Genomic DNA, 57671 nt, shown 5'->3' on the forward strand with positions numbered 1-57671 from the left:
CAAAAAATATAGAAGAGCTAATGCAAATTAGCCGCTATCGGTTGAAGGATTACATCAAAGGACAAAGAGCGATATCGCTTGCCCTATCTACCTTCTAGCTCGCTTGTCCCCCTCTCAGGTTTCATGCTTCAACCCAACCTACGTTCATCTTATATTTAATTCCACTCACCCACTTACTAGATTTTGCAGTGGGGAATCTGGGTTAAAATAGACCGAGAAAGTTAACCAAAAAATTGTCTCGCTCAAGTGGGCGAAAATCAGCTTATGACCCTTGCGGTGGCGATCGAAAAGTTAAAAAAATCCTACGGTCAGACAGCAGCGGTTAAAGATATCTCCTTTACCGTGGCAGCGGCAGAAATCTTCGGTTTACTCGGTCCCAATGGTGCGGGGAAAACCACCACGATTCGCTGTCTTTGCACCCTTGCTAAACCCGACGGCGGCAAAATCGAGGTGGGGGGTGTCGATGCCCTGAATAACCCCAAATCCGCCCGTAAACGCCTGGGTTACGTTGCCCAAGAAGTCGCCCTCGATAAAATGCTCACGGGCCGGGAACTGTTGCAACTACAAGCGGCTCTCTATCACATTCCCGCTCAAAAGTCAAGAGATCGAATTAAAGAATTAATAAATCTTTTAGGATTAGAGGAATACGCCGACAAAAAAACGGGGACCTATTCCGGCGGCATCAAAAAACGGCTGGATTTAGCAGCGGGATTACTGCATCAGCCGGAAGTTTTGGTACTGGATGAACCGACTGTGGGCCTCGATATCGAAAGTCGTTTGATTGTCTGGGATTTTCTGCGACAATTGCGGGCGGCCGGAACCAGTGTATTAATTACCAGCCATTATCTCGAAGAAATCGACGCTTTGGCCGATAACTTGGCAATTATCGACAATGGTATCGTCATCGCTCGCGGTACCCCCTCACAACTGAAGGAGCAACTGGGCGGCGATCGCATTACCCTAAAAGTGCGAGAATTTTCCCCCGAGGAAGAGGCCTTGAAAGCGAAAGAGTTATTATCCCGTCTGCCTTTTGTCGAGGAAGTGATCGTTAATACCGCCCAGGGTAACTCCCTTAATCTTATCGTCACGGCCAATAGCAATCCTTTAAGCAAAATTGAACAAACCCTAGCCGAATCAGGATTACCCGTGTTTAGCATGGCCCAATCCCGTCCTAGTCTCGATGATGTCTATCTGGCGGCCACCGGACGCACCCTGATGGATGCGGAAATTGCCGCCGCCAGCAGTCGCGACCTCAAGGCGGAGAAAAAACAAGCGATGAAGGAATCCTAGTCCGGCGAGAAAAGCTGTAATATTGCCCAATTGCCCGGTTAAATCATCTATCTCAATGGAGCGATCAATTATATATCAATCATTATGAAAGATAAACGGGTATTGCTGACCGGCGGTACGGGAGGACTGGGTTTAGGAGTCACTCCGGCGGTTTTACACCATGGCGGTCATCTAACCATGACCTATCGGGAGGAAAGGGAGGTAGGTCGTCTGAAATCTCGGCTGAGTGCGGCGGAATTTGAGCGTATTCGCTTTGTCAGGGTGGATTTAACCCAAGAAACTGCCGTGGCTAGATTAATTGATGATCTCGGTCGGGTCGATGTCTTAATTCATCTAGTCGGGGGTTTTACCATGGGGGCGACGGAGGAGTTTAGCTATGAAGATTGGCTAAAAATGTTCGATTTAAACCTCCATAGCACTTTTTTACTGTGTAAACACTGTTTACGCTCGATGAAACTTCATAATTATGGTCGTATCGTCACTATCGGTTCTCGTGGTGCCGTACAACCGGGGGCAAATTTGGCCGCCTATTGTGCCTCGAAAGCGGCGGTAGTGGCTTTAACCCAAGCGATCGCAGAAGAAACCAAACAGACTAATATTACCGCTAACGTGGTTTTGCCAAGTGTTATCGATACTCCGGGCAACCGGGAAGCGATGGGAGAGGCAAATGCCAAGGACTGGGTAAGTCCCCAATCTCTAGCCGAGGTGATCTGTTTTCTGGCAGGGGAAGGAGCTAAGGACTTGCGCGGGGCGGCAATTCCCGTCTATGGTTCCCTGTGAGTGGTTTTTGTCTTCAGGCTGATACACTGATAACGGCGCTCGCTCTTGCTAAAAATTGGGTTTAATTTATGCTTATTCCGATTCTTATCAGTGTTACTATCTTACTTTTATCCTATCTGCTCGGTTCAATTCCCACGGGTTATTTAATCGGTAAATACAGCAAAGGTATCGATATTCGTGACTATGGTTCCGGTTCCACTGGAGCCACCAATGTGCTAAGAACTCTGGGAAAAACTGCCGGGGCGACGGTGTTATTAATTGATATGTTAAAGGGAATGGTGGCGGTGGCCCTGGTACGAGGACTATATTTTATTGATGTCAATCCTCTCCCAGAAAGTTGGTATTATTGGTTAATTATCGGGGCAGCATTGGGGGCAATCATCGGTCATAGTAAATCGATTTTCTTGAATTTTAGCGGTGGTAAATCCGTCGCCACCAGTTTAGGGGTTTTATTGGTGATGAATCCCCTAGTGGCTTGCGGAACTTTGGCGAGTTTTTTAGTTATTCTGGCACTTTTCCGGATTGTTTCTTTAGGTTCGATTATCGGGGCGCTGGTGGTGAATATTTTAATGGTTGTTTTCGATCAACCTCTCCCCTATATTTTATTTAGTTTGATGGCAGGAATCTATGTGATTGTTCGTCATCAGGGTAATATTAAAAGATTGTTGGCAGGGACGGAACCGAAAATAGGTCAGAAAGTACAGCAATCATCGGAAGTAAGTTAATAACTTTCTCAAGTCAGAATAACCACTGTGAAATGAAGTTGACGGCTCATCAGTTCTTTTATGACTAAGCTAAGACGCATTTTAACCGCCTATCCTTAGATTAGCTAAATCTCCCCCCGACGTCGGGTAGGGTTGGGGGGGTGTTGCCTCTTTCCCCATCTCAACAAGCAATCTTGTCTTTGAGGTTTAATTAAGACTGTCTGCTGTGGTTTTTAACCAAAGGATAAAACTATTAATATCTTCTTGGACTTGTAGCCATGTATTATAATAGTTATTAACCAGATTTTCTAGTTTTTGTTTTTCCAATTCAAAACCGTAGATATTGCGAACAACGTGCCGAAAGCTTAGGTATTCATTAAGTTTATGCACGGTATCTTCTCGTAATACAGCAGGACGATAATCTTGAGGTTTGCTCATACGATTTAATAGCCTTCTATGCCAGTCATAACTAGATGGTAAGCCACCATTTAACTCAGAAGCGATAATTTGAAAAATTCGTTCACATCCTGTATAGAAGTTATGGAGTTTTAGGGCTAAACTTTCGGCACAAATATGGGCTAGTGCCGGGTTGGTTAGCATTTCCGCTTGAACTAAACGCATTTGGCTTTCTAGCCGATTTAATCTATTAACTTCAGTGGCAATATCAAGGGCGATTTCTTGTAATTCACTGGCACTCATCGGACGCATAAAGACATTCTCCTGTTTGCAAAACTCTGTTAAGAAAATGAGGTTCTAAGTCTTCTATAGGCTTTAAATCAATCCAGCGAGTGCTAATTAAATTAACTTTTCCTAAAGCTTGAAAAAAACTTTCTGGGGGTATGCCAGCCACTGCTAGATCAATATCAGAAGTTTCCTGAAATTTACCTTTAACTAGAGAACCAAACAGGATAATTTTTGTAATTGGGAAATTTTCTTTTAAATAATCAATAACTGGCGGAAGATTTTTCCTTGCCTCTTGAGCTAATTTTTGATTATATTCCTGCTGTTCTTTTTGGCGTTTTTGCCAGTATTCAAGATAGGGATTATTAACCGACATAATCATTATAATATCGAGGATTTAGCTTAACTTTCTGCCCATTGTTCAAAGAAAATTTGAATATCTTTTTCTAAGTTTCTGTAGATTTTTCTTGCCCTGTCTAAATTAACTTTCAATTGCTCATAATCAATATTTGTGCCGTAGGCATGACGAAAAAAGTGCCGAAATCCTCGCAAACTATTTAACAAAGCGGCGGTTTCTGAAGAAATAAAAGCAGGACGAATTCCGGGGATAGGGACAGTCATTCTGTTTAATAAGGCTGTATGCCATTGCCGAGTATCGGCAATATGATTTTCAAAACAGGTAGCCACTATTTTAAGTAAATCCTCAGTGGCACTGTATAAATTATGGATTTGATAGGCAATGCTTTCCAGGCGAATGACATCATCGGGATTAACACCTTCGGCTCTAACAGCTAGTTTACCATCGATCGCTTTGATTAACTGTAATTGAGCATTTATATCAGCTTTCAACAGGATTAGTTGTCGGTTGTCCATAAAATTCCTTCTTCCCGAATTCGGTGGGCAAAATGACAGTTTTTCAGCAGAATAATATCCACCTCTCTCCCCAGATAATAGGACAGAATACTAATAGCCTCAAAGTGCAGTGCGGGATTGATATTTTCGACGGCAATATCCACATCAGAACCGGGGTGAAATTTATAGGGACGAGTCACGGAGCCAAAGATATAAGCTCGATTAATTCCGTATTTTACAGCATTTTCATGAAGCCATTGTTGAGTTTTCGCCAGCAGGGTTTGTCTTTGCTGTTCTCTTTGAATATCTTTTTCTTTGAGGATTTTATCGAGTTCTGGGGTAGGAAAAGCGCTCATGGGCTTATTTTACCATTGAGTTTAAGTAAGTGGTTCTAATTAAATAGAAGATAGATTGTGCCTTCGATCCCCCCTAACCTTGATCAGGGGGGTGCCGAACTGTTTGGTACTTTATTGATGACGACAATGCCCAATTAGCAAAGGTTTGAGCTATTACCACTACCATAAAATCACTACCTATCTTGATTTAGAGGATTTTTTCTAAACCGTAGACGAGGGATTGCAGCTGAGTAACTTTGCGGATAGAGAGGAGAACCCCCGGCATATAACAGGAGCGATCGCTGGTATCATGACGAAGGGTATAGATTTCCCCGGGGGAACCGAAAATGACTTCCTGGTGGGCAATTAAACCGGGTAAACGCACGCTATGAATACGGATGTTCTCAGCAGTTAAACCGCCTCTAGCGCCGGGGATAGTTTCTTTTTCGGAAACTTGGGCAGCATTAAAGGTTTTACCTAATTCGGCCAGTAATTCGGCGGTTTTGAGGGCCGTTCCACTGGGTGCGTCTGCTTTTTGATTGTGATGCAGTTCGATAATTTCCAGATGATCAAAGTAGCGGGATGCTTGCAGGGCAGCCTGTTGTAGTAAAACCATGCCAATGGAAAAATTGGGGATAACTAAACAGCCGGTGCTGGCTTTTTCGGCAAATTCGGCTAAATCTTGTAGTTGTGCCGGCGATAATCCCGTAGTTCCCACCACGGGACGCACTCCATAGGCGATCGCACTGCGGGTATTGTCATAAACACCGTCGGGATGGGTAAAATCCACCATCACCCCTTGCACTTTTTCCTGAGTTGCCAGGACTAAAACACTCTGCAAATCCTCGAGAATCGGCACTTCTAGGGGTTCACAACCGGCCACTTCCCCCACATCTTGACCTCGAAAAGCTGGATTTCGATCCACTGCACCCACTAAGATCATATCGTCGGCACGAGCAACGGCTTTAATGACTTCCCGTCCCATTTTACCGGCTGCACCGTTGACAACTACAGGAATCGGTCCTCTATTTTCGGTCATGGTTAATTATTCTCCTTATATATAACCTGAGTTCGGGATAAGAAAAGGGAGAAGTGATCTGCTGAAAAACAGAAAACCATTCAGCCACCTTGCTCTAGAGTTAGTATAGATGCTTTATTCTGTCCTGTCGATGATTTTTGCCAATAATTTGCACCTCAATGCTCAAAAAGCTTACTTGCTTATGGACTGAAGACTCGACAACGAAAAATAAGCTTATGTCTGGGGGAAATTATGACGATTTTAATCGCTTTTCATACGGCGGATTCAGGCTCAGTCTGGTACATCTTCTCAGTGGAAAGGCTTATCCAATAATACTAAATCCGGTTATTAAAAACTGATTATTTATTCTCCCCTTTGCATGAGTGCCTCTTGCATGAGTGCCTCTCCTCATAACTAGCCGATACTCAACGGATTTAGTATAAGGAGTTGTCTGTGCCAGATGGATAGAGGAACCGCCGTAGTAATCATTACAGAAACTTCAAATCCTAATTATTGGGACTATGTAGCTGAATACTGGAGCGATGCTTGTGCCAATTTACCCAGTTATCAGCACTTTGTTGAGTGGATTCCTGTAACTTTGATTCCTTTTTGCCTCTATCTCAAACATTGCTGCTGATGCGTTTCAAATTTGAATTGGCGTACCAAGATTGGCCATCTCAAAACTTTGAAAACCGCGAAAGCCTTCAATTTTTTTTAGGGATTGTAACATGAGTGATTACCCCGGATTTTCAGTTATTAAATCTAGTTTATCTCAACCCCAGAAAACACCTCAATTAACGACAGAGCATCACGATGGCGATACCGATACCTAAACTTAAACCGACCAGCACTTGAAAAGGAGTATGACCAATTAATTCCTTTAAACGTTCCTCGTTAAATTCCTTGCCCCCCTGGAACATTTCATCGATAATTTGATTGAGAATCCGGGCCTGTTTTCCTGCTGCCTGACGCACTCCAGCCGCATCATACATAACAATAATCGCAAAAAGCGCAGCGATGGCAAATTCGGGACTAGACCAACCCATCTGTAATCCTACCCCAGTAGCCAAGGCCCCCACCAGCGCCGAGTGAGCGCTAGGCATTCCTCCCGACGAGACTAGATAGCGCAGACTCACCTTACCATCGCGGATTAACTCAATCAGCGCTTTTAGTCCCTGGGCAGTGAAACAAGCTAAAAGAGAGACTAGCAGTATTTGATTGTGTAACACCTGCTCGAAGTCCTGCATAATCTCATTCGTTTAATTTAATTTTTACGATTAACAATATACTCGGCGATGGCCCGTAAAGGTTCAGCGGCCTCATCGTAGCCACTCAATTCATTGATGGCACTATCTATTAACTGTTGAGCTTGCTGGCGAGACCCCTCTATCCCCCAGAGACTGGGATAGGTGGCTTTTTGTGCCTGTAGATCCTTACCGGCGGTTTTGCCCAATTCCTCCTTTGTCGCCGTGATATCGAGAACATCATCGATAATTTGGAAAGCCAAGCCAATATTTTGAGCGTAACGGGCTAATTTAGCTATATCTTCCGCTTTTGCCCCCGCTAAAACTGCCCCCGACACCACAGAAGTCTCCAACAGGGCCCCCGTTTTCTGAGTATGGATAAAACCGAGAGTTTCTGCCGAAATATCCGGTTTTCCTTCGGATTCCAAGTCTAAAACCTGACCTCCCACCAAACCCGCTGCCCCGACCGTGCGACCTAAACGGGCAATTACCTCTAAAATCTGTACAGGAGGTACATTACGAGTCTGGGTAGCCACATACTCGAAAGCATAGGCCAGGAGACCATCCCCAGCTAAAATAGCGATATCTTCGCCAAAAACCTTATGATTGGTTAATTTCCCGCGTCGGTAATCATCGTTATCCATGGCGGGTAAATCGTCATGAATTAATGACATAGTGTGAATCATTTCTAGGGCGCAAGCGGTGGGTAAAGCCATTTCTAGGGAACCCCCCATCAATTCACAGGTAGCCAGACATAAAATCGGCCGCAGCCGTTTGCCACCGGCGAGGAGAGAATAGCGCATCGCCTCGTAGATTTTGGCGGGATTGCCGATAACTAAAGAGCTATCCAAAGCTGACTCGACAATTAACCGCTTTTCCTCCAGATAGGAAGCCAGAGAAAATCTCTCGTTTTTCCTCACTTCTACTCCTCGTTCGCCCCTAGTAACCATGTCTTTTTGTCTTGAACCGACTGCTTTTAAAACTATATCAGGAAACTCCCCCTCGATGGGAATTAAACTGACTGTCTAAATTACGCCTTCAGACTGCATGGGAGTGCCAGAATTGACATTCTGAACACTTGTACTATATTTTCCCAGACGGAGAGGGTCTAATTTTCTTTTCTGATGCCTATTTTCTCTTTTAACCTGAAAAAATACCTCCCTCAGCAGCCCAGTCTAGGGATTAGCGAAAAACGGGCGATACAATTGAATTTCGCCGCAGTTATCATCGGAGATGCTAAAGTTTTGATGATTCGGTCAAACTTCCGTTTTCTTAGCTTGCAGTTTAGAAATTTCTCGATTAGTCTAGAATTAGGATTCTCCTAGGAATATATTGTATGCTGCCAGGGCAAATTTTAGGCGATCGATACCAAATTCAAAGTCAGTTAGGTAAACAAACCGGAAGACGCACTTTTCTCGCCCAAGATCTAAAAACGGGCGCTACTGTTGTCGTCAAATTATTAATCTTCAGTCCCGATTTTGAATGGACAGATTTAAAACTTTTTAAACGGGAGGCCGAAACTCTTAAACATCTGGATTGTCGCTCGATTCCTGAGTATATAGACTATTTTGAAGTTCGCACCGATACCTATCAAGGTTTTGCCCTTGTTCAGAGTTATATCGAGGCTAAATCTCTCAAGGAACAGATAGAAAATGGTCGCAAATTTAGTGAATCAGACCTGCAAGAATTAGCTAAATCTATCCTAGGTATTTTAATTTATCTCCATGGACTTAACCCGCCAATTATCCACCGGGATTTGAAACCTAGTAATATTTTACTAAAAGATCGATCGGGTCATAGTATCGGCAATGTTTATTTAATTGATTTTGGTTCTGTCCAGACTGTTGCCCAACAGGAACAGGCCACTTTAACTATCGTCGGAACCTACGGTTATATGCCCCCCGAACAATTTGGTGGTCGCACTGTTGCCGCTTCTGATTTATACAGTTTAGGAGCCACTTTAATCTATCTAGCTACAGGCATTCATCCCGCCGATTTACCCCAAAAAGATGGCAAAATTCAATTAAATAATTTAGCCAATTTAAGCCCTGCTTTTGTTCATTGGTTAGGGCAGTTAATCGAACCTAGTATCGAGAAAAGGTTTGTTTCAGCACAGGCGGCAAATCAAGCTTTAAATACTCTCCACGAAATTCAATTAACTTCCTCGAACCTTGAAAAACCCGCAGGGAGTCGGGTACAATTGCAAAAAAACGAGGAGAAAATTAAAATATTTTTACCCCCCGAAGGTTTTACCCCTAAATTAATTTATCTTGGAACCTTTGCCATCGCTTGGAACGCTTTTTTATTAGTATGGACAGGAGGAGCCATTTCTATTCCTCTGTGGATAAGTTGGTTTTTTCTGCTCTTTTCCTTGCCTTTTTGGTTTGTGGGTTTAGGAATGCTTTACCAGATTATTTATTGTCTCAAAGGGGAGGAAATTATCACTATTGATAGTCAAGAAATTGTTACCATTCAGCGAATTTGGTGTTTGACACTTCCGGGCAAAAAGAAAATGGCACGGGAATATATTAATAAACTGGTCAAAGCTGATAGTTATCATACCAAAGATGGCGATGGTGATCGAGTTTATGTACCGATGGCTTTAACTATTTGGGCGGGGACTAAAGAATATACTATTAGTAATAAGACAAAAGCCTATCTGAGTCAACCCGAAATTGAATGGTTAGCGGCGGAATTAAGTCAATGGTTAGGAATACCAATTACTAATAAGTAGCCGTGCAAAATTAATTTCCTGGTTAGGAAAGGCAAAAGGCAAGAGGCAGTTAGATATGTGTAATTAATTTTGCTTAGGTACTTAATAAGTAATCTTACAGCCATCAGCCTTGAATCAGTTATCAGGTGTCAGTTACCAGTGATCAGATTTTAGTTTTTAGTTCATTGATTACTGCTTACTGATAACTGAAAAATCTCCCCTCTCCCTCACTGATTACTGCTTACTGATAACTGAAAAATCTCCCCACTACCCCACTGATTACTGATTACTGATAACTGATAACTGAAAAATCTCCCCACTTCCCACTCCCTGATATGGACGAACTGTCTGTGATCAGTGTAAAATTTTATGAAGGGTCTGGGTTTTTTTCTCCCTTGTCCTGAGAAATGCCCCAGCGCCAGTGACTAAAATCAAAATTGTGCATCCCATCGATAATTAAGTTTATGAGCGCCACTATTACCGTAGAAAAACGCAAATTAGAAAAACCCCCTTTAGAACTGCATTATCTCGGCGATCGAGTCCTGCGTCAACCGGCCAAGCGGATTGCTAAAGTCGATGACAGCATCCGCCAATTAGCCAGAGAAATGCTGCAAACTATGTATAGTTCCAATGGTATCGGTTTAGCGGCTCCGCAAGTGGCAGTCAATAAACAATTGATTGTCATCGATTGTGAACACGATAAACCCGAAAATCCGCCCCTAATTCTGATTAATCCCCAAATTATCGGTTATAGTCGGGAATTGTGCAAAGCGGAAGAGGGTTGTTTGAGTATTCCCGATGTGTTTTTAGATGTCATCCGTCCCCAGGCGATCGAAGTGAGTTATAAAGATGAACAGGGGAAACCGCGAAAACTGCAAGCTAACGGTTTACTAGCGCGGGTAATTCAACACGAAATGGATCATCTTAATGGTGTCATGTTCGTGGACAGAGTAGATAACGATTTGGCACTCAATGAAGAATTAAAAAAACACGGTTTTTCCGTGCAAGCGGTGAAACCCGTCGAGAAAGTGACAAAATAAAGGCATTAGTTAATTGAGGTGAGGAGTGAAGATGACCCCAAAAAGCGGCGTTTTATTGTTATTATCCTGTATTGCAGCGATCGCTGGTGTGGGTTGTGTCTTTGAAATTAGTTCAGGAGAACCGGATTTAGGCAATACCACCACTGGCTTAATTCTAGCTGCAAGTGTGCCACTAACAGCCCTATTTTTTTGGGCGGCGGTTAAAGACACGAGAGCCAATTACAAATAGAATAAATTCCCCTCGGTTGCAGAAGAGAGAATTTATTTCTCTCTTTTGTTTGTTTTAACTACAGGACAAATTGCCAGAAAAAGTTACTACTTTTGAGGACTTTAAGTAGCTGGTTATAATTAAATTAAAAATAGTTTTTAGGTTCGATACCCCCTTAGTACTAGGGTTGATTCATAGTAGGGTTGATTCATGAATCAACCCTACCCTTAGTCCCCCGTTGATAAGGGTGGTGTCTGATAATTTTTAACGCCTACCTACTTATCATCTTTCATGACAATCAATTATCTGCCGATCGGTGAAAATCTGATTAGGTAAAGATTTCCCCCCTCTCTCCTCTATCCGCAATCTAGAATGATAAAATAGGTGAAGTTCAAAGCATCATTCATTAGCTATGACCACAACCTACAAAGTAGAAATTTCCCATTTAGGAACAACACAAACGATCGAAGTTAGGGAAGATCAAACTATACTAAAGGCAGCCTACGATGCGGGGATTGACTTACCCAGTTCTTGCAATGCGGGCGTATGTACTACCTGCGCCGCTCAACTTTCCCAGGGTAGCGTCGAACAAGGAGAGGGCATGGGATTATCCCCCGACCTGCAAAAAGAAGGCTATGCTTTGTTATGTGTGGCCTATCCTCGCTCGGATATTAAACTGGAATCTGGCAAGGAAGAAGTAGTTTATCAACGTCAATTCGGAAAACCCTAGGCCAAACTGGGGTTAAGATGACAAATTTTCGGGGGTTTCCCCCCAAAAAACCAGATTTTGAGCCAATAGAACCAGCAAACCCTAACTAATAGCTGAATGCTGACTACTCAGGGAAAACTTTTCCTCTCTACCCTTAAGGGCCGCTTTCATGAAACCAGAAAAGAGAGGATGAGCTTTATTGGGACGAGAGCGAAATTCGGGGTGAAATTGGGTAGCAATAAAGAAAGGATGTTTTGGTAGTTCGATAATTTCCACCAAACGACCATCGGGGGAAGTGCCACTCACCAGATAACCAGTCTCGAAAAAGAGACTACGATAGGCATTATTGAACTCGTAACGGTGACGATGGCGCTCATAGATAACCTCCTGACCGTAGAGGGAGAAAGCTAGACTATCGGGATTTAAACGACAGGGATAGAGACCTAAGCGCATTGTTCCCCCTAAATCCACCACATCTGCCTGTTCTGGCAGTAAATTAATCACCGGATTGGGTGTATCCTCTTCAAATTCGGAACTATTGGCCCTTTCTAATCGGGCCACATTGCGACCCCATTCGATAATCGAACACTGCATCCCTAAACAGAGACCCAAGAAAGGAATATTATTGACCCTAGCATACTCGATCGCCTTAATTTTGCCATCCACACCCCTAATACCAAAACCACCTGGTACCACAATACCGTCAACACCGCTTAAATGAGCTTCGGCCGAATCGTTATCCACATCTTCAGCACTTACCCAACGCAATTCTATCTCGCTATCAAGGGCAATAGCAGCGTGTTTAAGGGCCTCCACCACCGAGAGATAAGCATCACCCAACTGCACATATTTCCCGACGATAGCTATCTCTAATTTTTGACTGGGGGATTGCATCTGTCGGATGAGATTTTCCCACTCCTCCAGATGGGGGTATCGGGGACTGAGGTTTAATAATTCTAGGGTTTGTTGCGCTAATCCCTCTTTTTCCAGATTAAGAGGCACTTCGTAGATACTGCTGGCATCCTGAGCAGTAATCACCGATTCCACCGGCACATCACAGAAAGCTGAGAGTTTTTCTTTTAATCCCGGTTGTAGGGGTAGATGACAACGACAGACTAACACATCCGGTTGAATACCGATCGATCTTAATTCCTTGACCGAGTGTTGCGTCGGTTTAGTTTTCATCTCCTTCGCGGCCGGAATCCAAGGAATTAGGGTAACGTGCATATAAATCACGTTATTTCGACCCACATCCTTCCTAAATTGCCTAATTGCTTCTAAAAAAGGCAAGGATTCGATATCTCCCACCGTACCACCAATTTCTGTGATGACAATATCGGGGTTGGTATCTTTGGCCACCCGAAGAATCCTTTCCTTGATTTCGTTGGTAATATGGGGAATTACTTGCACGGTTCCCCCCATATAAGCACCACGGCGCTCTTTATTCAATACCGCTTGATAAATCGAGCCGGTAGTCACGCTATTGAGACGGGAGAGTTCCGTATCGGTAAAACGTTCGTAGTGGCCAAGGTCGAGGTCGGTTTCGGCCCCATCATCGGTGACAAATACCTCTCCGTGTTGAAAAGGACTCATCGTACCTGGATCCACGTTGATATAGGGGTCTAATTTCAGAATTGAGACGGAATAATCCCGACTTTTCAACAATCTTCCCAAACTAGCAGCGACAATTCCTTTCCCAATACTGGAGACGACTCCCCCAGTAACAAAGACAAATTTACTCATAAAATTTTTCCTGCGATCGATTATACCTAGCAAGGGGTGAGAGTTTTCGGGATGCGGCGGTGTCATTTTCCCAGATTTCATTATAACCGGAGGATCTATCCCCCGATCCTCGTTTTAGCTCCCTCTCGAAAATCTATTGCACCACAGCCTTTAGTCACCTTGAACCCAATCATCTAATTTTTCCGCTACAATCGACAGTGCTAAGACTCAGGGATTTATAAACTACTATTCATGATAGATTTTAATACTCTCGCTGAATTTTCTCGCCACTATTGCGTCTCGATTTGTGCCTTTTTAGTACCCGCTAACTTAGTAACCACCCTTTTAACCGTTCTTTTTCTCTATTTTGGTCGTCCTCCCCGTCAAATCTTCCCCATTGCTTCCCTAGCTTTGTTGTTCGCCATCACCATGTTTCTCCACGTCGCCACCTGGTTAATGATTGGTGTGGTTATGGCCCCCACTTTTATCCTCTTTGGACTAGGTTTAACCTGTTTTGTGATCAATTTTCAAGCCATCAGCGATCGCCAAAGCTTGGAACAGTTATTACACACCGGGGTTAATCGTCTGGCCCGCTCTTTCAACTAAAAAAAGCACCGAGACTTCCTACCCCACCATTAAGATAACCGCCCTTATCTGGCTGAATTTTTTTCAGCCAAAGACTTGACAAACTTCAAAATTTCTGCTAACCTTGTAGTATAATGGGGATCCGTGTCGGCCTACGACCCCCCTCTTTAACTCTTTCTTAAGAATAAAAATTTTAACCCGAATTGCAGGTAGTAGCTAAACTAAGAGCAGTACCACGGGAAACGGTGATTATGGAAGTTATTTGTACGCGTCCCCACTGTCCGAAACCGCGTAATCAGTGCCTAGACCTAGACGATAGCAATCTTTTAACCTCGATCGAGCAGAAATATTGTATTACTTGCGGGATGCCATTAATTTTGGGGGGACGTTATTTACCAGAACGTCTATTGGGACAAGGGGGATTTGGGGCAGCATTTTTAGCAGTAGATCGTTATAGTCCCAAAAAAGCTAAATGTGTACTCAAACAATTTCAACCTTCTGGTAATTTAAGTCCCCAAGCTTTAGAAAAAGCGAAAAACTTATTTTTTCAAGAAGCGCACGTTTTAGAAGATTTAGGCCGAGAACATCCCCAAATCCCCGAACTCTATGCTTTTTTCCCTTTAAAAGTCAAGAATCAATTAACGGGAGAAGAAGAGCAATTTTTCTATCTGGCCCAGGAATATATCGACGGTAAAAACTTAGAAGAAATTCTCCAACAGCAACAAAAACCCTTTCAAGAAAGTGAAGTTAAAAACATTCTCAAAGAACTACTTCTTATCCTCAAATTTATCCATGAAAATGGTTCCATTCACCGGGATATAAAACCATCTAACATCATGTTATCCAAAAATGGCCGCCTCTATTTACTCGATTTTGGGGCAGTAAAACAGGCGACTAATAACCCTAGTAATACACAACAGAAATCCACAACAATTTACTCAGCTGGATTTGCTCCTCCCGAACAACAATTAGGCAATCAGGTATCGGCATCCACAGATTTATATGCCCTAGCAGCTACCTGTGTTATACTCTTAACTAATCGCGATCCTGATGAGCTATACGATCCGCAAAAACAGGTCTGGAATTGGCAAAATTATGCCCCTAATATCAGTGCAGATTTAGCCCAAGTATTCAATAAAATGTTACTAGCAAATCCCTGGGATAGATTTCAATCCTGTGGAGAAGTTTTAACCGCTTTAAATCCTCCTTCTCCATCTCCTCCACCCTCTCCAATTCCTCCATCTCCTCCACCTTCCCCAATTCCCCCATCTTCTCCAGTGAAGAGAAAAACTTCCCGCTTTTCTCTTGGGGAAACTTTCGCTAATGCTGCCTTTACAGGATTTGAAGGGACATTATTAGTAATTGCCTTAAATAGTTTAGTCCCCTCGGTAGGAATTGTCATCGCTTTTATGATCTTAGGTGGCTTAGTTTTGGCATTATTTAAAAAAGTGATTGAAGGGAGAGATTTACCGATTCTAGCAGCAATTACTCTCGCCTTCCTGTTAATTCCGCAACTGCAAGGAACCCTAAGTTTTCCTGAAATTGCTATCATTGCCGTGATGGCAGCCATCGGAGCCATTGCTATTACCGCCTTTTTCCGGTTAATATATCAGATAATTTTGCGATTATTTTAAAACCCTGAAAGTTTCAAAATTATCATCACTACCGCCAGTAATCGTGCCACCGAGGTCTAAAATAGTTTGCAGATAGTCGAGGACTTCCTGAGAAATTAACTCACCCGGCATCAAAACGGGAATACCGGGGGGATAGGGACAGATAACATCAGCACTAAGACGATCGAGGGCATTTTTCCGGGATACTATCTCTGTAGGGGCAAAAAAAGCCTTTCTAGGAGAAATAGCCAAATTTCCCGTGACTGGGGCAGGAGTGGGGGGTAAACTGGTAGAGTCAGGAGATTGAAGGCATTGAAAAGCAGTAATTAGGCGATTAATGTGTTCGCGATGATTGCCGATGGAGATAATAAAAGTAAGTTGGCTTAAAGTCGGTAATTCTGCGGTGACGGCGTATTTTTCTCGCAAAATATCGTCTATTTCGTAACCAGTTAAGCCAAAATCTTTGACGATTACCGTTAAACGAGTGCGATCGAACCAGTGACAACCCGGGATAGAATGGGGAAAGTCTAAAACAGAGATATTAGGGATTTTATTGAGTTCTTTTCGGGCCGAAGCGGCTAAATCGAGGGTTTTGGTCAGTAAATCTAGTCCTTGCGTCGCCATTTGCTTTCTAGCACTATCAAGGGAAGCGAGAAGCAAATAACTAGGGCTAGTGGTTTGAACTAATTGTAAGGCTCGATCGACTTTTTCGGAACTAATGCGATCGCTTTTTAAGTGTAACATCGATGCTTGAGTTAAGGCCCCTAAAACCTTATGGGTGGACTGAATAGCCATATCAGCGCCGAGAGACAGGGCAGCCGGAGGTAAATCGGGATGAAAGGCAAAATGGGCCCCGTGAGCCTCGTCAACGAGCAGCGGGATAGAATAATGATTGGTAATCTGGGCGATAGTTTTTAAGTCACAGCAAACCCCTTGATAGGTGGGAGAGACTACCATCACCGCTTTAGCGTCGGGATGAAGTTTCAGGGCATTTGCGAGGGATTGGGGGGTTATATTTAAATTTAGATCGATAGTGGGATTATATTCGGGATTGATAAAGATAGGCTGCGCCCCAGAGAGAATTAAGCCCGAAATTGCCGATTTATGAATATTTCTCGCCAAAATAATTTTATCTCCCTCGCCGCAAGTGGCTAAAATCGCCGCAATAATGCCACAACTGGACCCATTGACTAAAAACCAGCTTTTATCTGCCCCAAATGTCTCGGCTGCTAAAATTTGCGCTTCTTTAATCACTCCCGTCGGGGCAAACAAATTATCAAGGTCGGGTAATTCGGGTAAATCGGCTTTAAAGACGCTTTTTCCCAGTAAATTACTTAAATCCTCCCCGATTCCTTCCCCCTGCTTATGCCCTGGTGCATAAAATGGTACATCTAAACTATTGACTTTTTTTTGCAGTTGTGATATCAACGGAGCGGATTCTGGCGAAGGCATTTTGGGAAGGGAGTGGGGGGGTTTGTCAGTTATCAGTAATCAGTAAACAGTAATCAGTAAACAGTAATTAGTGAAGATTGATCGGTGAATATAGCGTTTTTCAGTCTGCTGAGGTACAAAAGTTATAGGTTTTAGGCACTCATGCAAAAGGCAAAAGGCAAAAGGGAAGAAAAATAGGTGTACCTCACTAGCTTAGGAAACGCTATAATATCATTTAAAACTTAAAACTTAAAACTTAAAACTTATCACTTTAATCTGATAACTGATAACTGATAACTGATAACTGTTAAATATCTGTGCCTAACATTTGCAGTTTATATAAACTAGCGTAGAGGCCGTCTTTAGTTAATAAATCTTCATGGGTTCCCGATTCGACTAATTCCCCGCGTTTAAGGACAAGAATTCGATCGACATCGCGAATAGTGGAGAGACGATGGGCGATAATAATAGCGGTACGATCGACTAAAATCTGTTCTAAAGCTTCTTGAATTAATACCTCTGTTCCCACGTCTAAACTAGCGGTAGCTTCATCTAAAACTAGAATTTCGGGGTTACGAATAGCGACTCTTGCAAAAGCGAGTAATTGTTTTTGTCCTCCCGATAAATTTGCGCCCCGTTCCCGTAAAAGAGTATGATAACCGTCGGGTAACTCCTCGATAAAGTGATCGATATTAGTTAATTTAGCCGCTGCCTTAACTTGCTCAAAATCATAATTTTCTCCTAAAGTAATATTGCGAGTAACATCTCCAGCAAAGAGAAAAGTTTCTTGGAGAATGACACCGATATAACGTCTTAATTCCGCTTGGGGAAGATAACGGATATCGATACCATCCACTAGAATTCTGCCCTTACTCGGTTCATAAAGACGACAGAGAAGACGAATAATCGAACTTTTTCCTGCACCAGTGGGACCGACTAAAGCGACTTTTTCCCCGGGATTAATGGTAAAATTAAGACCTTTAATAATATATTCATCAGGTTTATAACCAAACCAAACATTTTCAAAAATAATCTCGCCAGTTTGACGTTTTTCTGGGAAAGAAATCTCTTTATAATTGTTAGAATCTTTGATTTCAATGGGAATACTAATTAATTCCCCAATGCGCTCAATAGCAGTAAAACCCGATTGAAACATGGTAAATTTTTCGGCAAACTGACGCAGGGGATTAAAGAGACGTTGGGAGAATAAAATAAAAGCCGATAAAACCCCAAAATCAATGGTTTTCTGGAGAACCAAAATCCCGCCTAACCATAATACTCCTGCCACGGCAATTAATCCGATCCATTCCAACGTAGCTGAGACGGCCGAATCATAAAAAATTGTTTTATCTAGGGAGCGACGATACTGAGTATTGATAGTGCGAAACATTTCAGCGTTAAAGCGTTCGCGGCGAAATAATTGAACAATATTAACTCCGACTACATTTTCCTGTAATTGGGCATTAAGTTTTGATAATTGCTCGCGTACTTGATAGTTAGCGCTGCGATATTGTTTTTGAAAAAAGATAATTAAAGCAGTGACAGGAAATAACATCAACACCAACAATAGAGCTAATTGCCATTGCAGGGTAAACATGGTGAGGATAATAACTAAAATATTAACCAGATCACTGACAACTCCGATCGCCCCACTAGCAAAAACTTCTCCTAATGCTTCCACATCGCTGGTTAAACGGGTGACTAAACGTCCCACGGGAGAGCGATCAAAAAAACTAGAGGAAAGGGAGGTAACATGGCTAAATAAATCTTCCCGGACATTAGCAGTAATTGACTGACCGACTTTCTGTACTAGATAACCTTGTGTTGTCCCTAAAATCAGTCGTAAAATAATCGAAACCGACAGGATAATAATTAGGGTGTTAATGGCTGCTGTTAAGGGCATTTGAGCCAAAAAATCCCAAGTTTGTTCCTTTTGCAAAAGGGAGACCGCTTGACCGATAATTAAGGGTTGGACTGCCCCCGTGAGAGATAGGGGAAAAAGAAGTATTAATGACCAAAATAGCAGAGCTTTTTCCTTTTTTGCGTAGGGAAATAATCTTAATAATAAGCTCCAGTCATTTTCTTTGACCGGAGGGGACACAGGGGAGGATGATAGACTCATGAAGTGATTTCCCATGAAATTCTGGGCAGCTGGGGAGAAATTACGCCCCTATTGTTAACTTTTCTAACAGGCGATCGATCTGAAAATGTTCCCCCATTAATTCTCGAATACAAGCGACTTTTACCTGTTCCTGTAAGCGAATCTTCCCGAAGGCCTGATCGACGATTTCCACGGTGGTGAGAGTATCTAAATTTACCGAGAGAATTGGTACTTCTAAATCCTCGGCCCGGCCCAGAATCAGGGGATCCGGAGAGATGGAACCGGTTAAGATTAAACAGGTGGTAGAAGTTTCTAAGGCAGCTAACTGGAGGTCTGTGCGATCGCCACCCGTAATCACGGCCATATTTTCCCCCTTGCGAAAATATTCTAAAGCGGCGTTGACATTCATCGCCCCGATCGCTAAACTTTCTACCATCCAATCCAAACGATCGGGCCGACATAATACTTTGGCCTCCAAAAGATGGACAATTTCCCGAACACTAATACTACGCAATAATTTACTAGCGGGTAACAGTCCTAAAACCTCCACGCCTTGGCCCGCGAGATAGGGTTTCAGGAGGGATTGTACTTCCTCCCAATCATCGGTGGGAATATCGCTAATTACTACCCCCAGCAGCTGATTATTTAATTCCCGTTGCGCTTTCAGCAGACTATCGGCAATCAGGGGAGAACTATAGCGGGCCACCAATAGGATCGGAGTCTGGAGAATTTTGGCCATTTCCCCCATCGATAGCTGAAAAATACTGCCTTCCCAGAGAGTCCCCGGCCCTTCGAGGAGGGTAATATCACTGTTAACTCGATCGAGATAACCAGTAAGAATATTGCCGTAGTCCTGTTGATCTGCACCTTGCAGACGTTTAGCAACGGAATCCACATCTGTATAGATCAGGGGTAAGCGCAGCTGTTCGGGGGATAATTCTAATAATTGCCGAATAAATTCTACATCCTCATCGACCAATTGCCCATCGACGTAGCCCGGACAATTGCCCACTGGTTTGCCGTAACTTATCTCTAGTCCTTTTTGCCGCAAGAGATGCGCTAAACCGACGATAGTTCCCGATTTACCACTGAGGGGTTCCAGGGAAGAGATAAGTATAGATTTGGCTGATTTCGCCACGATTTGCTCCTTTTTAACCCGTAAAATCCCGAATTTTATTCTTCAAATCGCAGCAGTTTCCGATAAAATCCCTGCGAAAAGTCGGCTGAACCTAGCTGCTTAAAGGTTTTAATCGCATCGATAAGATATTCGATCAACTCGGCGTTAATAATCGTCATCTCATAGCTTAGGTCGGCCTGTCCTTCAAATTGTAAACGACAACGGGTCAATTCCGAGGGCAATTTTGATACATACCAAGATGCCACAAAGGGAATCCCTTGACTGTTTTCTATGCGACGACGACCTTCTAAAGATCCGGCTTGATACAAAGCGATCGCATAGGGCAGGATACTATGTTTGTCCTTGGCATAGTAGGGCATATATACTACCACATCGGCCTTATCGGCGGGTTCTAATTGTTCGATAGTTGGCATAATTTACTTAATTCTCTGCTTCACGGCCAAGTTACCATTGACACTGATATTTTCCATATATTTTAACCGATCGCCCCAGGAATCTCCTGAGGGAGAAAATAGGCAGAATTGACCACCAGATCATCCTTCTATACTAAGATGTCTATCGGCTATAACCGGCATACTAACCCGAAAAACCGTGCCGGGGTAGGGGGAACTTGTTGGCTCGGGATTGGGACTGATAAATTCGATCGTCCCCCCCATGCTGGTAATTAATTCTTTGGCGATCGCTAAACCTAATCCTGTACCCGGTATATCTCCCCCTGCTTGCACTCCCCGGTAGTGACGTTGAAAAATTCTTTCTTGATCGCTCGTCGGAATACCATAACCCGTGTCTTTAAAAACAATTTCTACACTATTCTTAACATTATGCACCTCGACGGTGACTTTTCCGCCAGCAGGAGTATATTTGAGGGCATTATCAATTAAATTACTGAATACTTCCCGCAAACCAGGGATATTGGCCCGAATAAGTGGTATATCTTCCCCGTGAATCGTTTCTAGACTGAGATTTCTCTCTTTGGCTACCGCTTGGGCCGAAAGGAGCAGCGGATCGAGAAGATCATGGAGATCGATCGGAGTTAGTTGGCCGCTGCCAGCAGGTAAGAGAAAGGCGGTGGGGGAAGATTGCGCTTGCAGGAGAGGAATATCGACGGTGGGGTAATTTTCGCTTTCTTGCTGAATTTGTGCCTCAAATTCGGCGATTAAGTCGCGAACTCGATCGCTTTCTCTCAGGATACCAGTAATGGCGGGATCGTTACCCTCTTCGGCTAAAAGCCTTTTGAGTAGAAGTTTACCAAAGGTTTTTAAAGCGGTGAGGGGATTGCGGATTTGATGGAGAAAGGTATCGAGGCGCTGTCGTTGCCATTGTCGATAATAACGTTCTTCTCCCAATTGGCGATCGAGTACACAGGCTAAAGCGAGGGTTTGGGTGATTTTTTCCATCTGGGTTAATTCCCAACTTTGCCAAGGTCGTTTTTCTCGGGTTGTCACCAATAATCCGATCATGCCCTCTTCATACATTAAGGGTAAAAACAAGCGATGACCGCTGACGCTCTCCTGATTACCCCAGAGGTGGGATAAATCTTCTAACTTAACCGCAGTTAACAAGTCGGCTGCTGGTTGCTCTGGTTGTAAGGAAAGCCGCTTTTTTTGGGGAGAAGGGGGGTTAAAAGGCGGATAAACAACGACTGGGATTAAATTACTCGATAAAGGTTCAGTTAAATAAACTGCACTTCTGTCCGTTTTCATTTGCTCCCGCAAAAGTTCCATCTGTGCCTGACACAGGGCAATAAAATCATCACTCAGGGGAGTCCGGGAGGGGGAGGAGAAGGACATACTAAGAAAGTAAAAAGTAAAAAATCAGAAAACCTTGATCAAGCTAGGGTTGCCAGTTTTATTTCCCAGTTGACAGGGGAGAGAATGTCCCTCCCCTTGGGTCGAGGGCAACCGGCAAAAAGCAGTTAGAACAAGGGTTTGGTCACTATTTTCGGGGTGGATCACGGTATATATTAAAAAAAGTTTAAAAATAATAAGTTTTGTATCGGGATTTGGGGCTGTGTTTTTGTCAGAAAAACTTAAACCTAGTCTCAGTCTAGCTTCTAGTCAAACTTGTCTGTAATTGGGTTTGTGAGAGACACTTGATTTCTTGGTCTAGAAGGGATATAATCGCTACGGCTTTTGTAACTATCATTACAACGATTAGCCAGAACAGGAGGTAATTGGGTTGGCCAGAAAACGGAAACGTAAGAGTCGCCGTCGTCAAGAAGGACGTAAGATACTTGAACTTGTACCCCAGTATAGTATTGAAAGTGGCGAGGATAAACCCGTAACTGCGGCGCGTAAGTATATTCAAGCTATAGGCATTAGCCCACCAGCTTTATTGATTGTTAAGCGTAACGAGCATACAACCGATCGCTATTTCTGGGCTGAAAAAGGACTGTTTGGAGCGCAATATGTGGAGGAAAACCACTTCCTTTTCCCAAGTTTGCGCGACCTGCAGCCCCAGCCCCAGCCCGTCAAAGCACCGGTAGCAGTTGCTAAATAACTCAAAGGACTATTGATCATATCATGGAAAGTAAACTCGTTTACGGAAAAGTAAACGAGTTTTTTTTGTGCATAAGTAGGGTTTGCGGCAAAAAGCTTTTCGGTGGGGGCAGGGTGTAGGGTGTAGGGTGTAGGGTGTAGGGTTTTAGCGATTTTGAGGGGGTCAATTACCTAATTTTCAGGGAAAAAGTCCCGGAATTTTCCCCCCGATCACTCCCAGATCTGGTACTTTTTGGAAACCAAAAAGTCTAAAAGTTTTACCCAACAAGGTTTTTAGATTTTTTCGGCAACCCCTAAATAATCAGTTTTTAATAACCAGATTTAGTATAAAAATAATCTCCTGACTCCTGACTCCTGACTCCTGACTCCTGACTCCTGACGAATGTTACGATTGTTACAACATCTTGACATTAATTCTGATACCCTGACAATGTGTCAATCTGTGCAGTAATGGGGCAGAAACTCAAGTGGTATCGATCCATATTTCTATTGTTGAGGGCAACCCGCACTTGCGATCGCTATTAGCTTGGCATCTGCAACAGGCCGGTTATTTGGTTAACCAATCGGCAACCCTGCAAAGTGCGCGTCAAGCTTTCCTTCATCGTCAACCAACCTTAGCAATTATCGATTCCGACTTGCCGGACGGGGATGGAATCGAACTCTGCCGTTGGCTTTATCAACAAAAACAGTCTTTAATACTGATTCTCTCGGCCCGCAATAGCGAAAAAGACGTGGTCAATGGTTTAAAAGCCGGGGCCGACGACTACCTGAAAAAGCCCTTTGGAATGCAAGAATTTATGGCTAGGGTAGAAGTGTTAACTCGTCGTTTAGGCAGTAGGGCTGCTCCCCTACACTTGGATTATGGGCAATTAAAAATAGATTTAGCCCAACGACGGGTACAATTTCGCGGGGAGTATATCGAATTAACGCCCCAAGAATTTAGCCTACTCTACGTTTTAGCCCAAGCGGAGGGAACACCCCTATCAAGAGCCGATTTACTGCGTCGCGCTTGGCCTGAGGAAATTGATAATCCCCGGACAATTGATACTCATGTTCTCTCTCTGCGGAAAAAAATCGAAACCGATCCCAGACAACCTAATTTAATTCAAACCGTCCGCAACGTTGGCTATCGTTTCAATCTAGAAATGTTGGCCGAGATGACTTCAGCTTTAGAAGCTAATATTATTGCCTCCACCAAAGGCAATCATAACGGCCATTCCATTAATAAAATTCCTGCTCACAACGTTAGTCGTTAATTCTGGCTTTGTCCGACTGATTAGCAGATTGTCTGCTGAAATCGTCTCCTAACCACTTAATCGAAGCGAGGAGACGAAGGGCAAATTAAACCGTAGTCACCATTGACCGATCCGCTTGTTGCTGAAATTCCGTCAATAAACGCCGGAATTCGTCGCCGTCAATGGTTTCCTGTTCAATCAGTATATCCACCAAGCGATCGATCGCCACACGATTGTCAAGGATAAGTTTTGTTGCTAAATCGTGGCATTGCTTGACAAGTTCCCGTACTTGTGCATCAATTTTCGCCATCATCGCGAAAGAATGGTCGGCATGATAACCAGCAGCAGCACCACCGAGATAGGAATTGCCCTCCTCCTCTAGAGCAATCAATCCCAATTCCGACATTCCCAGACGCGTTACCATCTGTCGGGCCAGATAGGTAATTTTTTCAATATCATTACCGGCCCCGGTGGTCACTTCATCCTCACCGAAGACACATTCCTCCGCCACTCGTCCCCCTAATAATCCCGCAATTCGGGCTAATAACTGGGAACGACTGGTTAAACCCTGTTCTTCATCGGGAGTGAACCAAGTTAACCCCAGCGCTTGCCCCCGGGGAATCAGGGTGACTTTTTCCACCTGGTCGTGGCCGGGACAGAGAGTACCGACAATCGCATGGCCGACTTCATGATAGGCGATCAAACGCTTGGCTTTACTATCCACTAAAGCACGCCCTTCCATACCGGCCACAATCCGATCGATCGCATCGTTGACCTCCTCCATGGTAATCGCCTCTTTCCGCCGTCTAGCAGTAAAAATCGCCGCTTCGTTGAGCATATTAGCCAAATCTGCCCCAGTAAAACCCGGTGTGCGCCGGGCGATCGCCTCCAGAGCCACATCAGCAGCCACCTTTTTATCGCGAGAATGGACCTCCAAAATGCCCAAACGTCCCTTAAAATCTGGATAATCCACCACTACCTGTCGATCGAAACGACCCGGACGCAGCAGGGCCGAATCCAAAACATCGGGGCGGTTGGTGGCGGCAATGACGATAATGCCGGTATTTCCCTCAAAACCGTCCATTTCCGTCAATAATTGGTTCAGGGTTTGCTCCCGTTCATCATTACCTCCCCCATAACCGACCCCTCGTTGACGACCAACGGCATCAATTTCATCGATAAAAACCAAACAAGGGGCATTTTCCTGGGCTTTTCGGAATAGATCTCGCACTCGCGACGCACCAACCCCGACAAACATCTCCACAAATTCCGACCCAGAGATGCTGAAAAAAGGCACTCCCGCCTCTCCTGCGATCGCTTTAGCCAGTAAAGTTTTCCCCGTCCCCGGTGGCCCGATTAACAGGACTCCTTTGGGGATTTTTGCGCCAATAGCCGTAAATTTTTCGGGTTGTTTGAGGAATGTCACCACTTCCTCTAGATCTTCCTTGGCCTCATCCACACCCGCCACATCATTAAATTCTATGCCAGTTTTCGCCTCCATCTGAAACCGCGCCCTTGATTTACCGAAGTTCATCGCTTGACCGGAAGCATTAGCAGAACGACGGATAATAAACACCAATAATCCCAAGACGAGAATAATCACTAACAGGTTAGTGAGAACATTGATCAAGGCCGAATTGTCAGTGCTGGGGAGAATGCCGTACTCAATTTTTTTAGCATCGAGTCTCTTGATTAATTCGGGATTTTGGTCAAATAAATTGACTTCCTTCGGGGGATCCTTGTCCGTTTGACCGACGAGGGTAACTGCTGCCTGCTGCAAAGAAGGATTGATTTCCACCTTTTTTACCTTGCCTTGCTCGATTTTCTCTAACAATTCACCGTAGGTGAGGGTATTGGGGTTTTTTTGACTCCAAGCAGGAGTGACATGGCCAAAGGTTTGCAGAATCATCCAAGTGCTGACAATCCCTTTCCATACTGGCCGACGACCACGATTCTTAGCTGACTTGGCTCTAACTACGGTGAGTGGAGATTTTTGATCCATAATTGACTCTATATCTAGTTACCCTGTATTCATTGTGACAGATCGACTCGATCGTGACCACTGTTCTGTTTTCCCCCAAGCACGACCCTGAGGGCAAATAGTGATGACGGTTTTTTGCTATATTGTATTCAGCTAGGTAGTCTAACAACTGCCTATCCCAATCACTAACAGTTTAGGGAAGTGGGTTTCGCCCGCTTTTTTTATTGTCCAAATCATGACTCATCCGCTCATCCCCGACCTGCTGCACCTAGCCACCCCTATCGCTGAAAACTTGGGGCTAGAAGTGGTCGATATCGTTTTCCAAACCAATAAAAGGCCTCCCGTCCTGCGCGTCGATATTCGCAATCTTGCGGGAGATACTGGTTTAGAGGACTGTGAGCAGATGAGTCGGTCTTTAGAAACCGCCCTCGACAGTCAAGAAATCTTACCCGGGGCCTACGTTTTGGAAATATCTAGCCCCGGCATTTCTCGACAACTGAGCAGCGAACGCGAATTTCAGTCTTTTAAAGGTTTTCCCGTCATCGTTACCGGCCAGGATAGCCAGGGAAAACCAAAAGAATGGCGCGGAAAACTGCAAGGTAGAGATGAGCAATCTATTTATCTTAACCAAAAAGGTCGCTCCCTGACCATCGATCGCACTACCGTCATCAGCGTCCGTTTAGATGAGCAGCGCAGTAATCAGTGATCAGTAATCAGTAATCAGGGATAAAGATGAAGATAACTAACTAACTGATTAACTTAAAACTTACATCTGATAACTGATAACTGATAACTGATATAAGGCTAAAAAAATAATGACTCAAAAGTAAGGAGAAAAAATAATTATGGCTACTGTTAATTTGCCTGGTTTAAAAATAATGCTCGAAGAAATTAGCCAACGACATAATCTGCCCAAAAATGCCGTACAGGAAGCCTTGCGTGAAGCACTTCTCAAGGGGTATGAACGTTATCGACGCGCCCAAAGTTTAGAAAAAGCCGCTCAATTTCATGAAGATTATTTCAATAACTTTGATGTGGAATTAGACGTAGAAGAAGAAGGGTTTCGCATCCTTTCGACTAAAACTATTGTGGAAGAAGTGACCAATCCCGACCATCACATCGGTCTCAAAGAAGTGCAAGAAGTGGCCGATGAGGCCCAATTAGGGGATGAAGTAGTTCTTGATGTCACCCCCGACCAAAGAGAATTTGGTCGCATGGCGGCAATTCAAACTAAACAGGTTTTACTGCAAAAACTGCGGGATAACCAACGCAAAATGATTCAAGAGGAGTTCCAAGATCTGGAAGGAACGGTTTTACAGGCCCGAGTCGTCCGTTTTGAAAGACAGGCCGCTATTGTCATGGTACAAAGTACCTACGGTCAACCAGAAGTGGAAGCAGAACTACCCAAACGGGAACAGCTGCCCAACGATAACTATCGCGCCAACGCCACCTTTAAAGTTCTGCTCAAAAAAGTCCTAGAAGGTTCTCACCGCGGCCCGCAATTAATTGTTTCCAGAGCGGCGGCGGGCTTGGTAGTATATATGTTCGCCAACGAAGTTCCCGAAATCGAAGAGGAAATCGTGCGTATTGTCGCCGTCGCCCGGGAAGCCAATCCCCCCTCCCGTCACGTTGGTTCGCGGACAAAAATCGCCGTCGATACCTTAGAGAGAGACGTGGATCCGGTTGGGGCTTGTATTGGGGCTAGAGGTTCCCGGATTCAAGCCGTGGTTAACGAATTGCGGGGGGAAAAAATCGACGTGATTCGCTGGTCTCCAGATCCCGCCACCTACATCGCCAATGCCCTTAGTCCCGCCCGTATCGACCAAGTTTTGTTCACTAATGCCGAAGAAAGACAAGCATTGGTACTGGTGGCACAGGATCAATTAAGTTTAGCGATTGGCAAAGAAGGGCAGAACGTGCGTCTAGCCGCCCGTCTGACGGGCTGGAAAATCGATATTAAGGATATAGTCCTCTATAAAGGCGAACAAGAGGTAAAAAACGATGAAACCGACCCAGAAGCGCAGGATTTAGACCAAGAATGAACCCCTTCGTCAATTATCGACGCTGTATTAGCTGCCGTCTCTTCGCCCCGAAAGAATCCTTTTGGCGAATTGTCCGACTACACCCGTCCGGACAGATACAATTAGATCAAGGAATGGGAAGAGCTGCCTATATCTGTCCGCAACCTAACTGCCTGCAATTAGCCCGGCAAAAAAATCGTCTCGGACGGGCCCTAAAAGCCAATATTCCCGAAACGCTCTATGAATCCTTGCAAGAGCGCCTCGGGACTGCCAAGCAAGGTCGTTCAAATCAGGATTAAAATTGACGATCATAGCCACAAAATCGTTAGCATGGAAAGGGGGCAGTCCTGACAGGATCAAAAAATCAGCCAACTTATAGGATCACTAACACTTTAGCCGGGGGATAATGGATGAGTAACGCGAAAGTCAGAATTTACGATTTATCAAAAGAATTGAATCTAGACAACAAAGACATTTTGGACATCTGTGACCAGTTGAACATCGAGTACAAGAGCCACAGTAGCACGATCAGCGAAGAGGATGCCCAACGCATCAAAGCAATCGCTGCGAAGGGATTGGCCTCGAGTACCAGTAAAAATAGCACGGGTCAGCGAGAATCGGCTAGTCCTGCCGAAGAAAAAAAACAAAAGATTTTAGCCCTGCATAAACACAACCGCCCCGAAACTGGCGAAGAAGGGGAAATCTATCCCGGGCCTGCCGGGTCCTCAGCTAAACCGACTTTAATCAGTCCTCCCCGTCCCCCAGTTAAACCCCTCGTTGCTCCCCCAGGGCGCGACGGTGCGGCCGAAAAAACTCCCCCCACCGAGCAGAAAAATGGAGCTACCGCCACTGCTGCACAGATGCTATCTCAGTCCGCCAGTGTGAAAGAAACCCCGACCGAAACCCCGCTAGTGCCAGAAGCAGCCCCCACCTTAATCGCCCCACCTAATCGACCTTCCCTCACCCCGAAACCACGCCCGGGCAGCACCTCGGGCCGGCCAGAACCCCGATCTAAAAATGCCCCCGGCGGTAACGACAGGCCCCGGGGAGAAAAACGCGAGCGCGGCGAGAGCGAAAACGCCCCTAGCCCTGAGCGCAGGGCTGGCTTGGTTAAACCAGAAAAACCGACCCTCAACCGCAAACCCGACGGAAAAAGCCCGAAACTGGCGGAACCAACTAGAGAAGTGCGGGAGACGGTGGAATTGAAGCGCCCGGTTCGCCCTGGTATGCCCGCTAAAATCTCGGCTACTGGCGAGGAAGAAACCGACACCACCAAGAAATCTGGTGTTGATGGCACAGAAATCGATACAGATACCGGATTGCTCGGAGCAGACGGGCCCAAAAAACTCAAACGACCGACCATGCCCCCTCGCATGGCTAAAAAATCTAGCTGGGAAGAGGAAGAAGAAGAAGAGAAAAAAGCGGCCAAAACTGCCAAAACTGCTGGCAAAAACAAACGCCGCACCCAAGCTCTCTTTGAAGATGATGATGATCTAGAATCGGAACTATCCGGGTTAATCAATAGCCCCAGTTTTACCCTTTCCACTGCTCGTCCCCCCAAACCGCCCAGCGCTAAAGCTGCCACCCCTGGCACCCCAACAGCAGTCAAAGTTAAGCGGCCCAGTAAACCAACCGCCCACACCGGCAGTCCGAAAAGCGAGCGCCAAGAACCCCAAGAGGAAAAACGCCCAGAAAGCATCATCATCACCGGCAGTCTCACCGTGCGCGACCTCTCGGAATTGATGAAAGTCCCGGAAACCGAGATCATCAGAACCCTATTTTTTAAAGGGATGGCGGTGAATATCACCCAAACTCTCGACGTGGACACGATCGAAATGATCGCCAGGGACTTCGAGATGACCGTGGAAACCCCCAGCACCCAGTCGGCGGCGATCAAAACCACGGAGATGATCGATGTCTCCGACTGGGAAAGTCTCCAGCGTCGTCCCCCCGTCGTCACCATTATGGGTCACGTTGACCACGGCAAAACCACCCTCCTCGACTCGATCCGCAAAACCAAAGTCGCCCAGGGGGAAGCCGGCGGCATCACCCAGCACATCGGTGCTTACCACGTCGATGTGGAACATAACGGCAAACCGGAACAGATTGTCTTTTTGGATACCCCCGGTCACGAAGCTTTTACCGCCATGCGCGCCCGTGGGGCGAGAGTCACCGATATAGCGGTACTGGTGGTGGCCGCCGATGATGGTGTACAACCCCAAACGAAAGAGGCAATTAGTCACGCCAGGGCCGCCGAAGTCCCCATCGTGGTGGCGATTAACAAAGTCGATAAACCTTCTGCTAACCCCGACCGGATTAAACAGGAATTGACCGAACAGGGACTGGTGGCCGAAGATTGGGGCGGTGAGACGATCATGGTTCCCGTTAGCGCCCTGCGGGGTGAAAATCTCGATAATCTGCTGGAAATGATCCTCTTGGTGGCAGAAGTGGAGGAATTGGTCGCTAACCCCGACCGCTTGGCGAAGGGAACCGTCATCGAAGCTAACCTCGATCGCACCAAAGGCCCCGTGGCTACCCTGCTCGTCCAGAATGGCACTCTCCGCGTCGGTGATAGCATCGTCGCCGGTTCCGTTTTCGGCAAAATTCGGGCTATGATCGATGATCGCGGTCAAAAAGTCGAAGCGGCCACCCCCTCCTTCGCCGTGGAAATCCTCGGTCTCAGTGATGTGCCGGCCGCTGGCGATGAATTCGATGTCTATGAAAGTGAAAAAGAGGCCCGGGCGATTGCCGATCAACGGGCGATCGAACGACGCAACACCCGTTTACAACAGGCCCTCTCTTCTCGTCGCGTTAGCCTTAGCACCCTCTCTATCCAAGCTCAAGAAGGACAACTCAAGGAACTTAATCTCATCCTCAAGGCAGATGTGCAAGGTTCCGTCGAGGCCATCCTCGGTGCGCTCAAACAGTTACCCCAAAACGAAGTGCAGATTCGCGTTCTCCTCGCCTCTCCAGGGGAAATCACCGAAACCGATGTGGATCTGGCCGCCGCTAGTGGTGCGGTGGTGGTGGGCTTTAATACCACCCTTGCCAGTGGTGCGCGCGCATCCGCCGATCGGGAAGGGGTCGATATCCGCGATTACAATATCATCTACAAGCTTCTCGATGATATTCAAGGGGCGATGGAAGGTCTTCTCGACCCCGAAGAAGTGGAAGAACACCTCGGTTTTGCCGAAGTGCGTGCCGTCTTCACCGTCGGTCGTGGGGCCGTGGCGGGCTGTTATGTCCAATCAGGTAAACTGGTGCGGAATCGCTTCCTGCGGGTGCGTCGCGGCAAGGAAATTGTTTATCAGGGAGTTCTTGATTCCCTCAAACGGATGAAGGAAGATGCCCGGGAAGTAGCTACCGGTTTCGAGTGCGGTGTCGGTGTTTCTAAATTCAATGACTGGAAAGAAGGCGACATTATCGAAGCCTACGAAATGGTCATGAAACGTCGCACTTTATCCAGTTAATTAGACTTGAACCGTCGGGAGTCGGGAGTCAGTTATCAGTTATCAGTTATCAGTTATCAGTTATCAGTTATCAGTTATCAGTTATCAGTTATCAGTTATCAGTTATCAGTTATCAGTTATCAGTCATAATTCATAATTCCCCCACTCCCCCACTCCCCCACTCCCCTGCTCCCCCACTCCCCCATCTCCCCACTTCCCTCTATGAAATCAGAACCTTTTTTGTGGATTCATCTGGCGGGGTTAGCGGCCTTGCCAATCTTTTTACAAATCGCTTGGATTGGTTTAGCTGTGGGCGATCCCTTGCCTTTTCTTTGGCTAGAATGGCTATTTCTAGGAGCGATCGCTATCATACCCGTCTTTTGGATGCAGTGGACAAAACCTTTTGATATTTTTAGTCTTTTGTTGGTTGCTCTGAAACCGAGTCAACTCACCCCCGAACAGTTAAAAATTCTCTCTCTTTTTAAACGTCCTCGCCATCGTCTTCTTACTCTTTTGGGAGTCGTCCTCTTAATTCTCATCACTTGGCCAATCTACAATTTTGCCCCTCTAGCGGCTGCCGTGGCCGCCTATCTCCCCCAATGGCGGCTTTTAGGTTTAGTAATCGCTGCGATCGCTCTCCTCTTAAGTCACCTATTTCTACAGGTTCCTCTGAGTGTTCTGGGGGTTTTAGCCACTAAGGAAAGTGACTGGACAGCCACCGAAGCTTTAGTTATTGAGCGCATTCCTGAGTTATTTACCATTGTTGGTCTAAAAGTTAATAAAATTATCTAAATTAGCTAAAATGCCGCCAATTTATGCTAGGAATGTAGGATCGAGCGCCCGTTTAAGGGTTGAATATTCCTCGCATTACTCGGAAAAATCGCGACCAATTGTTGCAGTTGTTGGGGAGAAATTTCGATCGTATTTTGCCAGACTAACCAGAGAACATCCTCGCTACAGGGGGGAGTGGACAAAGACCCCCGATATTCATAAAAATCGCTATTTTCTGGCAGTAAAAGCCCGGCATTGACCCAAGTATCGGGGATAATCATTTCAGGAGAAGGTTCTTGGGGCAAATAAGCCCAAATGGTTTGTAAATAGGGATTATTTGCGCCAATTTCGGCTAAGATACCCACAACTGCTAAATTTCCTCTCCCATTTCGATGCACTAAATGAATTTCTAGAGGGAAAGACTGACCTTTAATCTGATGTTCGCTGGGGTGATGAAAATGAAACTGCAATAAATCCCAGTTTTCGCCGTGAAACCTCATATTTCCACCTTTTTCGGTCTGAACCAAGATTGTACGACCGTTATGGCGAATTTTTAGGGGTACAGGACGATAATTAAAAGTGGGGTGGTATAGCTCTTTTTCAGTCACTATACTCAGATCGATCGGTGTTTGTTGCTTTCCCGTGGTGCAGAGACGATAATTCCTTGATAATTCGCCCCAATGGTCAATATTTTGATAATTCCAAGTAAATTCTGGATTAATAGCCCCAAAAAGAGCGTGAGAGCCAATAAATTGCAGTAATTCTCGTCTATACATGGTATTAAATCCAGCAATCATCAGATAATTAGGGTTTGCTGAAAAAGTTTTTCCTGGGGGCAGGGTGTAGGGTGTAGGGTGTAGGGTGTAGGGTGTGGGGTGTGGGGTGTGGGGTGTGGGGTGTAGGGTGTGGGGTGTGGGGTGTAGGGTGTAGGGAGAATAAATAAAATAATCTCCTATCTCCTGACTCCTGACTCCTGACTCCTCAAAACCTAAGACTCTGTACCTCACAACTATGGAAATTGCTATAATCGGCTCACATCAGACTTTAAACCTCTAGCTTGATGATGAGTTTTCTGATCAATATCTTTTTGTGGTTCGTGTCCGACTTACTCAAATATCAGTGTAACACAGAACAAAATCACCTCTGCGCCTGTATTGCCTTGTCCTAGTTGTGGTTCTCACCATACCATCAAGAATGGTTCTATTGATAAGGGGAAACCCAAACGTTAATGTTAAGAATGTGGTGGCCAGTTTGTCAGCAATCCCACTACTAAAACTTTATGAACACACCCGAATTAGCCATTGCTACCGTTGGTTTAACCAAACAATTTGACCGCCATGGGGCTGTTAATCAAGTGGATTTACAGATTGAAGCGGGGGAAGTTTACGGGTTAATCGGTCCAAATGGAGCGGGAAAAACCACTTTAATTAGGATGTTAGCGGCAGCGGAAGAACCGACAACGGGAGAAATATATCTGCACGGAGAACGTCTTTTAAGAGATGAGAGTAATCCCCGTCTGAAAAGAAATTTAGGTTATCTACCCGATAATTTTCCCCTCTACGATGACCTAAATGTCTGGAATTATCTGGATTATTTTGCCCGTCTTTATCATATCCCTCGCTCCCAACGTCATCGCCGCATTTATGAGGTTCTAGAACTGGTACAATTAACCAATAAAAGCCATAATTTGATCGCTACTTTGTCCCGGGGGATGAAACAACGTTTAAGTTTAGCCCGAACGATTATTCATGAACCTTTAATTTTACTTCTCGATGAACCAGTTTCTGGATTAGACCCGATCGCTCGCCTACAATTTCGTGAGATTATTAAAGTCTTACAATCGGCAGGTATGACTATTTTAATTTCTTCCCATGTCCTTAGTGATTTAGCGGAACTTTGTAGTTCTGTGGGTATAATGGAATTAGGTTATCTAGTGGAAAGTACCTCTTTAGAGGAATTAAATCAACGTCTAGCCGGTCAATACTTGCAGATTACGACTCTAGGCAATTTAGAAGCCTTAGAAACCGCTCTTAAGCAATGTGTTTTTGTGGAAAGTTGGCAAAGAATTATTAATACTAATACTCTCCGGGTTAAATTTACGGGAACCCTAGAAGATAGTGCCGAATTGTTGAAATCTTTAGTCGTTTCTGGTCTGAACTTAAGCGAGTTTTATACTTGCCGCGAAGATTTAGAAACTATTTTCCTAAAACTGGGACATCGACAGGCATCTTAAGGGGAAATAATAATTTTAAATCTGGGATAGTAACTTTTCGACTAATTTAATTTGCTCCTGACTAAAACCAGCTTCCTTCAGGTGTGCCAGAAACCATTTTTGTCGATAACGACTGTCTAAATTCCTAGCCTTTCTATAGGTATCCTGCGCTTTTTTACTATCACCTTTATCTAAATAAATCATTGCCAAAGCCACAAGAGGATGGGGATTATTTGGCTCTAATTTAACTGCTTTTTTAGCGTTATTAATAGCTGAATCAAAATCTTTGAGGCGATGATAGGCGAGGGATAAATTATAGTAGGCGATTTCATTATCGGGTTTTAAATTAGCGGCTTTAGTATGAGTGACTACGGCTTTTTCAAGATGACCACCGACAAGATAAACAATTCCTAAAGCATTATAAGCAGCCACATGATCGGGAGCAATTTTAATCGTTTCCTCTAGGGTTGTTTGTGCCGCTAAAGGTTGTTTAGCGAGGTGTTGTGTCCAACCTAAAATTACTCTCCCGTCTAGATGATTGGGGTTTAACTGTACCGATTTTTTTAAAGCCTCAATACTTTTGACAAAATCTCCCTGTTGACGATACTGTAATCCCAATTGACGATAACGATTAGCAGCTTTAATGTCTGATGCGGAAATAATCGGACTGGGAGAAGGAGAAATGATTATCTTAGCCGTCGGTTCTTTTTTAATAGGAGAGGGGGGACTACAGCCCCAAAAAACCGGGGAACTAAAGATGATCAAGATAGTCAGGATTCGATAACTATTCATGGGACAATTAATACCAGTCCAATTGTTAAGGGTGTCATCAAATTATGAATTATTCCCCTGAATCCGTGCAACGGCTGCTCGATTCCAATGATTATGGCGATCGCTTATCGGGAGTTAATCAACTGCGTTATTTAGCCCCAGAAATCGCCTTCGAGATGTTACAGCCTTTGATTAACGATAGTAACGCTAGGGTGCGTTATTCGGCGGTAAGTCAGTTAGATATCCTCGGTCGTCAGAATCCTGATCTGGCCTTAACTATTCTACGCGATCGTTTGTTGCATGATCCGGAAGCAGATGTGAAAGCGGCCGCGGCCGATGCGATCGGGGGGTTAAAATTAACGGCAGCCTACGATGATCTGGTGGCTGTCTATCAACAATCCTCCGACTGGTTAATTCAATTTAGCATTGTGGCCGCTTTGGGCGAATTGGGGGAACCCCGGGGCTTTGAACTGCTGGAAATCGCCCTTAACTCCGATAATGAATTGGTAAAAACGGCCGCCGTCAGTGCTTTTGGGGAACTAGGCGACCCTCGCGCCGTCTCTTTACTCGTTCCCTTGGCTAATGATGATGACTGGCAACTGCGCTATCGTCTCGCTCAAGCTTTAGGCCGCTTAGGGGGGCAAGATGCGATCGCTGTTTTGACCCAGTTAACCGGCGACAAGAGCGCCCAAGTCGCCCAAGAGGCCCGCAATAATCTCGTTCAAGGGTGATGCAGAATAGTTGATTTTTGTCAATACTATTTACAATAAAATTTAATTAAGAATCGTTAACAAAGGTAAAGCGATGGAACAATTTACCCGTTTAATCTTGCTCGTCGGTCTTCTCGCGGGGGGCTGTTTTTCCCCCTCAATTGCGATCGCCGATAATCCCGCAGGGGCAATCGTGAGCAAGGATTCAGAGGTTAACGAACTACTGCGTCAAGCGCGGCAATTAGTCAAAAATGGCAATTATGGGGAAGCTATAGCCATTTACGAGCGGGCTGCCGCCCTTGATGGCAATAATGCCAAAATTTTCTCTGGGATTGGCTTTTTACAAACGCGGCAAGGGGATTATAACGCCGCCGCCCAAGCATACCAAAAAGCTTTAAGTCTCGATCCGAGTAATCCCGACTTTTTCCATGCTCTCGGTTATAGTTTGGCTAATATCGGCGATTATGACAATGCAGCCACCGCTTACTACTACGCTATCCAAATAGAACCGAAAAACGTCCAACACTACCTCGGTTTAGGGGTGGTATTATTACGGCAAAAAAACTATGCAAAAGCGGGCGAAGTTTACCAATGGGTTTTAGCTCTCGACCCCAATAATCAGCAAGCCCACGAAATCATGGGTAAGGCTTTGATTGAACAGAATAAAACCAGCGAAGCCCTCGATTTTCTCCAAAAATCCCTGCAAAGATTCCCTAACAATAGTGAATTAAGATTGCAACTGGCCAGCCTTTTGCTTAAACAGGGCGATTTAAATGGCGGAACCCAAATTTTAAAAGAAATAGAGCGACAAAGTGCCGGAAATTTTTTAATTCAGCTAAAAATAGGGATTTTACTTGAAAAACAAGAGCGTTTTGACGAGGCTCTTCCCTTTTATCGTCGGGCTGTTTTCCTACAACCCCAATCGTTGGAAGCACAAGCGGGAATCGGTCGCATCCATCTGGCCAGAAAAGATTATCTTGCAGCAATTATCGCCTATCAAGATTTGGCCAAAATTGCCCCCAATAACGCCGATGTCTATCTTAATCTCGGTCGGGCCTACGCGGGGCGGGGACGAAAAAGAGAGGCGGAGGAAGCTTTTAAGCAAGCGCGAGCGGTTTATGTGCTGAAAAATAATCAATCCGGCCTGGAGGAAGTGGATGCCCTGCTGAAGAAATTGGTTGAGTAAAACTAGATCAGTTATCAGTTATCAGTTATCAGTTATCAGTTATCAGTTATCAGTTATCAGTTATCAGTTATCAGTTATCAGTGATCAGTGATCAGTTATCAGTGATCAGTTATCAGTGATCAGTTATCAGTGATCAGTTATCAGTGATCAGTTATCAGTTATCAGTTATCAGTTATCAGTGATCAGTTATCAGTGATCAGTGATCAGTTATCAGTGATCAGTTATCAGTTATCAGTGATCAGTTATCATACTAAATCCAGTTATTAAAAACTGATTATCTATTCCCTCTTTTGCCTTTTGCCTCTTGCATGAGTGCCTGTCCTCATAAGTATCCTATACTCAACGGATTTAGTATCGGTTATCAGATTTGAGTTTTCAGTTCACTGATGACTGTTTAGCGATTTAAGGAGTGATTTAGATAGTCAATAGTTTATTCCCAATCGATCGGCAGCCATTGATTATCTAAAACCTGTTCGAGATTAAAAATTATCTGACTGGGTAAACCGCCAGGGGATAAACCCATTTTTTTCCGGACGGCCTCTAAAGCTGTATGGTAGGATGGCTCAAAAATCTCCCGAAGATAGGGCTTTAAACTAGGGCTATCCTCCAGTAAATCTTGAATTTCTGCCCGAAAATTATTGATTTCTCCATTCCAATGATTGCCATTCCGGTCTCTTTCCGATTGCCAGTAAGTTAATTTGAGTAAATGTTCTAGGAGACGAGTTAAAAGACTTTTGAGCGCGTGTCTTTCACTTCTCCCCATCGATTCAATCTCCTCAATTAAGTTGTCTAAATCCACCTCGGCAAACTGGCCTTTTTTTAATTGTTCTGCCGTGGTTTTTAGCCAGAGATAAAAATCTTCTTCGTATAATGTTAGGGTCGCTGTTTCTGTCGCTCTAGTCATGACGGAACTGCCACAGATGAAAAGTAATCGGGATTCTATATTATACAATTTTCAGACTGGTGAGGTACAAAGTCTCTCAAGGCTGAGGACTGACGTTCAAAAAGATCGCACTGCATTGATTGAGTGCGATCGCTTTTAGTGATCGATTTTTAAGTAGCGAATTTCTGAGTCAGATTCCTACTTTAATAATTTGCGCGTCAAAGCCGAACCTGCACCCAAAACACCGATGGCAAGTAAGCCTAAGACGGAAGCTGGCTCAGGAACACGCCCTGTATCAGGACGCTGAAGGTAATCTACAGAAAGAGCCTCAATCAAGAAGGTGTCCCCTGGTGTCTTGGGAATCAAGTTGATAGTCGATTTCAGTGTCCCTAGTACCCCATCATAAACTCCAATTGATGAGTTATAGACATTTGAGACGTAAAAATCGGTACCATCGTAGGCAATACCAGTTGCAGCAGCTGGAGCAGTAATGAAAGCTGCTTGCAGGAGATTGCCATTAGTATCGTAAATATCATAGACACCGCAGGCATCGCAGCGGTTGCTAATTAGTTTGCCATTGAAGTACTCCAGACCATCCATATAGTCGGCGAGTAGTATGGGTAAACGTGGCACTATGCCATAGTCAATAATTTTTTCCGTGGTTGGCTGCAGTTGAATTTTGGCTAAACAATGAAACCAAATTTGACTAACTAAAACTATTAAGGCCCCCCATCCTATCCAGAGGACGGCCAAATAAAAGCCCGATAATTCTAAAACAATTGTACTAACTGTGACAATAAAAAAGCGATCGAGGCGAGGATCGCTGATTTTTTGCTGAAATTGGGCAATTTCTGCCAAGTCCACCGCCGCCATGCGTGCCTGTTCCATACACATCCCCAGGATACCTAGGGCAAGAATGGGAGCGGATAGGTTTTCCGGTGGGAAGATTTGGGAGATTATGCCTAAACTAGCCGGAAAAAACAGATGAACGTAGGTTGGGTTGAAGCATGAAACCCAACGCCCGCATGGGTTACGCTACCGCTAACCCATCCTACAAATAATTGTGCCTCCCTACTTAGGGCAAGAATAGCAGCGGATAGGTTTTCTGGTGAAAAGATTTGGGAGATTATGCCTAAACTAGCCGGAAAAAACCGTAAAAAAAGGATCGTTCGTCTCATCTATTCGGGGTGGGGTCAGATTAAGATAAGAAATGCTCTTGACTTGATCATTTCTGTAATGTCTTGTTTGCCTCCTTTTCAAAATGCTCTCCTTCTCACCCAAGCTTTAACCCATCGTTCCTATGTCAATGAACAGTCGGAATTGACGGAAAATAACGAGCGCCTAGAATTTTTGGGCGATGCGATTTTGGCTTTTTTGGTGGGCGAACTATTGTATCAAAAATATCCCGCCATGAACGAGGCCGAATTAACTCGTTTGCGGTCAAATTTGGTCAAAGAAGAACAATTAGCGCAATTGGGCATTGAAATCGGCCTGGGGGAGTTAATGCGTTTGGGTAAGGGGGCAATTAAAGATCGGGGGCGATCGAATCCTACCCTATTAGCGGACACTTTTGAAGCGATAATTGGGGCTTATTATCTAGATTCGGGGTTAAATGCGGTTAAAAACTATCTGCACGGGCTTTTTATCCCTGTTGCCTTTCATTTAGTCTCTCAACAATCGGAATCGCCATCTTTTATCGATGCCAAAAATCTCTTTCAACAGTGGGCGCTGGCTAATTTCGCCTCTAATCCAGAATATGCGATCATTGATGTTACAGGACCGCCCCACGCTAGGGAATTTACTGCTGAAGTGCGGGTTAATAACCTTCTCTACGGTACAGGTAAAGGTAAACGGAAACAGGATGCCACCAAAGCGGCTGCCGAAGATGCCTTAAAGCGCTGTCAATGGCAATAATAAATAGGGCCAAACCTACTTATCTTAGGGGCCACCAATTAACTTTATCTCTGGTGGCACTGTAAACTTCTTTTAAACCCTCGGCATCCAGTACCCGAATTAAATCCCCCGTCGATTCTGAGGCAATTAATCCCACGGTTTGCAATCCTTTTAATACCTGTTCGACGGTGCGTTGATTGAGTTGACAAGCGCGAGCAATCACATCGACGGATAAATCAAAAGTATAGATATTTTCGGCACTCGGTTGACTGCCTAATTCTCTTTCTTGATAGATTAAAGCTCTCAGTAAAGTGGCTACAGCTTGGGGTGGATAGCTACTGCAATTAAGCAGATGATACTCGAATTTTTGCTGTAATTCAAATAAAAAACAGTACCGTTGACGAAAACTTTCGTTATCGTTGTAAATCTTTTCTAGTGCCGATAAGGGAATTTTCAGGACGTGGGTAGTTTTATAGGATTCCACCAAACAGGGAAAAGCGCGACTGGCTAAACCATAACTAAAGGGTAAACTCCTCATACCAAAACAGCCACCGGGGTAGGTAATGGCAATAATCCGGTCGAGGGGAGTGCTGCGGACGACGATTACACCCTCATCCAAAATCACATACAAAACATCTAGAAATTCATCGGGTAGAAAAGCCGTATAGACGGGACGATTGGAAAATAGCGTCTCTAGCTTGAGATTGTCGGCATCGAGATACTGACTTAACCAAGCTTCCTCTAGTCCGCGAAAGAGAAAACTCTGGTTAATCAGTTGTTGTAGGAGGGTTGTTTTTTTGGCCTTGACGCTCTTGCCCATAGTCTCAAACCTAGATGTAGCAATGATTTTATCTTCTCACAGTTTCCCTTGTTATCGCCTTATTCCCAATTTGTTTTATAAATGTATTGAAATTTTATTTCCTGTGCTGTAAGATTAAAGCAGACCTGAAAACAGATACAACCTCAGAGTAAAGCTTAGGAGTGCCGCCGATGCAGTCATCCCAGTCTTGTTTATCCCTACTCATGGCAACTGTCTTGACGGGAGGAATGCTGGCATCTTGTACCTCATCCCCCACCAATAGCGGCAATGACAGCCAAAAACCCGTGACTGTGACGCTTGTTTCCTATGCTGTTACCCAAAGCGCCTACGAAAAAATCATTCCCAAATTTGTCGAGGAATGGCAACAAAAAACGGGGCAAAAAGTAACTTTTGAACAGAGTTATGGTGGTTCCGGTTCCCAAACTCGCGCCGTTATCGATGGTTTAGAAGCGGATGTGGTAGCGTTGGCTTTAGCTTTGGATACCAAGAAAATTGAGCAAGCGGGATTAATTCAACCCGGTTGGGAAAAAGAAGCTCCTAATGACTCTATTGTTCATAAATCTGTGGTGGCTTTTGTTCCTCGTGATGCCAATATTAAAATTAATCAATGGTCAGATTTAGCCAAGGATAATATTAAAGTTATTACCGCTAATCCCAAGACTTCCGGCGGAGCGCGCTGGAATTTTCTCGCTCTTTGGGGTTCGGTGACGCAAGCGGGAGGCAGTGAACAAGCGGCGGAAACTTTTGTCGAAAAAGTGTTTAAAAATGCGCCAGTTTTACCTAGAGATGCTCGCGAATCTAGTGATGTATTTTTTAAACAAGGTCAGGGAAATGTGCTAATTAATTACGAAAACGAGATGATTCTCGCTAACCAAAAAGGTGAGAAGTTAGCTTATACTGTTCCCACCGATTATAATATTTCTATTGATAATCCCGTGGCGGTTGTTGATGCCAATGTGGATAAAAAGGGTACGAGAAAAGTGGCCGAAGCTTTTGTGCAGTTTTTATTTACCCCAGAGGCACAAAGAGAATTTGCTAAAGTTGGTTTTCGTCCCGTTGAACCGACTATAGTTAAAGAGTTTGAGAGTAAATTTCCTCAGATAAAAAATCTCTTTACCGTGCAGGATTTAGGCGGTTGGGATCAGGTACAAAAGCAATTTTTTGATGATGGAGGCTTGTTCGATAAAATTCTGACTAAAGCTGGTAAATCTTAAAGGAGAAAAACCATGGATAATCAACCTCAATGGCAAACTATTAATCATCCCCAAAGTGACTTACATCTCGATCAATCAGGACTTGATCGCCCCACTTCCCGAAGAATAAAAATTCGGATTCCCAAACAATATGTTAACGAGCCGATTATAGCACGTTTGGGGTCTTTTCCTGGTCTAAAAGTGAATATATTTTCCGCTTTGTTAGCGGCAAATAATAATCAAGATGGCTGGTTCGATCTACAACTGCAAGGCAACTCCCAAGGGATAGAAAATGCCCTTTCCTATCTGGCAGATTTAGATGTAGAAGTTTGGTATGATTCAGCACAAGTTCTTGAAGAAGCGGACAATTGGTAATCTCTAGCAATAATAAACAATGGCTAACCCACAATTATCTTTATCTCCCAGTCAACCCCTGAAAAAAGTTTCTATTCCTTGGGTAATTACCATTAGTTATCTAGTGGTTTTGTTGGTTTTACCGGCGGCGGCACTATTTGCTAAATCCCTAACTCTTGGTTTTGCCGAATTTTGGCGCATTGCCACTTTACCGATTTCTTTATCCGCTTACCAAGTCACTTTTTTTACTTCCTTAATTGCCGGATTAATTGACGGAGTTTTTGGCACTATTATCGCTTGGGTGTTAGTGCGGTATCGATTCCCGGGTAAAAAAATTGTCGATGCTTGTGTAGATTTGCCCTTTGCTTTACCCACTTCTGTTGCCGGTTTAGTCCTAGCCACAGTTTACAGTGATAACGGTTGGCTCGGTCAATTTTTTGCCCCCTTTGGCATTAAGATATCCTTTACCATTTTAGGGGTTTTTGTGGCGATGTTATTTATCGCTTTACCCTTCATTGTCCGCACCTTACAGCCAGTTTTACAGGAAATGGAAAAAGAAGTAGAAGAAGCGGCTTTATCCCTCGGCGCTTCCTCTTGGCAAATCTTCTGGCGAGTTATTTTTCCCACAATACTACCCGCTATTTTAACAGGAGTTGCCCTCGGTTTTGCCAGAGCGATCGGTGAATATGGTTCCGTAGTTATTATCTCATCTAATATTCCCTTTAAGGATTTAATTGCCCCAGTTTTAATCTTCCAAAGACTAGAGGAATATGATTACACAGGTGCGACAGTAATCGGCATGGTTTTATTACTGGTTTCTTTGTTCATGTTAGTAGTAATTAATTTCCTGCAGCAATGGGGGCAAAAATACAGAGTTAAGTAAAGAGTAAAAAATATTAGGGTATAACTGGAGACAGATCAAAAATGCTGAGTCTAAAAAAATCAACTAAACCGAAAGAGTGGGATTACAAACCCCTACTAATTATCATCGCCCTTGTTTATCTGGCACTATTATTATTTATTCCAGCAGCGGCAGTATTTTACTATGCTTTTCGCAATGGATTCCAAGCTTTTTTAGAAGCGGCGGGAACTTCTGACTTTATCGAAGCGGTGAAATTAACAGTAATTATTGCCCTAATTACTGTACCTTTAAACACAATTTTTGGACTTTGTGCAGCTTGGGTAATTGCTCGCAATCAATTTCGTGGCAAAACTTTATTAATTAGTTTAATTGACTTACCTTTTGCCGTTTCTCCCGTGGTAGCGGGTTTAATGATTGTACTGCTCTATGGGCGCAATGGTTGGTTAGGTTCTTTCCTAGAATTTTTCGATATAAAAATACTTTTTGCTTTACCCGGAATGGTATTAGCAACTATATTTGTTACTATGCCTTTTGTCGCTAGAGAAGTTATCCCAGTCTTAGAAGAAATTGGCTTAGAACAAGAGGAAGCGGGGCGCACTTTAGGGGCAAGTGATTGGCAGATTTTCTGGCGCATAACTTTACCCAATATTCGTTGGGGATTGATGTACGGAGTGCTGTTAACTAATGCCCGGGCGATGGGAGAATTTGGGGCGGTTTCTGTGGTTTCTGGCAGTATTTTAGGGAGAACTGCTACCCTGCCAATTTTCGTAGAACAGGCCTATAAAAATTATCTAACTCCTGCCGCTTTTAGTGCGGCTGCTATTCTCGCCTTACTAGCGGGAGTTACTTTAATTATCAAAGAAATTCTCGAACGTAAAACCGCCCACAAAATTCACACTACCTAACTACAATTAACCTAAAAATATGAGCGGGCGTTGGGTTTCATGCTTCAACCCAACCTACGTTCTACAAAAAACCTAAAAATATGAGTATTACCATCCAGCAAGTTTCTAAACGTTTCGGCAATTTTCAGGCTTTAGATAATATCAGTTTAACCATTCCTGAAGGTAAATTAGTCGCCCTCCTCGGACCATCGGGATCGGGAAAATCCACCTTATTACGTTCAATTGCGGGATTAGAAACTCCCGACAGTGGCGCGATTATCATTAACGGACAAGATACCACCCATGTGGATCCTAGACGGAGAAATATCGGCTTTGTTTTTCAACATTATGCCCTATTTAAACATTTAACTGTTCGTCAAAATATTGCTTTTGGTCTAGAAATTCGCCAGCAAAAATCGCCAGTAATTAAGAAAAAAGTTGAGGAATTATTAGAATTAATTCAATTACAAGGATTAGGCGATCGCTATCCCGCCCAATTATCGGGAGGACAACGGCAGCGAGTAGCTTTAGCCCGCGCTTTAGCCATTCAACCGAATGTATTATTATTAGATGAACCCTTTGGAGCTTTAGATGCAAAAGTCAGAAAAGAATTAAGGGTATGGCTGAGAAATTTACATAAAGAAGTTCACGTTACCAGTGTTTTTGTTACCCACGATCAAGAGGAAGCAATGGAAGTAGCCGATACGATTGTCGTGATGAATCATGGTAAAATTGAACAGGTGGGTTCTCCCGCCGAAATTTACGATCATCCGGCCACAGCTTTTGTGATGCAATTTATTGGGGAAGTGAATATCTTACCTAATCTAGCGGGATTAGGAAATGGACATCATCCGGGTGATAATTCCACCGTTTTTATCCGTCCCCACGACCTGGAAATTATGCCCGAACAAGATGGTTTGAATAGTTGGGCAGTGGTAAAAAGAGTTATTCATTTAGGCTGGGAAATACAAGTAGAATTAATGTTAGCCGATGGGGAAATGGTGGTGGCTTATCTCAATCGTGAGGAATACAAGCAATTACAGTTACAACCAGAACAAACGGTACATTTAAAACCGAGAAAAGCGACCTTACTCACTGATTTTGACAATAAAAGTGAGAAAGTTATCGATTACTCAATTTAAAAACTCTAGGTTTATTAAAAATTTTTCATAAAGCTGTAAGTGACCTTCACCGCTCCCACTTTCTCAGCACTGATAGAGTTAGAGCAACTTCTTTACCTTTCTCCTCAATAAAATCTAGCAATTCCTTGGCGGTGCTTTTATCTTCATCTACTTTGGTGTTAAGATTGACAGCTTTGAGGTCAAAGTTTTTGGCTTCGATTTCTTCACGGGTGATTGTCCAACTCCTCTCACTATCTTCTCGGTTGGGTAATAGTTCTATAAACTCCTGAAAGTGATTCATCATCAGGGGTTTGCGCTTGGTAACTTTGACATCGGACAGGTCATAATACCAGATTTTTTCAGTGGGTTTGCCTTTAGTAAAAAAGAGGATGTTAGCTTTAACACCCCCACCGGCAGCCACAAAAGTCCCCGCGGGCAAACTAACGATACACCAGAGATTACAGTCGTTTAATAGTTTTCGTTTGCTCTGGACAAAAGCATTTTCATTGGTGCGAAATAACACCCCTTCATCTAGGACGATGCCGCAGCGTCCCCCCGGTTTCAAACTATCGATAACGTGCTGTAAAAATAGGACTTGAGTGGCACTGGTTTTATAGGCAAATTGTGCCTGTACGGTCCTGTGTTCTTTGCCGCCAAAGGGGGGGTTAGTGAGGATAATATCGAACTGGGGCGGAGCATCTTGGAACAGGTCGCCATAGATGACTTCTCGGTTTAAGGTGTTGCCGTGCCAGAGGTGGGGGTAATCGATGCCGTGTAGGACTAAATTAGCGAGGGCAATGGGGTAGATGAGGTTCTCTTTTTCCCTTCCGTAAAAGGTTTTTAGTTTGACGGTTTCTAGCTGTTCGGGGGTGATGTCATCTGCTAGGAAATCGCGGATATATTCGTAGGATTGGGCCAGGAATCCGCCCGTGCCGCAGCAGGGGTCATAGATGGTTTCTCCTACTTGGGGGGTGATGGCTTTGACCATTGCCCGGATGACTTCCCGGGGGGTAAAGAATTGACCGCCATCGTTGTTTTTTTCTCCCATTTTCAACAGCAATCCCTCGTAAACTTGGGAGATGGGGAAGATGTGGGTAGGGTCAATGTAGTCGATTTCGTGGATTTTATCGAGGATGTCTAACAGGTTGGTTTCGGTGTCGATGCGGACTCGTTCGACACTGGATATGACCTCACTGATAATTTTTTGGCGGGGGGTGGCTTGGGGTTTGTTTTTGAGGCTTTTGAGGTAGGGAATGACTTCTTCATTGACAAAGGGCAGAAATTGACCCATTTCCCCCATTTGCAGGTTAAGGCGGCGGTTGCCTTCAGGGTTCGCCCAATCTCGCCAACGGTAGGGTTCGGGGATGGAATCGGCAAAAGAGTCCCCCACGGCTTCCGCTTCTTCCGCTTCTCGCTGTTCGGTGTCGTCAAGGATTTTGAGGAACAGTAGCCAACTGAGTTCGGGGACGTACTGTAAAGCACCGGCACAGTTGGAACGCCGCATGATGTCGCAGATGCCTTTGATGTAGCTGTTAAGTCCCTGTTGGGTGGTGAAGGTTTTACCGTTGTCGTTGCTGTTTTTTTTAGCCATTGAGTTTACCTAATTTGTCTAACCTGCCAAGCGGAGATTGGCAATGAGGGGGAGTTGGAGTTCGTTTTTTTCTTGCAGTATTTGAGAAAAGAATAGGATTTCTAGGTTTTCGATTTCTTCGGTTTGGGGGTTGACTCTCACAATAATATCATCTCCTAATTCTTCTGATTCTTGTTCGGGATAGGGAGCGCATTTATTGATATAGAGAATGTCTCCCGTTGGGTCATATTTGATAATTAGGTTTTCTGTCATTTAGTAAAATAATAGCGATTTTCTTCTGATTCGGTACGAGGTATGAACAGTATTTGGTTTAAGTTTGTCCATGCTTGCTGTGTTTTTTCTATGTCTATTGTTTGCATAACTATAATTCTCCCTTAAAGGCGCGGCGCAATAGGACGGCGGGGAGTTTATTGATGGTGTCGAGTTGCTCTTTTAAGTTCTGTTTTAGTCGTTCCACTTCTTGCATTTGTTCGGTTAGAGTTGAGGCGATTTGTTGTTGTTTGGCAAGGCTAGGCAGAGATATTTCTAAAGGTTGAAGTATACTTAATTTTAAGTTTGCCTGTGCTACTTGAGGTGCTATCGATTTTAGATGTTCCCTAATAAATAACAAGCTGTAATAGATAAAATCTGTATTACTTGCTTCCAAATATGGGGTAATACCAACTAAGCTATCTGGCATACAACTATCAAAATCCAGAATACCAACAGCACCAATGGTAGCGGCTATAGTTATTACTAATGTTCCTTTTGGGAACAATTTACTGACTGCTAAACCATCGGCATTTAAAGTAGTATTATAAGCCGTAATATATTTATTAGCTGATTCTACTTCTCCAGTTTGTATCCACGGATAATCCCCTCCATAATAGCGAGGATCGTTACGAGGTCTTGGGGTAAATTTCCCTCTTTCTAATTTTGCAATATCCCCTAACTTTCTCCTCTCCCAAGAATTAGCCTCCTCACTTTCAAAAACAGCCCGAAGATAGGCAGCAGGTAAAGCCTTGGCAGCTTCTAACTGTGCTTCTGTTGCTTTTCGTGCCTTTTCTACCGCTTCCATCTGTTCATTAAGAATGGCGGCGATTCGCTTTTGTTCGCTTAGGGGTGGGAGGGGGATTAAATATTCATATAGGTATTTGGGATTGGTATTTTTTTGTAAGTTTCCTGTATCGTCAAGGGTTGCATATTTTCTAAAATCGGCTCTTCTCGACTTTGTGTGATAATTTTTGCTTATGGAACCCTGAAGTGCTTATTGGGCAAAACTTTTAGGACTATTTTGCGGATATTCTATCGGTATAGACCTCGTTTCCACACGTAAAGTATAGTAAAGAAAATTATTATCCAATATCTCTTGGTCAAGATTGATAAATTTCCCCACACGCTGATTTAATAATGCTGGTTTTGCTAAATTGTAAATAGCAACAGTGCCTAGATATTCTCCTGATGGAGACATATCGGTTAATGTAATCAGTAAATCATTAGGATAAATATAAAAATCTTGGTATAAATTAGCTATATTTTTTGCAATGTAACTTTGTTGATTTAAGTTTATCTTTAATGCAAAATCTTTGCTAATATTTCCCATTTTTATAACAGGAACGCCATCGGTAGTAAATTGACTACTTTTAAAAGCATATCCATTTATAATTTCACAAACATCCCCCAACTTTACCCACTGCCAACCATCGGGCAACTGCCGATCATTTTCCTGACTCATAATAACTCCCTTGCCCAATCATAAACATTCAAATACCAATCCCAAATTAAAAACCCTAAGCGGCAAACAATCTTATCTTAGTTTCCTGTATGATCTCAGAGGGTTTACCTACTAACTTTAACGCCGACAAACCCCCAGCCTTAGTCACTTCCGGCACTTGAAAAATGAGCTTATTTTCTAATCCTTCCGTCCCCGACTTAGCAAACTGAGAAGCGATCGCCCTCACTGTCGCCGCCGTTTCTTCTGGCATTTCGCGTAACCAATCCTCCTGTTTATAACTAAAAGCTTCCGCCCTTTCCAAACGAGTCAGACGGTGCAAACCATAACCCAACTCTCCCAAAACATCAAATAAATCGCAAGCTTCCAACTCATCTAGTGTCCTAATTATACTTGCCGATCGCCCCCCATCGGGCAGTATTTGTAATAACCTCCCCCGCTCCTCCGGCTGAACCCAAATTGAACGAAATAAAGTCAAATTAGTCACCTGATTAACCAAGGATTCCGCCAGCCTCTCTCGATACTCTTCTACCGTTATCGGTTTCGTTTCTCCGTCCACCGTCGTCAGAATATAGCGCCCCACCGGAGTAATATTTACCTCAAACCCCTCAACGGAGATAACCAGGCGTTGCTGCCTTTCCTTTGGTTCCGCCGCCGTCCCCTTTTTGGTGGCTAACTTATCGAGAAACTTCTCCCCAAATAAACGGGTAGCATTAGTGTAGTCATACACCCGAAACATTAACTTATTAGTGGGTAGATCCAACCGCGTCCCCCGCCCTACCATTTGATAAAAACTAATGGGAGAATTGACATATTTAAAAAAGACAATATTTCTCACATTGGGGACATCGACGCCGGTGGTTAAAAGATCTACCGTCGTCGCGACAAAATGGGAACGGGAACTGCCCTTTAAATCCGGCAAATAGTCATTACCCGAAGATTTGGCCGTACACTTGAAAGCATAATAATCCTTCGGCTTTTCCCCCTTAGCGGCACACCAACGAGCATAGAGATTATTCATCTCAATGGCTACAGCATCAGCATGGCGGTCATTAACACAGAAGATAATCGTTTTCTGTTCCACTTCCCCCGTTGTTAAGAAATGATTAAATAAATCCCTCGTCATCGCCATCACACGGTCAGGGAGCAAAATTAACCGCTCATAACTGGTTTTCTCGTACATTTCCCTAATTTCTGCCTCTGGGATGGGCTGTCCCGTGTTGGCATCAAGGGGATTTCTGCTGATGACCTCCTCCACTGTAATGCCCGTGTCATCGAGGTTGATGGCACTCCTAACAATTTCGCAGGCGGCAAGATAGCCATCCTCTATCCCTTGTCCGATGTCGTATTCAAAGACAGGTTCGCCAAAATAGGCCATATTATCGGCGGTGATTTGTCTATCGGCTTCTGATTCGGGCGAGTCTTCTGTAAACTCCAATTCCCGGGGAGTTGCCGTCAACCCCACCTGTACCGCCTCACTGTTGCGGGTGAGAACTTGCGACCACTTACCCCAAGCGGAACGGTGACACTCATCGATGATCATATGGCTGAAATAATTTTCCGGGTAATGGGTGGTTAAAAAATTCCCCATGTCCTCTTCCTTGTCCACATTCAGGGTTTGATAGGTGGCAATTAAAACACGGGCATTCTTGTGGGGTTGGTTCTTTTCTACTTCCGCCGCATCGGAACCGAAGGCAATTTGCAAAGCCGCCGCCCCCTGGGTTCTCAACTCATCGCGATCGCAGACAAATAACGCCCGTCGCAACTGTCCGGCATCTGCTATCTTTCGCAGTAGGTTACAGGCGATAAAAGTCTTACCCGCGCCCGTTGCCAGGGTTAGAAGGACTCGCGCCGGGGAGCCTGTTTGCTGGCAGCGGGCAATTTTTTCCAAAGCAGCGCGGATGGCAGCATCTTGGTAGTAACGCCGTCCTCCTTCTCCCCCCTTATAGGGAGTCAGCAGGGGACGGGCGACCTCCTCTGCTAGGCTGAAGCCTACATACTGCTCGTATCTCCCCCTCAGTTCGGCCGGGGTAGGAAATTGGCTGAGGGGCTGAGGGGCTGAAGTTATATTCGTCGTGCGATCGTGTTCGACAAAAAGATGACCGTTACAGGAGTACACAAACGGTACATTTAACCCTTTGGCATAGCGTTTAACCTGTTCTAAGCCTTCAGTGGGGGGCGCATCTTCCTTTTTTGCTTCTATTAGGGCGACGGCTAAGGGTTGGCTGTCGCTACTGACGGCCACTCGCAGGGTATAATCGATCCTTCCCCTGGCGCGTTCGGCTTCCCCATCGATAATTTGAATTGCCCCCGGGGTTTCTTCTCGCTTGAGACAATCCTCGGTCCATCCTCTTTGATGCAGGACGGGGTCAATTAATTTGGCTCTGGTGTCTGTTTCTCCTAATCCCATGGTTCTCTCAAGACAGTAAACAGATAACTGATAAGTAGCTGGTTATAATTAAATTAAAAATGGATTTTAGGTTCGATCCCCCCTGCCCCCCTTGATAAGGGGGGTGCCGGTAGGCGGGGGGATCCCCCCTTAATCCCCCCTTTGATAAGGGGGTGTCTGATAATTTTTAACGCCTACCTACTCAACTGATAACTGATAACTGATAACTGATAACTCAGGTTAACTAACCATTTTTCGCCTCTAATTTGGTCAAACGACTTTTAAGTTCCTGATTTTCCTGTTTCATTTTTTCTAATTCCTCGCGAATTTCCTGAATTGCTTTCTCGGAACCCAATTTTTTCTGGACTTTTTGTACTGCTTCCTCGGCTACACGACGGACACGACCATCGGGAGTTTGATCGCTCAAAGCTTGTAAAATAACGATAGCTTTGGCATTTTCTATCTGTCCTAAAGCGTTACACACTGCCACTTGCGTCAAGAAAAAAGTTTCCTTGGCAATGGTTTCTAAACGTTCCAAAATTACGGTTAATTTATCCGTGCTTTGTCCCGAAGAAATCGCTCCCAGGGCCCGAATAGCCCCTAATCTCAGGGGTTGAGGCGTGCCTAAAGCTGTGTAGGTCAAAATTGACTCCAAAGCCGCCGGGGAGGTTTTTAACTGGCTTAAACCGCCAATTGCGCCCGCTCTTACTACCTCATTCCACCCCTTTCTTGACTGTAAAATATGATTGAGCAGGTCAATAATTTCCCCTTCTTTATTTTGCAATTGTCCCACGGCCATGGAGCCTAATCCTCGCGCCGCGGCCGCTTCCACATAATAACTAGCATCTCCAGCTTCTAGTAGGGATTTAAGCGCGTGATAACTATCTAAGGTTTTAATTTCACTTAATCCCTCGACAACTGCCCGACGTACTTGTGCTTTTTCATCGTTTAAACCTTTAATTAAAGCAGTAACTGCCTGATCTAAACCAAGAGTTGCTAACTGTTTGGCCACCTCCACACGCACCCCCCAAAAAGGCTCATTTTCTAGGGATGTCCCTAAAGCTTCGATCGCTTCTAAACCGCCTTTTTTAGCAATGGCTATGGCTGCATAGATACGGGAAATTGGATCGGGATCCTGTTGTAATTGCGCTTTTAATTCACCGATGGGATACTCAAGAGTGACGGTTTTGAGGAAATTATTACCCCGATCAAACTTGACAAAATCGGGCTTTTGTGCTAGGGGAAAATAGAAACTTTGTTCTTTTTGGTGAATCCGCAGATTGTAGGTAATATCCTCAGAGTTGAGATAGGCAAAAGCGACGGGAATTTTCAAGTCGAATAGTTCTTTTTCGTCCTGGGTTTGGGTGACAGTTAATTGGGCTAAATTATTCTGATTGTCCCAACTGTAGGCCACCTTATAATCGGGATGACCACCGCGATAAACGTACTGATCAAAAAGGAATAATAAATTGTACCCGGTCGCTTTTTCGATCGCCCGTAATAAGTCCACAGTTTCCACGGTTTTATGGGCATTATCTCGCACAAAAGTCTGAATCGCTTTTCCGAATAAATCTTCCCCTAAAATAGAGCGGATCATGTGATAAACACAAGCACCTTTTTCGTAGAGATGACGATCATAAAGTTCGATCGCTTCTCGATAAACATGAGTAACAATCGGACGACGATAGCGGGAAGTATCTTCTTCTAAATAACTTCTTGCTTCCCCTAATAAATAATAACTACCAGCAGCTTTTCCGTATTCCGATTCTGTCCATAAAACCTCAGAATAGGAGGCCATTCCCTCTTTAATCCAAGCGTGAGACCAGTGTTTAATTACCACTAAATCACCGAACCATTGATGAGCTAATTCATGGGCAACTAAGCTTTCTGTCCAAGTATGATCGATGCTGGCTCTTTGATCAATTAAACAGCGATCGGTTAAAATTGTGGTGGAGGTATTTTCCATCCCACCAAAAATAAAATCATCTACACAAACTTGCGCGTATTTGGGATAGGGATAGGGATAACCAAACTTTTGGCTAAAAAACTCGATCATGCGGGGAGTTTTACCCATACTTCTTTGGCCCTCTTCTTCCCGTCCTTTTTCCACATAATAAGTGACAGGAACACCATTCCATGAGTCGCATAATTCAGCAAAATCTCCCACCGCAAGAGTCATTAAATAGGTGGGATGAATTTGCTTTTGTGACCAGTGATAAATTCTGTCCTCACCAACGGTTGCCACCGAGATTAATTCCCCGTTAGAAATAGCGATATAGGGTTGGGGAATTTTCACCCGAATTTCGGAGGTAGTTAATTGGCCAGGGTAATCAAAACAGGGAAACCAAAAGCGAGAATCTTCATCTTCTCCCTGGGTCCAAACTTGCATCGGTTTATCGGGATAATATTCATCGGGGCCGATAAAATATAACCCCCGTTGTGGTTGCTTAACCTGATAGTTAATCGTCAGGATAATCGGTTTATCGGTGGTGGGTTGTAGCAGATGAATGGTCAGCAGAAAACGATCATAGTCAAAGGGTTGACTGATACCTTCAATGAACACAGAATCAATATTTATATCCACCGCATCCAGAGTTAAACTGCTAATTCCCCGACGAATGGGGGTGAGGGTAATCTGACAGCTGCCCTGAAAACTTTGTTGAGGAATATCAATAATTAAATCGAGAAAAATATGATTAACTTGTCCGGGTCGATCGGGGTTATAATGGGGTTTAGCCCCGGGTAACTCAAAGGGTTGACGCTGATTATTTTCTGTGTCGATGGTGAGATGAGACATATTAGCCCTAACTTGCTGATTTTTGTCCGGTAAACTTAAATTAACACGATCGGTCGTCCCTTTCCTTGCTAATAATAATCCCACCCCTATGAATCTCCCTTCCTTTCTCTGGTTATGGAAAATTGCCGCTTGGTCGATGGGATTTACCCTCTTTGCCTATTTTTTACTAGCGGTTTCGGGGGTAAACATGGGTTATCGACGACTTGCGGGCCAATCTCGACCAAAATGGTTAAGACCCTTTCATCTCCTCAGCGGCCTGATCATGGTTACTTTGGTCTTAATTCTGCTGGGAATCGGATTAGTGGGAACAATCGGTCATTATGGCAGTTTAGGTCACTCTTCCCACCTGATAGCGGGTTTATCGGTGGTTTTTCTGGTTTTTGTTTCGGCAATTAGCGGCCTGAACATTACAACTCATCCACCTCTAGCGCGGTCTCTCCACATCGGCACTAATCTTTTATTGTTTCTGGGTTTTCTTTTTGTTACCCTAACAGGATGGGATGTGGTCCAAAAATATCTACAATAAAAATAGTCGGCGATCGAGTGGAGACTGTTCGATCGAGAAAAACTAGCTAAGTAAGTGGATGTTAAAAATTGTCACATCCCCCCCCCTTATCAAGGGGGAATTAAGGGGGGATACCCCCGCCTATCGGCACCCCCCTTATCAAGGGGGGCAGGGGGGATCAAAGACAAAATCTATCTTCAATTTAATTGAAACCACTTACTTATCTCATCCCGAAAAATCGCTTTTTAGTGACAGAATACTCACCCCCAAATCATTATGCAAACCGTCGAATCACAAGCTATTAACACGATGTCAGTGCCAAAAAAAGGGCTACCGGTAACAATTATTACTGGGTTCCTTGGTAGTGGTAAGACTACTCTACTCAATCATATTCTCAGCAATCAACAGGGATTAAAAACTGCTGTTCTTGTCAATGAATTCGGTGAAATCGGTATCGATAATGAACTGATTATCAGCAGTGATGACAGCATGGTAGAATTAAATAATGGCTGTATTTGCTGCACGATTAACGAGGATTTAATTCAAGCAGTTTATAAAGTTCTCGAACGTCCCGAAAACATCGATTATTTAGTCGTAGAAACCACAGGATTAGCCGATCCTTTACCAGTAGCTTTAACCTTTTTAGGAACGGAATTACGGGAAATGACTCGTTTAGATTCCATTGTCACTATGGTGGATTGTGCCAATTTTAGTCTCGATTTATTCAACTCGCAAGCGGCCTTAAGTCAAATCACCTACGGTGATATTATTGTTCTCAATAAAACCGATCTAGTGGATGAAGCGGATGTGGATTCTTTAGAAATAAGAATCCGGGACATGAAGCAAGGAGCGAGAATTCTTCGTACTAGCAAAAGTCAAGTCCCTTTACCCTTAATTCTCAGCGTCGGACTATTTGAATCGGATAAATATTTCGACACAGAGGAAGAACACCACGACCATCATCACCACGACCACGATCACGACCATTGCGATCATGATCACCACCACGATCACGATCATGATCATGATCATCACGACCATTCCAATCATTTAGAGGTAGATGGATTTACTTCTATTTCCTTTGCTAGTGACCAACCTTTTTCGATTCGGAAGTTCCAATATTTCCTCGATAATCAGTTACCGGAAAGCGTTTTCCGCGCTAAGGGTATTCTCTGGTTTGATGAAAGTCCTAAACGTCATATTTTTCACCTCAGTGGCAAACGTTTTACTCTCGAAGATGACGAATGGAAAGGTACTCCGAAAAATCAGCTAGTTCTTATCGGTCAAAATCTCGATCATGAAACCCTAAAAGAACAGATTAACAGTTGTCTCATTTTACCTGCTGTCAATCACGGTAAAGGATTTGGGAAATAGATAACCATCTCTTGCGGGGGTGTTAGCCTAGGGTAACACACCCCCATCACCTAAATTCCCCACTTCCCCACTTCACCTAATTATTTATTTTTATTCGGGTACTTTTCCCCCTAAAGATTCCACGATCGATCGAGTATTTTCTTTCAGCATTTTTACATAACTATCCCCCCTAGTACCCACCGCGCCGATCGAATCAGAATATAATTGTTGTGGTGCTAATTTCACCCCCGCTTCTTCGGCTACAGTGGTAATTAAAGCGGGATTAATAGTAGTCTCGGCAAAGATAGCAGGAACCTGGAAATTTTTAATAGCATCGGCTAAATTTTTCACCGTTTGGGCGCTAGGTTGTTCTTCGGTACTAATGCCAATTAAAGTTCCCGCAACTTTTAAACCGTAGGCATGAGCATAATACTGAAAAGCGTCATGAGTGGTGACTAATTGTCTTTGGGAAGGGGGGATAGTTTCAATAGCCGCAGTAATCCAGCGATCAAGATTTTCTAATTCTGCGATTAATTGGGCGGCATTTTGGGTAAAAATCTCTTTATCTTCGGGACTTAATTTAATCAGTTGATCTCGGATTTTTTCCACCATAATTATCCCATTTTTCGCCGAACCCCAAACGTGGGGATCGGGTACTTTCTGCCCCTCTTTTTCTAGTTGTAACGGCTTGATTGCTTCCCCCACGGCCACTTTTTTAGCTTTAATTCCCGTAGAATTGATCATTTTAATTAACCCCGGTTCGAGATTATAACCGTTATAGAGAATTAAATCGGCTTTTTCTAAAGCCACACTATCGGCGGGAACCGGTTCATAAACGTGGGGATCATCCCCTGGTTTTAAAATGTCTTGATGGTCAATTTCTTCACCGCCCACTCGTGCGGTTAAATCGGCGATAATTGTGCTAGTGGAGATTACCTTGGGTTTTTGGTTATCGGTGGTATTAACCGAGGCATGACAAGCAACCAATCCCAAAAATAAACAGGATAAAATTAGTTGTTTCATCGAGAAATAGAGATGAGGGGTTAGAGGTTAGAGATGGGGGGAAATGGCATTGATATCTATCCTGATTTTTTTCCTGACTAAAGACTCCTTTTACCATTAAAATAGAGAATAGAGAAGGTGTAAATTGAAGAGATATGGATAACCAAGCCCCGATTAAACTACCGAAAACCAGCGAATCCGACCACCTCAAGCGCATTCGTCACACCACCTCCCATGTTATGGCCATGGCGGTGCAGAAATTATTCCCGCAAGCCCAAGTTACTATCGGGCCTTGGACTGAAACCGGATTTTACTACGATTTTGATGTGCCGGAACCTTTTACCGATAAGGATCTCAAGGACATCAAAAAAGAGATGGTCAAAATTATCAATAAAAAACTGCCGGTGATTCGCGAGCAAGTTTCTCGGGAAGAGGCGGAAAAGCGCATTAAAGCGATTAATGAACCCTATAAGCTGGAAATTCTGGCGGGAATTCAAGAACCCATCACCCTCTATCATCTTGGGGACGCTTGGTGGGATTTGTGCGCTGGTCCGCACCTAGATAATACAAGTGAACTAGACGTTAAGGCGATCGAATTAGAGACGGTAGCGGGTGCTTATTGGCGCGGGGATGAGAATAAAGCCCAATTACAGCGCATTTACGGCACGGCATGGGAAAATCCCCAACAATTAGCCGAATACAAGCGCCGTAAGGAAGAAGCACTCAAACGCGACCATCGGAAATTAGGCAAAGAATTAGGTTTATTTATTTTCTCTGATTCTGTCGGGCCGGGGTTGCCTTTATGGACACCGAAAGGAACTTTAATTCGTTCTTTGTTAGAAGATTTTCTGAAAAAAGAACAGTTAAAACGCGGTTATTTACCCGTAGTTACTCCCCATATTGCTCGCGTCGATTTGTTTAAAATTTCCGGTCACTGGCAAAAGTACAAAGAAGATATGTTTCCCATGATGGCAGACGATGAGGAATCTGCTAGTAAGGAAATAGGATTTGTCCTCAAACCGATGAACTGTCCTTTTCATATTCAAATCTATAAAAGTGATTTGAGATCCTATCGGGAATTGCCGATGCGTTTGGCAGAATTCGGGACAGTTTATCGTTACGAACAATCGGGAGAATTGGGAGGATTAACTAGAGTTCGCGGTTTTACCGTCGATGATTCCCATTTGTTTGTCACTCCCGAACAATTAGACAAGGAATTTTTAAGCGTTGTTGATTTAATTTTGACGGTGTTTAAGAGTTTACAACTAAAGAATTTTAAGGCGCGATTGAGTTTTCGTGACCCCGAATCGGATAA

Annotated in this window: 57 protein-coding genes and 2 pseudogenes (1 of these 59 running past the window's edge); 32 read left to right on the plus strand and 27 right to left on the minus strand. The window is 44.1% G+C overall.

All coding sequences use genetic code 11. The features are described 5' to 3' along the window. Positions 1–264: 264 nt before the first annotated feature. The 3 genes from EWV66_RS17335 (at position 265) to plsY (ending at position 2795) form a co-directional block, all read left to right on the plus strand. On the plus strand, positions 265–1290 hold the full coding sequence (locus EWV66_RS17335) for an ABC transporter ATP-binding protein (RefSeq protein ID WP_002789414.1): 1026 nt from the start codon (positions 265–267) through the stop codon (positions 1288–1290). Between the two features lie 84 nt (positions 1291–1374). Then, positions 1375–2070, plus strand: coding sequence for a 3-oxoacyl-ACP reductase FabG (fabG, locus tag EWV66_RS17340; protein ID WP_002799931.1), 696 nt, complete (start codon positions 1375–1377; stop codon positions 2068–2070). A 68-nt stretch (positions 2071–2138) separates the two neighbouring features. Next, positions 2139–2795: a glycerol-3-phosphate 1-O-acyltransferase PlsY gene (gene plsY / locus EWV66_RS17345; RefSeq protein ID WP_052277223.1), complete on the plus strand. Its 657-nt coding sequence runs from the start codon at positions 2139–2141 to the stop codon at positions 2793–2795. A 186-nt stretch (positions 2796–2981) separates the two neighbouring features. Here the strand turns inward: plsY and EWV66_RS17350 are convergent, their stop codons facing one another. The 5 genes from EWV66_RS17350 to dapB all read right to left on the minus strand — a co-directional run bounded on the left by EWV66_RS17350 (position 2982) and on the right by dapB (position 5681). Further along, positions 2982–3482: a ribonuclease toxin HepT-like protein gene (locus EWV66_RS17350; RefSeq protein ID WP_004159482.1), complete on the minus strand. Its 501-nt coding sequence runs from the start codon at positions 3480–3482 to the stop codon at positions 2982–2984. Then, positions 3460–3831: a nucleotidyltransferase family protein gene (locus tag EWV66_RS17355; RefSeq protein WP_052277224.1), complete on the minus strand. Its 372-nt coding sequence runs from the start codon at positions 3829–3831 to the stop codon at positions 3460–3462. The genes EWV66_RS17350 and EWV66_RS17355 overlap by 23 nt, the downstream gene beginning before the upstream one ends. 26 nt (positions 3832–3857) lie before the next feature. Then, positions 3858–4328 carry a ribonuclease toxin HepT-like protein gene (locus tag EWV66_RS17360; protein WP_004159484.1) on the minus strand — a complete coding sequence of 157 codons (471 nt, stop codon included), beginning with the start codon at positions 4326–4328 and terminating at the stop codon, positions 3858–3860. Further along, positions 4310–4663 (minus strand): nucleotidyltransferase family protein, encoded by a 354-nt coding sequence (locus EWV66_RS17365; protein WP_004159488.1) that lies wholly within the window; start codon positions 4661–4663, stop codon positions 4310–4312. Before EWV66_RS17365 ends, EWV66_RS17360 begins: the two co-directional genes overlap by 19 nt. 187 nt (positions 4664–4850) lie before the next feature. After that, entirely contained in the window at positions 4851–5681 is an 831-nt protein-coding gene (gene dapB / locus EWV66_RS17370; RefSeq protein WP_052277225.1) for a 4-hydroxy-tetrahydrodipicolinate reductase, read from the minus strand. Positions 5682–6120: 439 nt separating this feature from the next. On the opposite strand from dapB, the gene EWV66_RS17375 reads away from it, so the two are divergent. After that, the gene (locus EWV66_RS17375; RefSeq protein ID WP_185237343.1) at positions 6121–6297 is read left to right on the plus strand and encodes a hypothetical protein; all 177 of its coding nucleotides are present in this window, start codon (positions 6121–6123) and stop codon (positions 6295–6297) included. 157 nt (positions 6298–6454) lie between these two features. Here the strand turns inward: EWV66_RS17375 and EWV66_RS17380 are convergent, their stop codons facing one another. Next, positions 6455–6907 carry a divergent PAP2 family protein gene (locus EWV66_RS17380; protein WP_052277226.1) on the minus strand — a complete coding sequence of 151 codons (453 nt, stop codon included), beginning with the start codon at positions 6905–6907 and terminating at the stop codon, positions 6455–6457. 17 nt (positions 6908–6924) lie between these two features. Next, positions 6925–7854 carry a geranylgeranyl diphosphate synthase CrtE gene (gene crtE, locus EWV66_RS17385; protein ID WP_185237342.1) on the minus strand — a complete coding sequence of 310 codons (930 nt, stop codon included), beginning with the start codon at positions 7852–7854 and terminating at the stop codon, positions 6925–6927. Between the two features lie 174 nt (positions 7855–8028). On the opposite strand from crtE, the gene EWV66_RS17390 reads away from it, so the two are divergent. The 5 genes from EWV66_RS17390 to EWV66_RS17410 all read left to right on the plus strand — a co-directional run bounded on the left by EWV66_RS17390 (position 8029) and on the right by EWV66_RS17410 (position 11595). Then, positions 8029–8229, plus strand: coding sequence for a hypothetical protein (locus EWV66_RS17390; RefSeq protein WP_287107361.1), 201 nt, complete (start codon positions 8029–8031; stop codon positions 8227–8229). 11 nt (positions 8230–8240) lie between these two features. Then, positions 8241–9638, plus strand: a complete 1398-nt coding sequence (locus tag EWV66_RS17395) for a serine/threonine protein kinase (RefSeq protein WP_287107362.1) — start codon at positions 8241–8243, stop codon at positions 9636–9638. Positions 9639–10081: 443 nt separating this feature from the next. Next, entirely contained in the window at positions 10082–10657 is a 576-nt protein-coding gene (gene def, locus EWV66_RS17400) for a peptide deformylase (RefSeq protein ID WP_002748816.1), read from the plus strand. A 31-nt stretch (positions 10658–10688) separates the two neighbouring features. After that, on the plus strand, positions 10689–10886 hold the full coding sequence (locus EWV66_RS17405; protein ID WP_002731987.1) for a hypothetical protein: 198 nt from the start codon (positions 10689–10691) through the stop codon (positions 10884–10886). Positions 10887–11277: 391 nt separating this feature from the next. Next, complete coding sequence (locus EWV66_RS17410) at positions 11278–11595, plus strand: 2Fe-2S iron-sulfur cluster-binding protein (protein WP_004159498.1); 318 nt, start codon at positions 11278–11280, stop codon at positions 11593–11595. A gap of 81 nt (positions 11596–11676) precedes the next feature. Here the strand turns inward: EWV66_RS17410 and pyrG are convergent, their stop codons facing one another. Continuing rightward, the gene (gene pyrG, locus EWV66_RS17415) at positions 11677–13317 is read right to left on the minus strand and encodes a glutamine hydrolyzing CTP synthase (protein ID WP_287107365.1); all 1641 of its coding nucleotides are present in this window, start codon (positions 13315–13317) and stop codon (positions 11677–11679) included. Positions 13318–13548: 231 nt separating this feature from the next. On the opposite strand from pyrG, the gene EWV66_RS17420 reads away from it, so the two are divergent. Both EWV66_RS17420 and EWV66_RS17425 read left to right on the plus strand, forming a co-directional pair. Then, on the plus strand, positions 13549–13902 hold the full coding sequence (locus tag EWV66_RS17420; protein ID WP_002789398.1) for a hypothetical protein: 354 nt from the start codon (positions 13549–13551) through the stop codon (positions 13900–13902). 230 nt (positions 13903–14132) lie between these two features. Beyond that, positions 14133–15515, plus strand: a complete 1383-nt coding sequence (locus EWV66_RS17425; protein ID WP_287107368.1) for a serine/threonine-protein kinase — start codon at positions 14133–14135, stop codon at positions 15513–15515. Here the strand turns inward: EWV66_RS17425 and EWV66_RS17430 are convergent. From EWV66_RS17430 to EWV66_RS17450, 5 genes are all read right to left on the minus strand, one after another. After that, positions 15507–16946 carry an aminotransferase class I/II-fold pyridoxal phosphate-dependent enzyme gene (locus EWV66_RS17430; RefSeq protein ID WP_287107370.1) on the minus strand — a complete coding sequence of 480 codons (1440 nt, stop codon included), beginning with the start codon at positions 16944–16946 and terminating at the stop codon, positions 15507–15509. The genes EWV66_RS17425 and EWV66_RS17430 overlap by 9 nt on opposite strands. 286 nt (positions 16947–17232) lie before the next feature. Continuing rightward, the gene (locus EWV66_RS17435; RefSeq protein WP_287107372.1) at positions 17233–19047 is read right to left on the minus strand and encodes an ABC transporter ATP-binding protein; all 1815 of its coding nucleotides are present in this window, start codon (positions 19045–19047) and stop codon (positions 17233–17235) included. 40 nt (positions 19048–19087) lie between these two features. Beyond that, a complete protein-coding gene (locus EWV66_RS17440; protein WP_185237447.1) occupies positions 19088–20164 on the minus strand; it encodes a phosphotransacetylase family protein in 1077 nt (358 codons plus the stop codon). Between the two features lie 35 nt (positions 20165–20199). Next, positions 20200–20577: a type IV pilus biogenesis protein EbsA gene (gene ebsA, locus EWV66_RS17445; RefSeq protein ID WP_052277232.1), complete on the minus strand. Its 378-nt coding sequence runs from the start codon at positions 20575–20577 to the stop codon at positions 20200–20202. A 120-nt stretch (positions 20578–20697) separates the two neighbouring features. Then, positions 20698–21954, minus strand: coding sequence for a GAF domain-containing sensor histidine kinase (locus EWV66_RS17450; RefSeq protein WP_072924073.1), 1257 nt, complete (start codon positions 21952–21954; stop codon positions 20698–20700). Between the two features lie 388 nt (positions 21955–22342). Here EWV66_RS17450 and EWV66_RS17455 point away from each other — a divergent pair, with 388 nt between their 5' ends. Both EWV66_RS17455 and EWV66_RS17460 read left to right on the plus strand, forming a co-directional pair. Next, entirely contained in the window at positions 22343–22663 is a 321-nt protein-coding gene (locus EWV66_RS17455; RefSeq protein ID WP_002768353.1) for a DUF3155 domain-containing protein, read from the plus strand. A gap of 466 nt (positions 22664–23129) precedes the next feature. After that, positions 23130–23918, plus strand: a complete 789-nt coding sequence (locus EWV66_RS17460) for a response regulator transcription factor (protein WP_004159539.1) — start codon at positions 23130–23132, stop codon at positions 23916–23918. Positions 23919–24003: 85 nt separating this feature from the next. On the opposite strand, the gene ftsH is transcribed toward EWV66_RS17460, so the two are convergent. Beyond that, positions 24004–25899, minus strand: coding sequence for an ATP-dependent zinc metalloprotease FtsH (gene ftsH / locus EWV66_RS17465; protein WP_287107377.1), 1896 nt, complete (start codon positions 25897–25899; stop codon positions 24004–24006). 214 nt (positions 25900–26113) lie between these two features. Between ftsH and rimP the strand changes: the two genes are divergently transcribed. From rimP to EWV66_RS17495, 6 genes are all read left to right on the plus strand, one after another. Next, positions 26114–26584: a ribosome maturation factor RimP gene (rimP, locus tag EWV66_RS17470; RefSeq protein WP_002789389.1), complete on the plus strand. Its 471-nt coding sequence runs from the start codon at positions 26114–26116 to the stop codon at positions 26582–26584. Between the two features lie 139 nt (positions 26585–26723). Beyond that, positions 26724–27920: a transcription termination factor NusA gene (gene nusA, locus EWV66_RS17475; protein ID WP_287107380.1), complete on the plus strand. Its 1197-nt coding sequence runs from the start codon at positions 26724–26726 to the stop codon at positions 27918–27920. Beyond that, complete coding sequence (locus tag EWV66_RS17480; RefSeq protein WP_002768359.1) at positions 27917–28198, plus strand: YlxR family protein; 282 nt, start codon at positions 27917–27919, stop codon at positions 28196–28198. Before nusA ends, EWV66_RS17480 begins: the two co-directional genes overlap by 4 nt. Before the next feature lie 111 nt (positions 28199–28309). After that, entirely contained in the window at positions 28310–31369 is a 3060-nt protein-coding gene (gene infB, locus EWV66_RS17485; RefSeq protein ID WP_052277235.1) for a translation initiation factor IF-2, read from the plus strand. Between the two features lie 6 nt (positions 31370–31375). After that, positions 31376–31498, plus strand: a complete 123-nt coding sequence (locus EWV66_RS17490) for a hypothetical protein (RefSeq protein WP_287107382.1) — start codon at positions 31376–31378, stop codon at positions 31496–31498. 72 nt (positions 31499–31570) lie between these two features. After that, positions 31571–32140 carry a low-complexity tail membrane protein gene (locus tag EWV66_RS17495; protein ID WP_004159551.1) on the plus strand — a complete coding sequence of 190 codons (570 nt, stop codon included), beginning with the start codon at positions 31571–31573 and terminating at the stop codon, positions 32138–32140. 26 nt (positions 32141–32166) lie between these two features. Here the strand turns inward: EWV66_RS17495 and EWV66_RS17500 are convergent, their stop codons facing one another. After that, positions 32167–32895 (minus strand): carbonic anhydrase, encoded by a 729-nt coding sequence (locus EWV66_RS17500; protein WP_287107413.1) that lies wholly within the window; start codon positions 32893–32895, stop codon positions 32167–32169. A 287-nt stretch (positions 32896–33182) separates the two neighbouring features. Between EWV66_RS17500 and EWV66_RS17505 the strand changes: the two are divergent. Further along, positions 33183–33345 (plus strand): annotated as a pseudogene (locus EWV66_RS17505) (ISNCY family transposase); the annotation flags it as partial. 53 nt (positions 33346–33398) lie between these two features. Continuing rightward, positions 33399–34352 (plus strand): ABC transporter ATP-binding protein, encoded by a 954-nt coding sequence (locus EWV66_RS17510; protein WP_052277236.1) that lies wholly within the window; start codon positions 33399–33401, stop codon positions 34350–34352. Positions 34353–34367: 15 nt separating this feature from the next. Here EWV66_RS17510 and EWV66_RS17515 read toward each other — a convergent pair whose 3' ends face one another. Continuing rightward, on the minus strand, positions 34368–35123 hold the full coding sequence (locus EWV66_RS17515; RefSeq protein WP_052277237.1) for a tetratricopeptide repeat protein: 756 nt from the start codon (positions 35121–35123) through the stop codon (positions 34368–34370). Positions 35124–35167: 44 nt separating this feature from the next. On the opposite strand from EWV66_RS17515, the gene nblB reads away from it, so the two are divergent. After that, complete coding sequence (gene nblB / locus EWV66_RS17520; RefSeq protein WP_052277238.1) at positions 35168–35833, plus strand: phycobilisome degradation protein NblB; 666 nt, start codon at positions 35168–35170, stop codon at positions 35831–35833. Positions 35834–35906: 73 nt separating this feature from the next. Beyond that, a complete protein-coding gene (locus tag EWV66_RS17525; protein WP_287107386.1) occupies positions 35907–36998 on the plus strand; it encodes a tetratricopeptide repeat protein in 1092 nt (363 codons plus the stop codon). A gap of 430 nt (positions 36999–37428) precedes the next feature. Here EWV66_RS17525 and EWV66_RS17530 read toward each other — a convergent pair whose 3' ends face one another. From EWV66_RS17530 to EWV66_RS24215, 3 genes and pseudogenes are all read right to left on the minus strand, one after another. Beyond that, positions 37429–37902 carry a DUF29 domain-containing protein gene (locus EWV66_RS17530; RefSeq protein ID WP_043999281.1) on the minus strand — a complete coding sequence of 158 codons (474 nt, stop codon included), beginning with the start codon at positions 37900–37902 and terminating at the stop codon, positions 37429–37431. A gap of 177 nt (positions 37903–38079) precedes the next feature. Further along, on the minus strand, positions 38080–38481 hold the full coding sequence (locus tag EWV66_RS24475; RefSeq protein ID WP_308417983.1) for a PEP-CTERM sorting domain-containing protein: 402 nt from the start codon (positions 38479–38481) through the stop codon (positions 38080–38082). A gap of 3 nt (positions 38482–38484) precedes the next feature. After that, positions 38485–38775: pseudogene (locus EWV66_RS24215) on the minus strand (PEP-CTERM sorting domain-containing protein); the annotation flags it as partial. A 342-nt stretch (positions 38776–39117) separates the two neighbouring features. Between EWV66_RS24215 and rnc the strand changes: the two are divergent. Continuing rightward, positions 39118–39795, plus strand: a complete 678-nt coding sequence (gene rnc / locus EWV66_RS17540; RefSeq protein ID WP_287107414.1) for a ribonuclease III — start codon at positions 39118–39120, stop codon at positions 39793–39795. Positions 39796–39814: 19 nt separating this feature from the next. Here rnc and EWV66_RS17545 read toward each other — a convergent pair whose 3' ends face one another. Continuing rightward, positions 39815–40594, minus strand: a complete 780-nt coding sequence (locus EWV66_RS17545) for a Crp/Fnr family transcriptional regulator (RefSeq protein WP_002789377.1) — start codon at positions 40592–40594, stop codon at positions 39815–39817. Positions 40595–40764: 170 nt separating this feature from the next. Between EWV66_RS17545 and EWV66_RS17550 the strand changes: the two genes are divergently transcribed. From EWV66_RS17550 to EWV66_RS17570, 5 genes are all read left to right on the plus strand, one after another. Then, positions 40765–41808, plus strand: coding sequence for a sulfate ABC transporter substrate-binding protein (locus EWV66_RS17550; RefSeq protein WP_052277240.1), 1044 nt, complete (start codon positions 40765–40767; stop codon positions 41806–41808). Between the two features lie 12 nt (positions 41809–41820). Beyond that, a complete protein-coding gene (locus EWV66_RS17555) occupies positions 41821–42162 on the plus strand; it encodes an NIL domain-containing protein (protein WP_052277241.1) in 342 nt (113 codons plus the stop codon). A gap of 19 nt (positions 42163–42181) precedes the next feature. Then, the gene (gene cysT / locus EWV66_RS17560) at positions 42182–43024 is read left to right on the plus strand and encodes a sulfate ABC transporter permease subunit CysT (protein WP_004159580.1); all 843 of its coding nucleotides are present in this window, start codon (positions 42182–42184) and stop codon (positions 43022–43024) included. Positions 43025–43065: 41 nt separating this feature from the next. Beyond that, on the plus strand, positions 43066–43908 hold the full coding sequence (cysW, locus tag EWV66_RS17565) for a sulfate ABC transporter permease subunit CysW (protein ID WP_002797969.1): 843 nt from the start codon (positions 43066–43068) through the stop codon (positions 43906–43908). 80 nt (positions 43909–43988) lie between these two features. Continuing rightward, positions 43989–45029, plus strand: a complete 1041-nt coding sequence (locus EWV66_RS17570; RefSeq protein ID WP_287107392.1) for a sulfate/molybdate ABC transporter ATP-binding protein — start codon at positions 43989–43991, stop codon at positions 45027–45029. A gap of 46 nt (positions 45030–45075) precedes the next feature. Here the strand turns inward: EWV66_RS17570 and EWV66_RS17575 are convergent, their stop codons facing one another. The 6 genes from EWV66_RS17575 to EWV66_RS17600 all read right to left on the minus strand — a co-directional run bounded on the left by EWV66_RS17575 (position 45076) and on the right by EWV66_RS17600 (position 53580). After that, positions 45076–46599, minus strand: coding sequence for a class I SAM-dependent DNA methyltransferase (locus EWV66_RS17575; RefSeq protein ID WP_287107393.1), 1524 nt, complete (start codon positions 46597–46599; stop codon positions 45076–45078). An 18-nt stretch (positions 46600–46617) separates the two neighbouring features. Further along, entirely contained in the window at positions 46618–46851 is a 234-nt protein-coding gene (locus EWV66_RS17580) for a DUF2283 domain-containing protein (RefSeq protein ID WP_052277245.1), read from the minus strand. Between the two features lie 109 nt (positions 46852–46960). Next, the gene (locus EWV66_RS17585) at positions 46961–47656 is read right to left on the minus strand and encodes a restriction endonuclease subunit S (protein WP_287107394.1); all 696 of its coding nucleotides are present in this window, start codon (positions 47654–47656) and stop codon (positions 46961–46963) included. A 189-nt stretch (positions 47657–47845) separates the two neighbouring features. Beyond that, on the minus strand, positions 47846–48313 hold the full coding sequence (locus tag EWV66_RS17590; protein WP_287116018.1) for a restriction endonuclease subunit S: 468 nt from the start codon (positions 48311–48313) through the stop codon (positions 47846–47848). Between the two features lie 55 nt (positions 48314–48368). Next, positions 48369–50720: a DEAD/DEAH box helicase family protein gene (locus EWV66_RS17595; protein ID WP_287107396.1), complete on the minus strand. Its 2352-nt coding sequence runs from the start codon at positions 50718–50720 to the stop codon at positions 48369–48371. A 223-nt stretch (positions 50721–50943) separates the two neighbouring features. Beyond that, complete coding sequence (locus tag EWV66_RS17600) at positions 50944–53580, minus strand: M1 family metallopeptidase (RefSeq protein ID WP_287107398.1); 2637 nt, start codon at positions 53578–53580, stop codon at positions 50944–50946. Positions 53581–53584: 4 nt separating this feature from the next. Between EWV66_RS17600 and EWV66_RS17605 the strand changes: the two genes are divergently transcribed. Both EWV66_RS17605 and EWV66_RS17610 read left to right on the plus strand, forming a co-directional pair. After that, positions 53585–54022 (plus strand): DUF4079 domain-containing protein, encoded by a 438-nt coding sequence (locus EWV66_RS17605; RefSeq protein ID WP_052277249.1) that lies wholly within the window; start codon positions 53585–53587, stop codon positions 54020–54022. A gap of 255 nt (positions 54023–54277) precedes the next feature. Next, positions 54278–55375 carry a CobW family GTP-binding protein gene (locus tag EWV66_RS17610; protein WP_287107400.1) on the plus strand — a complete coding sequence of 366 codons (1098 nt, stop codon included), beginning with the start codon at positions 54278–54280 and terminating at the stop codon, positions 55373–55375. Positions 55376–55465: 90 nt separating this feature from the next. On the opposite strand, the gene EWV66_RS17615 is transcribed toward EWV66_RS17610, so the two are convergent. Then, entirely contained in the window at positions 55466–56377 is a 912-nt protein-coding gene (locus tag EWV66_RS17615) for a metal ABC transporter solute-binding protein, Zn/Mn family (RefSeq protein WP_072925682.1), read from the minus strand. Positions 56378–56511: 134 nt separating this feature from the next. On the opposite strand from EWV66_RS17615, the gene thrS reads away from it, so the two are divergent. After that, positions 56512–57671, plus strand: partial view of a threonine--tRNA ligase gene (thrS, locus tag EWV66_RS17620; RefSeq protein WP_287107403.1) — the 5' portion only. 640 nt of this gene lie beyond the right edge of the window; only the first 1160 of its 1800 coding nucleotides appear in the window; the start codon lies at positions 56512–56514; its stop codon lies off the right edge, out of view.

The organism is Microcystis sp. M_OC_Ca_00000000_C217Col (genome assembly GCF_007095585.1).
Classification (GTDB): Bacteria; Cyanobacteriota; Cyanobacteriia; order Cyanobacteriales; family Microcystaceae; genus Microcystis; species Microcystis panniformis.

Bases quoted from the DNA above. Each gene is read 5' to 3' on its own strand.
- EWV66_RS17335 (WP_002789414.1), top strand. From the start codon at position 265: ATGACCCTTGCGGTGGCGATCGAAAAGTTAAAAAAATCCTACGGTCAG.
- fabG (WP_002799931.1), top strand. From the start codon at position 1,375: ATGAAAGATAAACGGGTATTGCTGACCGGCGGTACGGGAGGACTGGGT.
- plsY (WP_052277223.1), top strand. From the start codon at position 2,139: ATGCTTATTCCGATTCTTATCAGTGTTACTATCTTACTTTTATCCTAT.
- EWV66_RS17350 (WP_004159482.1), bottom strand. From the start codon at position 3,482: ATGCGTCCGATGAGTGCCAGTGAATTACAAGAAATCGCCCTTGATATT.
- EWV66_RS17355 (WP_052277224.1), bottom strand. From the start codon at position 3,831: ATGTCGGTTAATAATCCCTATCTTGAATACTGGCAAAAACGCCAAAAA.
- EWV66_RS17360 (WP_004159484.1), bottom strand. From the start codon at position 4,328: ATGGACAACCGACAACTAATCCTGTTGAAAGCTGATATAAATGCTCAA.
- EWV66_RS17365 (WP_004159488.1), bottom strand. From the start codon at position 4,663: ATGAGCGCTTTTCCTACCCCAGAACTCGATAAAATCCTCAAAGAAAAA.
- dapB (WP_052277225.1), bottom strand. From the start codon at position 5,681: ATGACCGAAAATAGAGGACCGATTCCTGTAGTTGTCAACGGTGCAGCC.
- EWV66_RS17375 (WP_185237343.1), top strand. From the start codon at position 6,121: ATGGATAGAGGAACCGCCGTAGTAATCATTACAGAAACTTCAAATCCT.
- EWV66_RS17380 (WP_052277226.1), bottom strand. From the start codon at position 6,907: ATGCAGGACTTCGAGCAGGTGTTACACAATCAAATACTGCTAGTCTCT.
- crtE (WP_185237342.1), bottom strand. From the start codon at position 7,854: ATGGTTACTAGGGGCGAACGAGGAGTAGAAGTGAGGAAAAACGAGAGA.
- EWV66_RS17390 (WP_287107361.1), top strand. From the start codon at position 8,029: ATGCCTATTTTCTCTTTTAACCTGAAAAAATACCTCCCTCAGCAGCCC.
- EWV66_RS17395 (WP_287107362.1), top strand. From the start codon at position 8,241: ATGCTGCCAGGGCAAATTTTAGGCGATCGATACCAAATTCAAAGTCAG.
- def (WP_002748816.1), top strand. From the start codon at position 10,082: ATGAGCGCCACTATTACCGTAGAAAAACGCAAATTAGAAAAACCCCCT.
- EWV66_RS17405 (WP_002731987.1), top strand. From the start codon at position 10,689: ATGACCCCAAAAAGCGGCGTTTTATTGTTATTATCCTGTATTGCAGCG.
- EWV66_RS17410 (WP_004159498.1), top strand. From the start codon at position 11,278: ATGACCACAACCTACAAAGTAGAAATTTCCCATTTAGGAACAACACAA.
- pyrG (WP_287107365.1), bottom strand. From the start codon at position 13,317: ATGAGTAAATTTGTCTTTGTTACTGGGGGAGTCGTCTCCAGTATTGGG.
- EWV66_RS17420 (WP_002789398.1), top strand. From the start codon at position 13,549: ATGATAGATTTTAATACTCTCGCTGAATTTTCTCGCCACTATTGCGTC.
- EWV66_RS17425 (WP_287107368.1), top strand. From the start codon at position 14,133: ATGGAAGTTATTTGTACGCGTCCCCACTGTCCGAAACCGCGTAATCAG.
- EWV66_RS17430 (WP_287107370.1), bottom strand. From the start codon at position 16,946: ATGCCTTCGCCAGAATCCGCTCCGTTGATATCACAACTGCAAAAAAAA.
- EWV66_RS17435 (WP_287107372.1), bottom strand. From the start codon at position 19,047: ATGAGTCTATCATCCTCCCCTGTGTCCCCTCCGGTCAAAGAAAATGAC.
- ebsA (WP_052277232.1), bottom strand. From the start codon at position 20,577: ATGCCAACTATCGAACAATTAGAACCCGCCGATAAGGCCGATGTGGTA.
- EWV66_RS17450 (WP_072924073.1), bottom strand. From the start codon at position 21,954: ATGTCCTTCTCCTCCCCCTCCCGGACTCCCCTGAGTGATGATTTTATT.
- ftsH (WP_287107377.1), bottom strand. From the start codon at position 25,899: ATGGATCAAAAATCTCCACTCACCGTAGTTAGAGCCAAGTCAGCTAAG.
- rimP (WP_002789389.1), top strand. From the start codon at position 26,114: ATGACTCATCCGCTCATCCCCGACCTGCTGCACCTAGCCACCCCTATC.
- nusA (WP_287107380.1), top strand. From the start codon at position 26,724: ATGGCTACTGTTAATTTGCCTGGTTTAAAAATAATGCTCGAAGAAATT.
- EWV66_RS17480 (WP_002768359.1), top strand. From the start codon at position 27,917: ATGAACCCCTTCGTCAATTATCGACGCTGTATTAGCTGCCGTCTCTTC.
- infB (WP_052277235.1), top strand. From the start codon at position 28,310: ATGAGTAACGCGAAAGTCAGAATTTACGATTTATCAAAAGAATTGAAT.
- EWV66_RS17495 (WP_004159551.1), top strand. From the start codon at position 31,571: ATGAAATCAGAACCTTTTTTGTGGATTCATCTGGCGGGGTTAGCGGCC.
- EWV66_RS17500 (WP_287107413.1), bottom strand. From the start codon at position 32,895: ATGTATAGACGAGAATTACTGCAATTTATTGGCTCTCACGCTCTTTTT.
- EWV66_RS17510 (WP_052277236.1), top strand. From the start codon at position 33,399: ATGAACACACCCGAATTAGCCATTGCTACCGTTGGTTTAACCAAACAA.
- EWV66_RS17515 (WP_052277237.1), bottom strand. From the start codon at position 35,123: ATGAATAGTTATCGAATCCTGACTATCTTGATCATCTTTAGTTCCCCG.
- nblB (WP_052277238.1), top strand. From the start codon at position 35,168: ATGAATTATTCCCCTGAATCCGTGCAACGGCTGCTCGATTCCAATGAT.
- EWV66_RS17525 (WP_287107386.1), top strand. From the start codon at position 35,907: ATGGAACAATTTACCCGTTTAATCTTGCTCGTCGGTCTTCTCGCGGGG.
- EWV66_RS17530 (WP_043999281.1), bottom strand. From the start codon at position 37,902: ATGACTAGAGCGACAGAAACAGCGACCCTAACATTATACGAAGAAGAT.
- EWV66_RS24475 (WP_308417983.1), bottom strand. From the start codon at position 38,481: ATGGATGGTCTGGAGTACTTCAATGGCAAACTAATTAGCAACCGCTGC.
- rnc (WP_287107414.1), top strand. From the start codon at position 39,118: ATGTCTTGTTTGCCTCCTTTTCAAAATGCTCTCCTTCTCACCCAAGCT.
- EWV66_RS17545 (WP_002789377.1), bottom strand. From the start codon at position 40,594: ATGGGCAAGAGCGTCAAGGCCAAAAAAACAACCCTCCTACAACAACTG.
- EWV66_RS17550 (WP_052277240.1), top strand. From the start codon at position 40,765: ATGCAGTCATCCCAGTCTTGTTTATCCCTACTCATGGCAACTGTCTTG.
- EWV66_RS17555 (WP_052277241.1), top strand. From the start codon at position 41,821: ATGGATAATCAACCTCAATGGCAAACTATTAATCATCCCCAAAGTGAC.
- cysT (WP_004159580.1), top strand. From the start codon at position 42,182: ATGGCTAACCCACAATTATCTTTATCTCCCAGTCAACCCCTGAAAAAA.
- cysW (WP_002797969.1), top strand. From the start codon at position 43,066: ATGCTGAGTCTAAAAAAATCAACTAAACCGAAAGAGTGGGATTACAAA.
- EWV66_RS17570 (WP_287107392.1), top strand. From the start codon at position 43,989: ATGAGTATTACCATCCAGCAAGTTTCTAAACGTTTCGGCAATTTTCAG.
- EWV66_RS17575 (WP_287107393.1), bottom strand. From the start codon at position 46,599: ATGGCTAAAAAAAACAGCAACGACAACGGTAAAACCTTCACCACCCAA.
- EWV66_RS17580 (WP_052277245.1), bottom strand. From the start codon at position 46,851: ATGACAGAAAACCTAATTATCAAATATGACCCAACGGGAGACATTCTC.
- EWV66_RS17585 (WP_287107394.1), bottom strand. From the start codon at position 47,656: ATGGAAGCGGTAGAAAAGGCACGAAAAGCAACAGAAGCACAGTTAGAA.
- EWV66_RS17590 (WP_287116018.1), bottom strand. From the start codon at position 48,313: ATGAGTCAGGAAAATGATCGGCAGTTGCCCGATGGTTGGCAGTGGGTA.
- EWV66_RS17595 (WP_287107396.1), bottom strand. From the start codon at position 50,720: ATGGGATTAGGAGAAACAGACACCAGAGCCAAATTAATTGACCCCGTC.
- EWV66_RS17605 (WP_052277249.1), top strand. From the start codon at position 53,585: ATGAATCTCCCTTCCTTTCTCTGGTTATGGAAAATTGCCGCTTGGTCG.
- EWV66_RS17610 (WP_287107400.1), top strand. From the start codon at position 54,278: ATGCAAACCGTCGAATCACAAGCTATTAACACGATGTCAGTGCCAAAA.
- EWV66_RS17615 (WP_072925682.1), bottom strand. From the start codon at position 56,377: ATGAAACAACTAATTTTATCCTGTTTATTTTTGGGATTGGTTGCTTGT.